At 38.7% G+C, this 57,671-nt stretch carries 57 protein-coding genes (2 of these 57 cut by a window edge); 30 read left to right on the plus strand and 27 right to left on the minus strand.

Annotation, left to right across the window (positions count from 1 at the left end):
* From ACFSR8_RS07800 to ACFSR8_RS07880, 17 genes are all read left to right on the plus strand, one after another.
* A protein-coding gene (locus tag ACFSR8_RS07800) for a LysE family translocator (protein WP_380290746.1) crosses the window boundary here: on the plus strand, positions 1–225 show its final stretch. Its footprint begins 405 nt before the window's first position; only the last 225 of its 630 coding nucleotides appear in the window; its start codon lies beyond the left edge, outside the window; its stop codon occupies positions 223–225.
* A gap of 1 nt (position 226) precedes the next feature.
* Positions 227–568: an MGMT family protein gene (locus tag ACFSR8_RS07805; protein WP_380290748.1), complete on the plus strand. Its 342-nt coding sequence runs from the start codon at positions 227–229 to the stop codon at positions 566–568.
* Positions 569–621: 53 nt separating this feature from the next.
* Positions 622–1,434 (plus strand): hypothetical protein, encoded by an 813-nt coding sequence (locus ACFSR8_RS07810; protein ID WP_380290750.1) that lies wholly within the window; start codon positions 622–624, stop codon positions 1,432–1,434.
* 151 nt (positions 1,435–1,585) lie between these two features.
* Complete coding sequence (locus ACFSR8_RS07815; protein ID WP_380290752.1) at positions 1,586–2,722, plus strand: Mrp/NBP35 family ATP-binding protein; 1,137 nt, start codon at positions 1,586–1,588, stop codon at positions 2,720–2,722.
* A 56-nt stretch (positions 2,723–2,778) separates the two neighbouring features.
* Positions 2,779–3,021, plus strand: coding sequence for a NifU family protein (locus ACFSR8_RS07820; protein WP_186558011.1), 243 nt, complete (start codon positions 2,779–2,781; stop codon positions 3,019–3,021).
* A 113-nt stretch (positions 3,022–3,134) separates the two neighbouring features.
* A complete protein-coding gene (locus ACFSR8_RS07825) occupies positions 3,135–3,467 on the plus strand; it encodes a ferredoxin (protein WP_380290755.1) in 333 nt (110 codons plus the stop codon).
* Between the two features lie 228 nt (positions 3,468–3,695).
* Complete coding sequence (locus tag ACFSR8_RS07830; RefSeq protein WP_380290757.1) at positions 3,696–4,673, plus strand: 2-hydroxyacid dehydrogenase; 978 nt, start codon at positions 3,696–3,698, stop codon at positions 4,671–4,673.
* Between the two features lie 9 nt (positions 4,674–4,682).
* A complete protein-coding gene (locus ACFSR8_RS07835; protein WP_380290759.1) occupies positions 4,683–5,093 on the plus strand; it encodes a response regulator transcription factor in 411 nt (136 codons plus the stop codon).
* A 187-nt stretch (positions 5,094–5,280) separates the two neighbouring features.
* Positions 5,281–5,652, plus strand: coding sequence for a VOC family protein (locus ACFSR8_RS07840; RefSeq protein ID WP_380290761.1), 372 nt, complete (start codon positions 5,281–5,283; stop codon positions 5,650–5,652).
* Between the two features lie 23 nt (positions 5,653–5,675).
* Entirely contained in the window at positions 5,676–6,182 is a 507-nt protein-coding gene (locus ACFSR8_RS07845) for a DUF4199 domain-containing protein (protein WP_380290763.1), read from the plus strand.
* A 2-nt stretch (positions 6,183–6,184) separates the two neighbouring features.
* Positions 6,185–6,643, plus strand: a complete 459-nt coding sequence (locus ACFSR8_RS07850; RefSeq protein ID WP_380290765.1) for a DUF1801 domain-containing protein — start codon at positions 6,185–6,187, stop codon at positions 6,641–6,643.
* Between the two features lie 259 nt (positions 6,644–6,902).
* Positions 6,903–7,289, plus strand: coding sequence for a VOC family protein (locus ACFSR8_RS07855; RefSeq protein ID WP_380290766.1), 387 nt, complete (start codon positions 6,903–6,905; stop codon positions 7,287–7,289).
* Between the two features lie 6 nt (positions 7,290–7,295).
* Positions 7,296–8,060 carry a sulfite exporter TauE/SafE family protein gene (locus ACFSR8_RS07860; RefSeq protein ID WP_380290768.1) on the plus strand — a complete coding sequence of 255 codons (765 nt, stop codon included), beginning with the start codon at positions 7,296–7,298 and terminating at the stop codon, positions 8,058–8,060.
* A gap of 93 nt (positions 8,061–8,153) precedes the next feature.
* On the plus strand, positions 8,154–8,630 hold the full coding sequence (locus ACFSR8_RS07865) for a YtxH domain-containing protein (protein ID WP_380290770.1): 477 nt from the start codon (positions 8,154–8,156) through the stop codon (positions 8,628–8,630).
* Positions 8,631–9,012: 382 nt separating this feature from the next.
* Positions 9,013–9,336: an ArsR/SmtB family transcription factor gene (locus tag ACFSR8_RS07870; protein WP_380290772.1), complete on the plus strand. Its 324-nt coding sequence runs from the start codon at positions 9,013–9,015 to the stop codon at positions 9,334–9,336.
* Between the two features lie 31 nt (positions 9,337–9,367).
* Positions 9,368–9,877 carry a DUF6428 family protein gene (locus ACFSR8_RS07875; RefSeq protein ID WP_380290774.1) on the plus strand — a complete coding sequence of 170 codons (510 nt, stop codon included), beginning with the start codon at positions 9,368–9,370 and terminating at the stop codon, positions 9,875–9,877.
* Positions 9,878–9,901: 24 nt separating this feature from the next.
* Entirely contained in the window at positions 9,902–10,513 is a 612-nt protein-coding gene (locus ACFSR8_RS07880) for an arsenate-mycothiol transferase ArsC (protein ID WP_380290776.1), read from the plus strand.
* 55 nt (positions 10,514–10,568) lie between these two features.
* Here ACFSR8_RS07880 and ACFSR8_RS07885 read toward each other — a convergent pair whose 3' ends face one another.
* The 6 genes from ACFSR8_RS07885 to ACFSR8_RS07910 all read right to left on the minus strand — a co-directional run bounded on the left by ACFSR8_RS07885 (position 10,569) and on the right by ACFSR8_RS07910 (position 15,931).
* Positions 10,569–10,823: a TfoX/Sxy family DNA transformation protein gene (locus tag ACFSR8_RS07885; RefSeq protein WP_380290778.1), complete on the minus strand. Its 255-nt coding sequence runs from the start codon at positions 10,821–10,823 to the stop codon at positions 10,569–10,571.
* A 2-nt stretch (positions 10,824–10,825) separates the two neighbouring features.
* Positions 10,826–11,203 (minus strand): VOC family protein, encoded by a 378-nt coding sequence (locus ACFSR8_RS07890; protein ID WP_380290780.1) that lies wholly within the window; start codon positions 11,201–11,203, stop codon positions 10,826–10,828.
* Between the two features lie 242 nt (positions 11,204–11,445).
* Positions 11,446–12,258: an AraC family transcriptional regulator gene (locus tag ACFSR8_RS07895; protein ID WP_380290782.1), complete on the minus strand. Its 813-nt coding sequence runs from the start codon at positions 12,256–12,258 to the stop codon at positions 11,446–11,448.
* A 24-nt stretch (positions 12,259–12,282) separates the two neighbouring features.
* On the minus strand, positions 12,283–14,112 hold the full coding sequence (locus ACFSR8_RS07900; protein WP_380290784.1) for a GNAT family N-acyltransferase: 1,830 nt from the start codon (positions 14,110–14,112) through the stop codon (positions 12,283–12,285).
* A gap of 20 nt (positions 14,113–14,132) precedes the next feature.
* Entirely contained in the window at positions 14,133–15,386 is a 1,254-nt protein-coding gene (locus tag ACFSR8_RS07905) for an aspartate kinase (RefSeq protein ID WP_380290786.1), read from the minus strand.
* A 62-nt stretch (positions 15,387–15,448) separates the two neighbouring features.
* The gene (locus ACFSR8_RS07910; protein ID WP_380290788.1) at positions 15,449–15,931 is read right to left on the minus strand and encodes a GNAT family N-acetyltransferase; all 483 of its coding nucleotides are present in this window, start codon (positions 15,929–15,931) and stop codon (positions 15,449–15,451) included.
* Between the two features lie 118 nt (positions 15,932–16,049).
* Here ACFSR8_RS07910 and fbp point away from each other — a divergent pair, with 118 nt between their 5' ends.
* Positions 16,050–17,057: a class 1 fructose-bisphosphatase gene (fbp, locus tag ACFSR8_RS07915; protein WP_380290790.1), complete on the plus strand. Its 1,008-nt coding sequence runs from the start codon at positions 16,050–16,052 to the stop codon at positions 17,055–17,057.
* A gap of 54 nt (positions 17,058–17,111) precedes the next feature.
* Here the strand turns inward: fbp and ACFSR8_RS07920 are convergent, their stop codons facing one another.
* From ACFSR8_RS07920 to gltB, 4 genes are all read right to left on the minus strand, one after another.
* Complete coding sequence (locus tag ACFSR8_RS07920) at positions 17,112–17,381, minus strand: hypothetical protein (RefSeq protein WP_380290792.1); 270 nt, start codon at positions 17,379–17,381, stop codon at positions 17,112–17,114.
* A gap of 32 nt (positions 17,382–17,413) precedes the next feature.
* On the minus strand, positions 17,414–17,944 hold the full coding sequence (locus tag ACFSR8_RS07925; protein WP_380290794.1) for a hypothetical protein: 531 nt from the start codon (positions 17,942–17,944) through the stop codon (positions 17,414–17,416).
* A gap of 416 nt (positions 17,945–18,360) precedes the next feature.
* Entirely contained in the window at positions 18,361–19,827 is a 1,467-nt protein-coding gene (locus ACFSR8_RS07930; protein ID WP_380290796.1) for a glutamate synthase subunit beta, read from the minus strand.
* A 4-nt stretch (positions 19,828–19,831) separates the two neighbouring features.
* Complete coding sequence (gene gltB / locus ACFSR8_RS07935) at positions 19,832–24,343, minus strand: glutamate synthase large subunit (RefSeq protein ID WP_380290798.1); 4,512 nt, start codon at positions 24,341–24,343, stop codon at positions 19,832–19,834.
* A 463-nt stretch (positions 24,344–24,806) separates the two neighbouring features.
* Between gltB and ACFSR8_RS07940 the strand changes: the two genes are divergently transcribed.
* The 4 genes from ACFSR8_RS07940 (at position 24,807) to ACFSR8_RS07955 (ending at position 28,964) form a co-directional block, all read left to right on the plus strand.
* Entirely contained in the window at positions 24,807–25,802 is a 996-nt protein-coding gene (locus tag ACFSR8_RS07940; RefSeq protein ID WP_380290800.1) for an outer membrane beta-barrel protein, read from the plus strand.
* A gap of 104 nt (positions 25,803–25,906) precedes the next feature.
* Positions 25,907–27,184 (plus strand): ammonium transporter, encoded by a 1,278-nt coding sequence (locus ACFSR8_RS07945; RefSeq protein ID WP_380290802.1) that lies wholly within the window; start codon positions 25,907–25,909, stop codon positions 27,182–27,184.
* A gap of 183 nt (positions 27,185–27,367) precedes the next feature.
* Positions 27,368–27,706, plus strand: a complete 339-nt coding sequence (locus ACFSR8_RS07950; RefSeq protein WP_186557977.1) for a P-II family nitrogen regulator — start codon at positions 27,368–27,370, stop codon at positions 27,704–27,706.
* 37 nt (positions 27,707–27,743) lie between these two features.
* Positions 27,744–28,964: an ammonium transporter gene (locus ACFSR8_RS07955; RefSeq protein WP_380290804.1), complete on the plus strand. Its 1,221-nt coding sequence runs from the start codon at positions 27,744–27,746 to the stop codon at positions 28,962–28,964.
* 59 nt (positions 28,965–29,023) lie between these two features.
* Here ACFSR8_RS07955 and ACFSR8_RS07960 read toward each other — a convergent pair whose 3' ends face one another.
* Both ACFSR8_RS07960 and ACFSR8_RS07965 read right to left on the minus strand, forming a co-directional pair.
* Positions 29,024–29,638, minus strand: coding sequence for an HAD family hydrolase (locus ACFSR8_RS07960; protein ID WP_380290875.1), 615 nt, complete (start codon positions 29,636–29,638; stop codon positions 29,024–29,026).
* A gap of 121 nt (positions 29,639–29,759) precedes the next feature.
* Complete coding sequence (locus tag ACFSR8_RS07965) at positions 29,760–32,351, minus strand: phosphoenolpyruvate carboxylase (protein WP_380290806.1); 2,592 nt, start codon at positions 32,349–32,351, stop codon at positions 29,760–29,762.
* Between the two features lie 321 nt (positions 32,352–32,672).
* Between ACFSR8_RS07965 and ACFSR8_RS07970 the strand changes: the two genes are divergently transcribed.
* The 4 genes from ACFSR8_RS07970 (at position 32,673) to ACFSR8_RS07985 (ending at position 37,970) form a co-directional block, all read left to right on the plus strand.
* Positions 32,673–34,481, plus strand: coding sequence for a hypothetical protein (locus ACFSR8_RS07970; RefSeq protein WP_380290808.1), 1,809 nt, complete (start codon positions 32,673–32,675; stop codon positions 34,479–34,481).
* 221 nt (positions 34,482–34,702) lie between these two features.
* The gene (gene nadA / locus ACFSR8_RS07975) at positions 34,703–35,629 is read left to right on the plus strand and encodes a quinolinate synthase NadA (protein ID WP_380290810.1); all 927 of its coding nucleotides are present in this window, start codon (positions 34,703–34,705) and stop codon (positions 35,627–35,629) included.
* A gap of 3 nt (positions 35,630–35,632) precedes the next feature.
* The gene (gene nadB / locus ACFSR8_RS07980) at positions 35,633–37,201 is read left to right on the plus strand and encodes an L-aspartate oxidase (RefSeq protein ID WP_380290812.1); all 1,569 of its coding nucleotides are present in this window, start codon (positions 35,633–35,635) and stop codon (positions 37,199–37,201) included.
* A 40-nt stretch (positions 37,202–37,241) separates the two neighbouring features.
* A complete protein-coding gene (locus tag ACFSR8_RS07985) occupies positions 37,242–37,970 on the plus strand; it encodes a hypothetical protein (protein ID WP_380290814.1) in 729 nt (242 codons plus the stop codon).
* 88 nt (positions 37,971–38,058) lie between these two features.
* On the opposite strand, the gene ACFSR8_RS07990 is transcribed toward ACFSR8_RS07985, so the two are convergent.
* The 3 genes from ACFSR8_RS07990 to ACFSR8_RS08000 form a co-directional block, all read right to left on the minus strand.
* Positions 38,059–38,391 carry a single-stranded DNA-binding protein gene (locus ACFSR8_RS07990; RefSeq protein ID WP_186557970.1) on the minus strand — a complete coding sequence of 111 codons (333 nt, stop codon included), beginning with the start codon at positions 38,389–38,391 and terminating at the stop codon, positions 38,059–38,061.
* A gap of 388 nt (positions 38,392–38,779) precedes the next feature.
* The gene (gene pckA, locus ACFSR8_RS07995; protein WP_380290816.1) at positions 38,780–40,375 is read right to left on the minus strand and encodes a phosphoenolpyruvate carboxykinase (ATP); all 1,596 of its coding nucleotides are present in this window, start codon (positions 40,373–40,375) and stop codon (positions 38,780–38,782) included.
* Positions 40,376–40,469: 94 nt separating this feature from the next.
* Positions 40,470–40,856 carry a DUF423 domain-containing protein gene (locus tag ACFSR8_RS08000; RefSeq protein ID WP_380290818.1) on the minus strand — a complete coding sequence of 129 codons (387 nt, stop codon included), beginning with the start codon at positions 40,854–40,856 and terminating at the stop codon, positions 40,470–40,472.
* Positions 40,857–40,902: 46 nt separating this feature from the next.
* Between ACFSR8_RS08000 and ACFSR8_RS08005 the strand changes: the two genes are divergently transcribed.
* Both ACFSR8_RS08005 and ACFSR8_RS08010 read left to right on the plus strand, forming a co-directional pair.
* A complete protein-coding gene (locus ACFSR8_RS08005) occupies positions 40,903–42,267 on the plus strand; it encodes a saccharopine dehydrogenase family protein (RefSeq protein ID WP_380290820.1) in 1,365 nt (454 codons plus the stop codon).
* Positions 42,268–42,368: 101 nt separating this feature from the next.
* The gene (locus tag ACFSR8_RS08010; RefSeq protein WP_186557966.1) at positions 42,369–42,836 is read left to right on the plus strand and encodes an Lrp/AsnC ligand binding domain-containing protein; all 468 of its coding nucleotides are present in this window, start codon (positions 42,369–42,371) and stop codon (positions 42,834–42,836) included.
* 84 nt (positions 42,837–42,920) lie between these two features.
* Here ACFSR8_RS08010 and ACFSR8_RS08015 read toward each other — a convergent pair whose 3' ends face one another.
* On the minus strand, positions 42,921–44,465 hold the full coding sequence (locus ACFSR8_RS08015) for a glycine--tRNA ligase (RefSeq protein ID WP_380290823.1): 1,545 nt from the start codon (positions 44,463–44,465) through the stop codon (positions 42,921–42,923).
* A 105-nt stretch (positions 44,466–44,570) separates the two neighbouring features.
* Between ACFSR8_RS08015 and ACFSR8_RS08020 the strand changes: the two genes are divergently transcribed.
* The gene (locus ACFSR8_RS08020; RefSeq protein WP_380290825.1) at positions 44,571–45,248 is read left to right on the plus strand and encodes a ComF family protein; all 678 of its coding nucleotides are present in this window, start codon (positions 44,571–44,573) and stop codon (positions 45,246–45,248) included.
* Between the two features lie 47 nt (positions 45,249–45,295).
* Positions 45,296–46,933, plus strand: coding sequence for an Ig-like domain-containing protein (locus ACFSR8_RS08025; protein ID WP_380290827.1), 1,638 nt, complete (start codon positions 45,296–45,298; stop codon positions 46,931–46,933).
* Here ACFSR8_RS08025 and ACFSR8_RS08030 read toward each other — a convergent pair.
* The 11 genes from ACFSR8_RS08030 to ACFSR8_RS08080 all read right to left on the minus strand — a co-directional run.
* The gene (locus ACFSR8_RS08030; protein WP_380290829.1) at positions 46,920–47,699 is read right to left on the minus strand and encodes an amidohydrolase; all 780 of its coding nucleotides are present in this window, start codon (positions 47,697–47,699) and stop codon (positions 46,920–46,922) included. The genes ACFSR8_RS08025 and ACFSR8_RS08030 overlap by 14 nt on opposite strands.
* Before the next feature lie 14 nt (positions 47,700–47,713).
* Positions 47,714–48,934, minus strand: a complete 1,221-nt coding sequence (gene lhgO / locus ACFSR8_RS08035) for an L-2-hydroxyglutarate oxidase (RefSeq protein WP_380290831.1) — start codon at positions 48,932–48,934, stop codon at positions 47,714–47,716.
* Positions 48,935–49,017: 83 nt separating this feature from the next.
* Entirely contained in the window at positions 49,018–49,497 is a 480-nt protein-coding gene (locus ACFSR8_RS08040) for a hypothetical protein (protein ID WP_380290833.1), read from the minus strand.
* A gap of 70 nt (positions 49,498–49,567) precedes the next feature.
* Positions 49,568–51,340 (minus strand): MutS-related protein, encoded by a 1,773-nt coding sequence (locus tag ACFSR8_RS08045; RefSeq protein ID WP_380290835.1) that lies wholly within the window; start codon positions 51,338–51,340, stop codon positions 49,568–49,570.
* Between the two features lie 77 nt (positions 51,341–51,417).
* Positions 51,418–52,113 (minus strand): zinc metallopeptidase, encoded by a 696-nt coding sequence (locus tag ACFSR8_RS08050; protein ID WP_380290837.1) that lies wholly within the window; start codon positions 52,111–52,113, stop codon positions 51,418–51,420.
* A 93-nt stretch (positions 52,114–52,206) separates the two neighbouring features.
* Entirely contained in the window at positions 52,207–53,307 is a 1,101-nt protein-coding gene (ald, locus tag ACFSR8_RS08055) for an alanine dehydrogenase (protein ID WP_380290839.1), read from the minus strand.
* Between the two features lie 217 nt (positions 53,308–53,524).
* The gene (locus tag ACFSR8_RS08060) at positions 53,525–53,809 is read right to left on the minus strand and encodes a SemiSWEET family sugar transporter (protein WP_380290841.1); all 285 of its coding nucleotides are present in this window, start codon (positions 53,807–53,809) and stop codon (positions 53,525–53,527) included.
* Positions 53,796–55,571: a tetratricopeptide repeat protein gene (locus ACFSR8_RS08065; protein ID WP_380290843.1), complete on the minus strand. Its 1,776-nt coding sequence runs from the start codon at positions 55,569–55,571 to the stop codon at positions 53,796–53,798. The genes ACFSR8_RS08060 and ACFSR8_RS08065 overlap by 14 nt, the downstream gene beginning before the upstream one ends.
* Positions 55,572–55,747: 176 nt before the next feature.
* Positions 55,748–55,870, minus strand: a complete 123-nt coding sequence (locus tag ACFSR8_RS08070; RefSeq protein WP_380290845.1) for a hypothetical protein — start codon at positions 55,868–55,870, stop codon at positions 55,748–55,750.
* Positions 55,871–56,010: 140 nt separating this feature from the next.
* Positions 56,011–57,282: a serine--tRNA ligase gene (gene serS, locus ACFSR8_RS08075; RefSeq protein WP_380290847.1), complete on the minus strand. Its 1,272-nt coding sequence runs from the start codon at positions 57,280–57,282 to the stop codon at positions 56,011–56,013.
* Between the two features lie 43 nt (positions 57,283–57,325).
* A protein-coding gene (locus tag ACFSR8_RS08080) for an HTTM domain-containing protein (RefSeq protein WP_380290849.1) crosses the window boundary here: on the minus strand, positions 57,326–57,671 show its final stretch. It continues 971 nt past the right edge of the window; only the last 346 of its 1,317 coding nucleotides appear in the window; its start codon lies beyond the right edge, outside the window; its stop codon occupies positions 57,326–57,328.

Below are 57,671 nucleotides of genomic sequence, written 5' to 3' on the forward strand. Positions count from 1 at the left end.
ACATTAGCTTCAGTTGGATGGATGAATTTTGAGCAGACCAGCATTATAGCCTATGTCGCAGGTGCTGGCACAGGTACTTTCGTTATGCTTTATGTTTATATTTTCTTCTTTGATATGATCAAAAGTAAATCTTTTACCTCGCAAAAAAATATGAATTACATTATTGGGGGCATCACCGGGATTATATCAATCGTTACGTTAATCAATATCATCAAGGACCTTTAAGATGAAACAAGAAACCTTGAATTTCTTTGATAAGGTTTATGAGGTTGCCCGTTTGATTCCTTTCGGAAGGGTCACCAGTTACGGCGCCATCGCCAAATATTTGGGTGCAGTCAGAAGCGCAAGAATGGTGGGCTACGCCATGAACGGTTCGGGAGGAAAGGATGTTCCTGCGCACCGCGTGGTCAACAGAAAGGGATTGTTGACTGGCAAACACCATTTTGACGGCACCAACCTCATGCAACAGCTTTTGGAAAGTGAAGGCATCCAAGTTGTTGATAACCAAATCCAAAATTTTGAGGCTGTATTTTGGGACCCGGGGAAGGAATTGGGGAATGATTTTTGAGGCCTCGGTGTTATATGAAACACATAGGTTCAATATTTCTAAGCTGTTTTATTTTGATCTCTTTTTCTAGAAATCTGGTAAGGTTACCTGTTGTAATTCCGAATAAATGCGACACCATTATTGATTTGTCTTCGGAAGAAATGCTTCCGTCTCATACAATAGTTTATGGGGTAAATATACTTGATAGTCTTGATTTTAGACTTCAAAGCAGAATGACTTCTAAAGATTATTACTCTGGAAGTTTTTTAAAGGATGAAAAGTTCATGAGTGATAGTATTAAGGTTTTTGTGGATACTACCCATGTTAATTTTCATTTAGGTGAACAATCTGTCATTTCGCATTTTCCTCCACCTCCACCACCTCAAACTGATAATAAAAGGGACTCTATTTATTTTAAGGAAATATATGATAGGGCAATTTTGGAACATGAAAATCGAGGAAGAACTCATTACAAAACGTATCCTCTGTTTGTTTATAATTCATCAAGGAGGTCAACAGTCATACAAAGACCAATGTTCAATGACCTGTTTTTTATTGTTGAAGCCTTAGACAGTTTGAAAATATGGCGACCAATTGAATATTGGGAGCAAAGAACAGTTTTATGTGGGACTGGTCATAGGGATTATCTTTTAAAGCCGAAACATTTTATAGTTTCAGCGGTAAAAAGATATCATGGGGATTTCAAAACAAAGCTTAGGGTTAGATTTACATCTTTCAATAAGGTCTTTTTTTCCAACGAATATGAGGGTTGGATGAATTACTCCCAATTTGATACAACTAAATTAAAGCGGGAAATTAGAAAGCAATTTGGCAAAGCCAAAATGGAATATTATTTAAAAAGGAGTTTTTTAAGTCCAACATATTAATATTTCCTAATTTCACAAAAATTTACAAATAATTACATATTTCAACCCATAACCAAACCCAATATCCACATAATTAAAACTTCTAACACCAGCCGTCTGTCTTCTGCCATTATTGACTATCTTTGCATTTAGAATGATTCTTAATTGGAAAATGAAGCTAAAAAAACAAGATATATTAAAAGCACTGGAAACCATTACCGTACCTGGGGAAGGGCAGAACATGGTAGAAAGTGGCGCTGTAACAAACGTAGTCACTTTTGCAGATGAGGTGATTGTGGATATTACCATTAAAAACCCAAGTTTGCAGGCTAAAAAACGTACAGAGGTGGATATCCTAAAAACCATCCACGAGAAGGTATACGAAAAGGCCAAAATCACTGTAAATGTTAAAGTTGAAGCTCCTGTAAAACCAAAAGCGAATGTCATCAAAGGAAAACCAATTCCTGGGATACAAAATATTGTAGCCGTGGCATCTGGAAAAGGAGGTGTAGGGAAATCTACCGTTACGGCTAACTTGGCGGTGACTTTGGCAAAAATGGGCTTTAAAGTAGGTGTTTTGGACGCCGATATTTATGGGCCTTCCATTCCTATTATGTTTGATGTGGCCGATGAAAAACCTTTAGCGGTTAACATTGAAGGCAAATCCAAAATGAAACCTATCGAGAATTACGGTGTAAAAATACTGTCCATAGGATTTTTTACCCAACCCAACCAAGCAGTAGTTTGGCGTGGTCCGATGGCAGCAAAGGCTTTAAATCAGATGATATTTGATGCGCATTGGGGCGAATTGGATTTTCTGTTATTAGACTTACCTCCGGGTACGGGGGATATTCACTTGAGTATTATGCAATCCTTGCCAATTACAGGGGCAGTAGTGGTGAGTACGCCACAGAATATAGCTTTAGCCGACGCCAAAAAAGGCGTGGCCATGTTCCAACAAGACAGCATACAAGTGCCAGTTTTAGGAATTATTGAAAATATGGCGTACTTTACTCCTGAAGAATTGCCAGATAATAAGTACTATATTTTTGGAAAAGAAGGTGCTAAACATCTCGCCGAAGATTTAAATGTACAGTTTTTAGGCGAAATTCCGTTGGTACAAAGTATAAGGGAAGCTGGTGATGTAGGGCACCCGGCGGCTTTGCAAACGGCAACCCCATTGGAACAAGCTTTTGAAACTTTAACCCAAAACGTAGTTCAGGAAGTAGTGAATCGAAATGAAAGTCTACCGCCAACAGAAGCAATAAAAATCACCACAATGGCCGGCTGTGCCGCAGTGAAAAAATAATAAATTCATCTTTTCCCTCTCCTTTGGAGAGGGTTAGGGTGAGGAAGAAATAAGACATGACCTCAGAAGAAATAAAAACAAACGTTGAAAAAGCACTTGACGAAATCCGTCCGTTTTTGCAAAGTGATGGCGGAGATATTTCTTTGCTATCCATTGAAGACGATAGGTTGGTAAGGGTGCAATTACAGGGTGCATGTGTGGGTTGTAGCGTCAATCAAATGACCTTAAAATCGGGTGTTGAAATGACCATCAAAAAGCACGCACCACAGATTGAGGAAGTCATTAATATTGATGTATAAAATCATCCTCCAAAAACCCATTTTACTTCATATTTTTTTAGAAAAATCCCAGAATAAATAATACTTTTGGCACGCAAAATGCAGTGCAACTAGCGTAATCATAATTTTTACAGATGAGTCAGGACATTAACATCAAGATAACGGACCGGGATGGTGTAACCCATGAGATTATGGCGCCAACCGATATGGCCATGAATTTAATGGAAGTGGTGCGCTCCTACGAGTTGGCACCCGAAGGCACCATTGGTGTTTGTGGTGGTATGGCCATGTGCGCCTCCTGCCAGTGCTATGTTTTAAGCAATACCGAGTTGCCTGAAAAAAGTGATGATGAAGAAGCCATGTTGTCCGAAGCATTTGACGTTCAGAACAATTCCCGTTTGGGCTGTCAAATCCAAATGACCCCTGAAATGGAAGGCCTCGAGGTAGAATTGGCTCCTGAGAGTTAATCCGTCTTTTCAATTTGAAATTTCAAAGTTTTTAGATTAATCTTAATTTGGGCGTTACCCAATCCCGATAGCTATCGGGAGGGTCGGGCTTTCGGCAGTCGCTCCCTCCTAATGTCGGGGAGCTTCAACAAATGCCTCAATCCCTAACGCATTTTTATCCAGAGCAATCCGAACAGCTTTCAGAGTTCCTAGTTTTTTAGACCATTTAGGTATTCATACATTTGCACCATGAAAATACTCCACCTCGATACCAATCACGAATTATTGTTAAACCAGCTCAATGCCTTGGGATTTACCAACCATGAAGACTATACGGCTTCTAAAGTAGACATCGAGGCAAAAATTGCAGATTACGACGGTATCATCTTACGAAGTAGGTTTACCATCGACCAACGATTTTTGGATGCGGCCAAAAACCTAAAGTTCATCGGTCGCGTAGGCGCGGGATTGGAAAATATCGATTGCGATTACGCCGAACAAAAAGGCGTGTATCTTATTTCAGCGCCCGAAGGCAATAGAAATGCCGTTGGCGAACATACGTTGGGCATGTTACTATCCCTTTTTAACAAATTGAACAAAGCTGATAGAGAAGTCCGTCAGGGTAAATGGCAACGCGAGGAAAATCGAGGCATTGAATTGGATGGCAAAACTGTTGGGTTGATTGGTTACGGTAACATGGGGAAAGCATTCGCCAAAAAACTAAAGGGTTTTGACGTTGAAGTATTGTGCTGCGATATTAAAGATGGGGTTGGCGACGAAAATGCAAATCAAGTTAGCCTAAAGGAATTTCAGGAAAAAGTGGATGTGGTGAGTCTCCACACGCCGCAAACACCATTAACTTTAAATATGGTGAATACCGAATTTATCCATCAATTTAAAAAACCGTTTTGGTTGTTAAATACGGCGCGAGGCAAAAGTGTGGTGACTGCCGATTTGGTCTCAGCCTTAAAATCAGGTAAAATTTTGGGTGCAGGCCTCGATGTTTTAGAATATGAAAAAAAATCTTTTGAAAATCTCTTCCAAAAAGATGTCACATCCAGCCCAGTCGAGATAAATAGTAGGGATGAAGAAATGCCAATTGCATTTCGATATTTGATTAAAGCCGAAAATGTGATATTGTCCCCCCATGTAGCGGGCTGGACAGTGGAGAGCAAAGAAAAATTAGCCCAAACCATTGTGGATAAAATTAAAGCGAAGTTTTGCTAAATTTAATCCATGAAAAAAACCATTCTCGTTTTTTCAGGGTTGATTCTCGCTTTGGTGCTTTTATTTCAATTGAGCACCTATTCCATTCATTCGGGAAATCTAAAAACGGAGTTTGCTGTTGCCATTATTGCGATCGTTTTTTTGATGGTTGGCATTTACATCAATAAAAAAAGCCTTTATAAACCGCCAACCAATTCTGGGGAAATAAACCATCAAAAAATAAAGGAACTTGAAATCACTACTCGTGAATACGAAGTGCTTCAAGCTATTTCAGAAGGATTGTCCAATAAGGAAATTGCGGATAAACTTTTTCTATCGGAGAGTACGATTAAGACCCATGTGTCCAATTTACTTGTAAAGCTGAATGCAAAACGTCGTACGCAGGCCTTACAGATTGCAAAAACCTTGCAAATAATATAGAAAACCTCGATTAGTCATTCTGAATTTATTTCAGAATCTGAAACAAGTTCAGATTGACAATAACATCGAATGCCTAAATTTTCATATTTTTAAACAAAGTATTCGCATTTTGGTACTTTAGTATGACTCCCCATTTCTGCTTCATGCATAGCTTTGTTTCAAATTGATTCATAAAAATTTTAACCATATGAAATTAGGAGCATTTTCCATCAGTTTAAGTGTGAAAGACATTCATAAATCAAAAGCGTTTTATGAAAGTTTGGGTTTTAGTGTTTTTGCAGGCAACATCAAGCAGAACTATCTCATTATGAAAAATGACAAAGCCTTAGTGGGTTTATTCCAAGGGATGTTTGAACAAAATATCCTTACGTTTAATCCGGGTTGGGACGAAAATGCCCAGACCTTGAAGGATTATGACGATGTCAGAACGATTCAAAAACATTTAAAATCAGAGGGGATTCCATTAGAAAGGGAGGCGGATGAAGATACCTCAGGCCCAGCAAGTTTGGTCCTCACCGACCCGGATGGCAATACTATTTTAATTGACCAGCATATCTAAACATCATTAATCAAAAATCGAACATGAAACAAACAGTCATTAAATATGGTCTTTATGGACTTTTAACAGGAGTACTTTGTTTTCTTTTGGCACTTACTTTTGGGGATGGTCTAAGCTATTCCACACAGGAAATTTTGGGGTATGCCACCATGGTAGTATCTCTGTCGTTTATTTTTTTCGGCATAAAACATTTTCGCGACAAGGTAAATGGAGGAGTGGTTTCCTTGGGAAAAGCTATCATTATTGGCCTTTTGATTTCCGTTTTGGTGGGTATTGGCGTAGGATTGGCCGATTATATTTATACAACGATAATTAATCCCGATTTTGCGAATGAATATCTGGAAACTACTTTAAAAACTATGGAAGCCACCCTGCCACAAGAAGAATTTCAAGCGAAAAAAAACGAATTGACACAACAAATGAAGGATTACGGTGGTTCGGGTTTCATGGCATTTTTAATGTTTTTCACGGTGGTACTCATTGGATTTGTTATATCTTTAGTTTCAGGTTTAATCCTTCAACGTAAATAATTATGCATTACGACGCCAGTTCCCCGGAAGATTACATCGGACAAATACCAAAAGAGCGGCAAGACACCCTTAAAAAACTAAGACAAGTAATTAATAACAACCTTCCTGATGGATTTGAGGAGGGTATGATTTATAAGATGATTGGTTACTATGTACCTCATTCGGTATACGCCGAGGGATACCATTGCGACCCAAAAACCCCGTTACCGTTTATGAGTTTTGCGTCACAGAAAAATTCGGTAAACCTGTATCACAGCGGGATTTATGCCAAAAAGGAATTGTATGATTGGTTTGTTGGTGAATTTCCGAAACATTCCAGCCGAAAACTCGATATGGGGAAAAGTTGTGTTCGTTTTAAGCATTTGGATGACATTCCTTTTGAATTGATTGGCGAACTCACTAGGAAAATGATTTGCGAGGAGTGGATTGAAATTTACGAAAGTGCTATTAAGAAGGTCTAAAATTAATTGAAACGCGACGACCGCGTTAGGGATAGAAGCGACATCCTTTTTTGTGTTTCCAAATAGGCCGTCATTACGAGGAGGCACGACGAAGTAATTTATTTGGATTAGGAGATTGCTTCACTAAATTCGCAATGACGTTTGACTTATGACCAATAAAAAAGATATAGCGGATAGCCCGACCCGAGGACGGAATTGTCTTTGACCTTTCTGAATGTGAATCGAGGGTAACGCCCAAAAATAAATTAACAATTTTGAAATGAAAAACAGAGTGACTGGAATTGGCGGATTGTTCTTTAAAACAAAGGATCCGAAGGCTACAAAAGACTGGTATAGAACCCATTTGGGCCTCAATACGGACGATTACGGGTGCACCTTTTGGTGGAAAAATAAGGAGGGCAAGGACTGCTCTACCCAATGGAGCCCATTTTCCGATAGTACCTCCTATTACGAACCGTCAAAAAAGGATTTTATGTTCAATTATCGGGTTGAAAATTTGGTGGAACTGTTGAAGATTTTAAAGGAAGAAGGCGTTACTGTTGTGGGAGAAATGGAAGAATATGAATATGGTAAATTCGGTTGGATTTTAGATAACGATGGCAACAAAATTGAGCTTTGGGAACCTATTGATGATGTTTTTAAATAATATTTTTTGGGCGTAACGGAAATTCTTCAATCCTATAATTTATCTGCTCTGCAATGGACGGCTATTGGTTTTGCCGTGTTTATTCTTGGGTTTTCAAAATCTGGAATAAAGGGCATTGGGATTATTATCGTCATTATTTTGGCCTTCGTGTTTGGTGAGAAGGCGTCCACCGGAATTTTGTTGCCGATGCTGATTTCGGCTGATATTATCGCCGTAAGCTATTATAACCGGCATACGCAGTGGCGCTTTATCAAAAAGCTGTTACCTTCTATGGTCATAGGGGTTTTAGTGGGTGTTTGGGTAGGTGATGCCATTTCTGAGGCAGTGTTTAAAAGGGTGATGGCCATAATCATCATAGGGTCGATTGGAATTATGTTGTATTTTGAACGGCGAAAATCAGATAAGATTCCCCATAATAAATGGTTTTCGAATTCTGCGGGTTTCTTGGCGGGCTTTACAACTATGATTGGGAATTTGGCGGGACCGATTTCCAACATTTATTTCCTGGCCATGCGCTTGCCTAAAAATGAATTTATTGGTACGGCGGCCTGGCTATTCTTTATTATCAATGTGTTTAAATTGCCTTTTCATTTTTTTGTATGGCATACAGTTTCAAAGGATACGCTCGTATTAAATATGACTCTGATACCTGTAGTAGTGATTGGATTCTTTCTGGGGGTAGCTTTGGTGCGACAAATTTCCAATGTCAATTACCGGAAGTTTATCATTATTGTTACCGCTATTGGAGGGTTGATTATGTTGTTTCGATAGCAGTGCGTAACGTTTTTAAACTTTGAAACACATATAGTTAGTAGTAAATATATTTTTTAGTACTTTTAAATTCTAATCAAAAAATTAATAATCATGTCAGATGAAAAAAATTTAGGGGACGACTTAAACGATATGTTAGGCGACGCCAAAGAGGGTGCCAAAAAAGCGGCGGACAAAGCCGGAGAAATGGCAGATGACGCCAAGGAAAAGGCAAAGGAATTTGCTAGTGAAGCAAAGGAAACGGCTTCCGAATTTGCCGAAGATGCCAAGGAGGTTTTGAGTAATGGGAAAAATGTTGCGATTATTGCGCACATCACTTTAATTGGGTGGATAATTGCGTTAATAATGAATGGTAGCAATAAAACGGAATTGGGGTCATTTTATATTCGTCAGATGTTGGGGATTGCGCTTTTGGGAATCGTAGCTAGTTTCATTCCTTTTGTAAATATTATTGCCTGGGTTTTTGTATTAATTCTATGGGTCATTAGTTTACTAGGGTCTTTAAGTGGAGAGAAGAAAACTGTGCCATTGTTGGGAGAACATTTCCAGAAATGGTTTGCGGGATTGTAAAATACAATTAGGCCAAAGGTGGTTGCTTTTGGTCTTTATTTTTTATTTTATTATCGTAATATTGCAATATCTCATTAACAATAATTTTAAAATGATTTTTGACTCCATTTTGATTTATTTATGGGTGTGATTTTAAGTCCAGTTTTAAGTGATTTTGAATTAGAATAGCCTTGTGTACTGAATTTTTGAGAACAGATGCTTTGTATAAATCTATAATTTGATATCAAGCTTTCTAGCAATATCTTGACATAGGTAATGAATCTTTAAACAGTATAATTTTCAGGACTTGGGGATGAAGGAAATTTACATAGACAAAAATTTTAATATCGTAATATTGCAATATTACTATAATATTGTATATCTTTGTCTCAAACTTAAAGCTATGGGCGCATCAAAACTTGACATTTATTCCGAAGAGATCAACCAAATGGCGATGGTTGCTAAGGTGTTCGCACATCCAGCCCGAATCGCTATTTTGCAGTATATCAGCAAGCAGGAGTCCTGTATTTGCAATGATATTGTAGACGAAATTGGCTTGTCTCAACCGACTATTTCCCAGCATTTACAGGTCATTAACAAAGCTGGTTTGTTAAAAGGTAATTTTGAAGGAAAGAGTATTTGTTATTGTATAAATATTGACCAACTACAGGAGTTTCAAAAGCAATTGAACACATTTTTTGAAAGTACAAAGTCTAATTGTTGTTGAACCCGAAAGAACTTTTTAAAAGAATCAAATTATGAAAACACAAGAGCTATTTTCAGTTTTGGAGGCTAATAAAGATAAAGCCTTACTATTTGAATATGCCCCACAAGAATTTGTTGGAGCTAATTATCATATCACGGAAGTAAAGCACATGAAAATTGATGCCGTGGATTGTGGCGCAAGAAGTGATAGCTGGAATGAAACCATTATTCAGCTTTGGGAAAGCCCGAAAGAAAAGGACAAAACAGAATTTATGTCTGTGCTTAAAGCTTTGGGTATATTAAACAAAGTCGCTAAAATGAAGCCTTATGATTTGAATTCGGAGGTGAAGTTTGAATACAGCAACGAAACTTTTCATACAGCGCAATTATTTGTTAACGATTTCGAAATACAGGGCCATCATTTAATTTTTAAATTAGCCGTCCAAAAAACAGATTGCAAAGCAAAGACCTTATGTGGGGTTGCAGAAAAGGCGGTTGAAGTTACAGAAACCGTTAAGGAAAAAACAGAGGCATGCTGTACCCCGGATAGTGGTTGCTGTTAGCAAATTATAAAATAGAAGCATACTATGGCGTTTGATAAAATTTCCAATCTTATTGAATCCTTTGATACTGGGACTATTTCCGATGAAAGGAAGCAAGTTTTGCAACCTCTAATTGATTATCTCAATGCCAAGGTGGCTGAGAAAGCACCTATCCGATTAAACTTTATCTGTACCCACAACTCAAGACGAAGTCATTTATCCCAGGTTTGGGCGCAAACGATGGCACACTATTTTGAAGTGAAACATGTGTCCTGTTATTCTGGAGGAACAGAGGCTACGGCGATGTTTCCCAAGGTTGGGGAGACTTTGGCCAACCAAGGTTTCAGGATCAATAAATTATCAGAAGGTGATAATCCAGTTTATGCCATTAAGTTCTCCGAAAACGAACCGGCTATTATTGCATTTTCAAAAGAATTTGGACATAGTTTTAATCCATCTTCTGAATTTGCAGCGATCATGACTTGTTCGTCGGCGGATGAGGCTTGCCCAATGGTTTTGGGCTGTGATAAGCGCATAGCGATCACTTACGAAGACCCTAAAAAATCTGACGGTACACCACGCCAAACGGAAATTTATTTAGAACGGAGTTTACAGATAGCAACGGAAATGAAGTTTGTGTTTTCTGGTTTAAAATAAATTTGATTTCAGTTATAAATTAAAAATGCCATAGCTGGATACTATGGCATTTTTCTTATGTACGTAATTCTTTTTTGATGTTCTCAGGCAATTTCCTCCAATCTATATCTAGCAGCGCACCTTTAAGGGAATATAGGTAATAGCACTTTGGAATGGTTTTATCAGGGTAGTTCTTACCGATACCCCGATATGCTTTTTCTGGAGTGCGTTCAGCTAAATCGGTTAAGGTATAAATACCTATTTCGTTTAGTCTTTTTTCTATGGTTACACCAATGTTTTTGGAACCTTTTAAAGCTATCGTTGTTTCCATTTTTATTCAGGTTGCGTGTAAGTTACAATATCAATCCCGATGCCATTAGGGTCAACAATGGCGAAATGCCTATCCCCCCAGGGTTCGCTTCGTACTTCAAAGGCTACATCTACCCCTTTTTCCGTGAGTTCCTTATACAATGCATCCACATTTTCTACTTCAATAGTGATATAAATCCCTTGTCCATTGAATGCGGGTTTAAAAATGGGCTGTTGGCTGGGATGGTTCGGCTTTAAAAAGCTGAGTTCCGCCGACCCATCGGGCGTATGCATCAATAGGTAAAAATCGTTTTCAAAAGCCACCCCAAAACCTAAGGTCTCGGTGTAAAATGTTTTGGTTTCCTCTAATTTGTCCGTGATAATTCCTGCGTTTAATTTCATTGTTTTTGTTTTTTGATGTTCAACTTGACTGTTTGCTATCCCAGTGATTACTGTGAATGCTAAAATGATTATTGTTTTCATCTGTATATATTTATTGTTTTTAAAAGGTCAGATGGAATTCGCCATAAAACAATTTCTTATTTTTAGTTAAATTGTTAATGTGGCTCATTTCATAGTTCTCATATTTTGTTGGTACAAATTTAGAACCCAAGTTGTTGAGGACATTGTAAAAAACGGACCACCTATTTTAAAGCTTGTGTAGGCGTTACTCCATAAAAGGTTTTGAAGTCTTTAATAAAATGGGCTTGGTCATAAAACCCAACATCATAAAATAGTTTTTGGGATTTTAGACTTTGGGTTGAGGGTTTCATATTTAAAAAATGTTGAAACCGAACGACTTTCCCGAATGCCTTTGGTGTGGTCCCGACGTAGTAGTTAAATAGCCGTCTCAATTGCCGTGGGCTTAAACCAGTGCCCAAGCCATTTTCGGTTTCAATGTTTCCGGAGGTTCTAAAAATAAGATGCAGAGCCTTGTAAAAACGGTTGTCAAAATCAAATTTTCTATTTAAAATGAATGGTGCTACAATTTGGTGCAGTTGATTAACCACCATGGAAAACTCTTGATTTGGATGAATCTTTTCTACAATGGATTGAGCAATATCGGGAAGGATACCTCTTAATTCTTGATCTTGATTGCTTAACGCTTTTGCGTCAATATTAAAAATCAATGGAAATACCGATGGCAAAAATCGAATGCCGACATAGTTGAATTCATTTCCAATAGGGAATTCTGTATATTTTCGGCAAAAGCCCATTACAAAACTTTCAGATGTAGCATTCTGATTGAAAAAAACATCAATACAACCGTCTGAAACCACACGATACACAAAAGGAGCATCCAGTTTTTTGGAAGTCTTTAATTGCCAAAAACAATAAACGAAATGCTGCAAGGATGCCTCTGGTAAAACTTCTTGGTAAATGACCTGTTTGCCATCACTTGCCACAGAGGGCTGTAATGGTCGGTAAAAGTGTTTTATAGATTCGAAGGCATACATTTTAATATGGGAAAGTGCACCAGTTTAACTGTCTCCATTCTGGCTCGCCAATTTGCGTTCCAACTCAGCTTGAAATTCTTCCATTACGGGGCGCACAGTGCTCTCGGGCAAATCAGCAATTTTAATATACATTAATCCGTCCACCGAATTATTGAACAGAGGGTCCACATTAAAAGCTACCAATTTAGCATTTTGTTTGATGTACTTTTTTAAAAGAACGGGCAGTCGCAGTGCACCTGGCTCAATTTCATCAATAAATTTATCAAATTTGTTTAAATCAGCTTCGGCTTCATCAAAAACAAAGTCTTTATCAGCATCTTTCAATTTTACTTTAAATTCCTTTTTTGGCCGCACGTATTGTGCAATATAGGGATCGTAATAATGCGATTTCATAAACTCCACCATAAGAGACTTTGAAAAGTTGGAAAACTGGTTGCTGATACTTACCCCACCAATGAGGTAATTATGCTCTGGATGGCGTAAAGTGGTGTGCACAATACCTTTCCATAATAAAAATAGTGGCATCGGTTTTTGTTGGTACTCTTTGATGATAAAAGCACGCCCCATCTCGATAGATTCGCTCATCATTTTATAAAGCTCCGGTTCAAACCGGAACAGGTCGTGCAAATAAAACCCCTCAATACCAAATTTTGCGAAAATTTTGGAGCCCAATCCCATTCGGTAAGCCCCGGCAAGGATATTCTGTTCGTTGTCCCAAAGAAACATATGGTGGTAATAATTGTCGAAAGCATCCAAATCGATGGCTTCATTGGTGCCTTCGCCAACCTCTCTAAAAGTGATTTCCCGCAAACGCCCAATTTCCCTGAGAATGTGGGGTATCTGACTTGCTTCGGCCAAAAACACCTCATAATTTTTGCTTTCCAATAGACGTTCACTTTTTCTAAGGGCTTCAACTTCTTTCAACATTAAACCACTATCCACGGGAGTAACAATGTTCTTAGGGTGTTTTGGCACTTTTAACTGGGAGGAAATATTGTCTAAAATTTTCGGCTTCTCTTCAAAAGCATTGGAGAGCATATACGTTTTTCGTCGTATAAAATCTGAGAAATCATCTAGACTTTCGTGCTCCCTTTGGTCATCAATACTAATGGGTCTTCCAATCCTGACTTTGATAGTTCGGCGCTTTTGAGTCAGCAGCTCCGAAGGCAGTTTGGCTGTTCTAAAAGTATCGTTTATTTTGGAAAGCTTATAAAACAGTTTGCTGTTTTTGGCGTGAAAGTATATAGGTACAATTGGTACCTCGGCCTTTTTAACCAATTTCATAGCGGTCTCTTCCCAAGGGCGGTCTACCACTAATTTTCCATCCCTATAGGTGGATACTTCACCTGCCGGAAAAATACCAAGCGGATGCCCTTCTCGCAAATGCAAAATGGCATTTTTAAAGCCTGCAACGCTGGACTTTACATCCTTTCGGTCTTCAAAAGGATTTACAGGCATGATGAAGGGCTTTAAAGGCTCTATACGATGCAAAAGAAAATTTGCGATAATTTTAAAATCCTCGCGTTGTTCCAGCATCAATTTTAATAGAAGAACTCCATCAATACCCCCAAGCGGATGATTGGAAACAGTTATATAGGCACCGTCTTTCGGCAGTCGTTTTAGGTCCTCCTCCGGGATTTCAAACTTAATCTGAAAATCACCAATAATTGCGTTCAAGAACGAAAGGCCATTTAATTTTTTATGGCGCCTATAAATCTTGTTTAAGGTGGAAATTTTAAGAACTTTCATCAAAAGCCAGCCAACAAACGTGCCTATAAAACCATATTTGTCCAATTGTATGGCTTTAGCAACCTCCTTTGCGCTAACCAATCCCGAATCTTGTTGTTTCCCCATTGACGTAAAAGTAATAAATATTAAGATTTGGCGACCAATTGTACCGTTTCCTGGGTCATTTGTTTTAGTAAAATGGTTTTATCCGTTTCCAATGTCTTTAAAACATCATCATTGTAGTGTCTTATGGTATAGAGTGAAACCCCGGTATGACAAGTTACTCTAAATTTTGCTTTTAAATGTTGCAAGAGTTGTTCTAGGGTGTCATAGATATTTTCGATGCAGACCGAAAAACTAATTGCAGAGTTTTGAATCACATCTACTTTCATTTTGAATTGGTGCAACAGCTTGAAAATATCACTGATGTTTTCTTGGATGATATATGAAAAATCCAAAGACGACAACTTGATTAACACCTGATTTTTCTTTAGTATAAAACAGGGTACGATGGGCTTTAAGGTGATGCCCTTTCCCACTCTGGTACCTTGATTTTCAGGGTTTAAAAATGATTTTACAAAAAGTGGGATTTCCTTTCTTTGCAGGGGCTGTAAGGTTTTAGGGTGAATTACCGAAGCTCCGTAAAAAGCCAGTTCTATGGCTTCTTCATACGATATCTGATGTAATAGTTGAGCGTTTTCGAAGTAGCGTGGATCGGCGTTTAATACCCCTGGGACATCTTTCCAAATTGTAACATTAACGGCGTTAAGGCAATAGGCATAAATAGCGGCCGTATAATCACTGCCTTCCCTTCCCAAAGTGGTAGTGAAATTGTTAGCGTCACTCCCCAAAAATCCTTGGGTAATATTTAAAATTTTTAGGTTAAAATCCGCTGTGATTCTCCGCTGGGTTTCATTCCAATTCACATTGGCGCGTCTGTAATAATTGTCAGTCTTTATATGGTTTCGGGCGTCAATCCATTTGTTGCCGATACCAATATTAATAAGATATTCGCTGATAATTGTGGTTGAAACCAGTTCGCCATAACTTACGACTTGATCGTACACAAAATTATAATTTGGGGACTTGTTGGAGCGCAAAAACCCATCCAATTCCTTAAAAAAGGAAGCGGTCTTTATGAATACGGGATGGTTTTCATTTTCAAACAAATCAAGCAAAATCGCATTGTGATATTTAATGACGTCCTGCAATGCGCTTTTAAGTTCGGTCTTGTTTTCAAAATAATTTTTAACCACAACCTCCATGGCATTGGTAGTTTTGCCCATGGCCGAAACAACCACCAAAGTATTTTCAAAACCCAAAGTCTTCAAAACCTCAGCTAAGTTTTTGACCCCCTCAGCATCTTTTACGGAGGCTCCCCCAAATTTGAATACCTGCATTACTATTGAGTCGTTTTGCTGTTATTTGTTTAGTTGATGGGTTGTTTTGCTTTTACAATGGACTACCCTAATTTAGAAATATATTGTTTAATGCTTTCTTCACTCATCTGGACAACGTCCCAATCGCGCATGACGTTTGCGCCTTTATTTTCGTAAAAAGCGATTGCGGGTTCGTTCCAATCCAGCACCTCCCAATTGATGCGTTTTACACCAAGCTGATACCCGTATTTGATGACTTCATCCAATAGCATAGAGCCAATACCTTTGCCCCGCATAGCTTCACTTACGATGAGGTCCTCCAGATGAATTGCCCTTCCTTTCCAAGTGGAATAACGGTTATAAACCAAGGCAATGCCCTCTATTTTTGAATTGACTTCAGCCACAAAACAATGAAAACGAGGAGTTTCGCCAAAACCGTCATTTTCCAAATCTTCAACTGTTACCTCAACGGCATTGGGTTCTTTTTCAAAAACAGCCAGTTCTTGAATTAATCCAAATACTTGGGCCATGTCTTTTTTCTTGGCATTTCTGATAGATACTTCCATAAATTATTAATTAAATTCAAATATAGTTCAAAAGTTTACTATTTTGTAGAACGCAAAAAATGAAAACCATTTGTTACTTAATTTTTACAAACAACTATAACACTAAACATCTTTAGCTATGTCCAACAAAAAACAAACATTAGGAGAATTTATAATTGAAAACCAAGCATCATTTAAATATTCCTCTGGAGAACTATCCAGTCTTTTAAATTCAATAAGGCTAGCAGCAAAGGTAGTAAACCATGAAGTTAATAAGGCTGGTCTGGTTGATATTATCGGTGCTGCGGGAGACACCAATATTCAAGGTGAGGACCAGCAAAAACTGGATGTTTACGCCAACGAAAAGTTTATTTCAACCTTAACGCGAAGAAACATTATTTGTGGACTGGCTAGTGAGGAAGAGGACGATTTTATTACTATAAACAGTCAGGATGAAAACCATCAAAATAAATATGTGGTGTTGATTGACCCCTTGGACGGCTCATCCAATATTGATGTCAATGTATCGGTTGGTACAATTTTTTCTATTTATAGAAGGGTTACACCAATTGGAACTCCAGTGCAATTGGAAGATTTTCTGCAAAAAGGGAGTGAGCAGGTAGCTGCTGGTTACGTGGTGTACGGCACCTCAACCATGTTGGTATATACTACTGGAGACGGTGTAAATGGGTTTACGCTAAACCCTGCAATAGGGTCATTTTATTTATCACATCCGTCGATGGAATTTCCTTTGGATGGCAATATTTATTCTGTAAATGAGGGCAATTATTTGGATTTCCCGCGAGGTATTAAAAATTATATTAAGTATTGTCAGGAAGAAGATGGTGATAGGCCTTATACTTCAAGATATATTGGGTCATTAGTTTCCGATTTCCATAGAAATATGATAAAGGGCGGGGTTTACCTATATCCTCAAGGCTCTAGAAACCCAAATGGCAAATTACGTTTGTTATACGAATGCAACCCGATGGCCTATTTAGCGGAACAGGCCAACGGAAAGGCCAGTGACGGATTCACAAGAATTATGGATATTGAACCAACCGAATTGCACCAACGCGTACCGTTTATTTGCGGCAGTAAAAATATGGTAGATAAAGTTGAAGAGTTTATGCGCAATGCACAATAAAAAATGCGGGTGGAAACACCCGCATTTTTAAAGTTTTTCATCACAAGTTAAATATTAATTCCCCTCCATACAATCCTCAGTGGCTTCAAGTTGGTCAATTAAAGCCTGAAAGGAATTTTCATCGTCAAAGGCGGCACAATCGGCTTGGAGCTTTTTTAGTTCGTTAACCTGCTCTCGACAACTGAGGTTATCGTCATTGTTGGAATATCTTAGCAGTTGTTCGTAGCATTCCGTCGCATTAAACGTGTTCCTAACCGCTTCCGTTTGGGAACATCCTGAGAATAATAGGCACAAAACGATGCCTATAAAAATTGAATTTTTCATAGAAGTTAAAATTTGAATTAATTATTGTTTAGCTAAAATTTGAAACAAACGCCACCTGAGATATTGGAAATTCCGTAACCAGCTTCAACAAAGGCAGCGATAAATTCGGTAAAAAACCATCGTGCACCTATAAATCCAGAATGATCTACTCTGTTGCTGGGGCTTCTGAAGTTGCCCCCATTGCTATCAGAATAAAAATAATACCCAACTAAAAAACCGGCATAAAGATCGAGTTCATCAATTTCAAACCCATTGTAGTGATACGCAGGTCGCACTCCAATAGCCGTTTGGGACAATTTATATTCGCTTGTGGAACGATACTTAAAGGTTCTATGCCCTACGTATCCCCCAAGGCTAATAACTCCAGGGCCGGGGATTTCCCAAATACCTCTATCGTAACTTACACTGAACACGGGACTTACAGTGGCCGAGGAATAAAATCCATAGTCACCACCAAAACCGACGCCCACATTAATGGCGTTAGTGCCCTGGACAAAGCCTTGAGCTCCCATAGAAAAGATTGAATATACAACGAATGTAATGCCTAAAAATAGTTTTTTCATAATTATTCAGATTTGATTATTGTTAATTGAGACGAATATAGTAGTTTATCAATTTTTGAAAAAATTTTCGCCATCAAAAAGTACTCTTCTCAATTTGTTTTTGCATGCATTGTGAGGATTTCCATTTTTGTCATACACCATTAGATCAAATTAAGGGCTTCTATTCCATCTCCCTTTAGGTTTCCTGAAATTACAATAACAATGTGGACAATAGCTGAAGCGCGAAATGCTTGTATTCGGATAAACTATGAAGCCTTCAGCCTCGCTTTATTTCCAGTAAAAATAAATAAAACCTTGCCTTCGTTAGTTGAGAAGGCTTCTTTGAATTTAATTTTCCTTTTTGCAAGAACAAAAAAAGTCTTAACCAGAATACAAAAAAATGCGAACTTAAAAGTTCGCATTTAATATAACGTTTTTTAGTGCAAACTCACCAAATCACCCGCTTCATCCTTAGTTGGCAAATCGGTTTTGCCCATCAAATAAAGATCCACTTGCCTTGCGGCTTCACGTCCTTCCGAAATGGCCCAAACAATCAAGGATTGCCCTCTGCGCATATCGCCTGCGGTAAAGACGTTTGGAATATTGGTTTGATATTTTCCGTATTCGGCTTTATAGTTGGAGCGGGTATCTTTTTCAATACCTAACTTATCTGCTAAGGTGCTTTCAGGACCTGTAAAACCAAGTGCTAACAACGCTAAATCGCATGGCCATGTTTTTTCAGTACCTTCAATTTCAACTAATTGCGGACGCTGTCCGGGTACCATTTTCCACTCAACGTTTACAGTTTTTAAGGCTGTTAGTTTATTGTTTTTATCCGTTACAAATTCTTTGGTATTGATCAACCAGTTACGTTCAACCCCTTCTTGGTGTGAGGAAGACGTTTTCAATTGCAACGGCCAGAAAGGCCAGGGCGTTGTTGGAGAGCGATGCCCGGGAGGCTTTGGCATAATTTCAAAATTAACTACTGATTTTGCGCCATGTCGATTCGATGTCCCAATACAGTCAGAACCTGTATCGCCACCACCTATAACTATCACGTGTTTATCCGTGGCCATTATCTGATTCTCTACCTTTTTGCCGAATAAAACTTTGGTCTGTTGTGTTAAGAAATCCATTGCTTGAACCACGCCATCCGCATCAATACCCGGTGTAGGCAAACTACGTCTTTCGGTAGCACCACCACAAAGAACTACAGCGTCAAAAGCCTTAAGTTCTTTTACATCATAATTAACCCCAACATTCACATTGGTTTTAAAAATAATACCTTCTGCCTCCAAAATGGCCAAACGACGGTCGATAATCTCCTTTTCCATTTTGAAATTAGGAATACCGTAGCGCAGTAAACCACCTATTTCGTCATCGCGCTCAAAAACCGTAACCATGTGTCCTGCCCTATTTAGTTGCTGTGCGGCCGCCAATCCTGCAGGGCCTGAACCAACAACTGCAATGCTTTTTCCTGATCTGGCTTTAGGAGGCTGAGGCTTAATCCAACCCTCTTGAAAGGCACGTTCCACAATCTGCTTTTCGATATTTTCGATGGAAACAGGATCTTCAATAATGCCCAATACACATGATTTTTCACAAGGCGCCGGACATAATCTACCTGTAAATTCAGGAAAATTATTTGTGGAATGCAAAATCCAGGAGGCCTTTTGCCACTCACCTTGATGCACCATATGATTAAAATCAGGAATCAAATTTCCGAGCGGACAACCACTATGGCAAAATGGAATGCCACAGTCCATGCAGCGCGAACCTTGTTTTGTAATTTCCTCTTCTGAAAGAGGCACTGTAAATTCCTTATAATGTTTTACACGATCTTCTACAGACGTGTACTTTTCATCTTGTCTGTCAAATTCTTTAAAACCTGTTACTTTCCCCATGTCTCTAAGCTGTTAATTCTTCTACCATTGGTTCTTCAGTCTCTAAACGCTTCAATGCACGTTTGTATTCAATTGGCATCACTTTTACAAAATTGCCCAAACTGGTATCCCAATCTGCAAGCAGTGCTTTTGCAATACTACTATTGGTATAAAGTGCGTGCTTTTCTATCGAACCTCTTAATTCATTGGCATCTTCGCTAGTAATATCCTCAAACTCGATGGTTTCAGTATTACATAAACCATTCACAAATTTATTGTTTGGGTCATACACATATGCGATTCCACCGCTCATTCCTGCGGCAAAGTTTCGTCCCGTTTTACCAAGCACGATGATACGCCCACCTGTCATGTATTCACAGCAATGGTCGCCAACACCTTCAACAACAGCTGTAGCTCCAGAATTTCGAACTGCGAAACGTTCTCCCGCGATACCATTTATGTAAGCTTGACCATTTACCGCACCAAACAAACATACATTGCCAACTATAATGTTTTCATTCGCTTGAAAAGTAGCGTTGGCAGGTTTCTTTACAATAAGTTTCGCACCCGAAAGCCCTTTTCCAAGGTAATCGTTGGTATTACCTTCCAAAGTGAAGGTCAGTCCAAATGCTCCGAATGCACCGAAACTTTGCCCAGCAGAACCTCTAAAGTTGATGTTCAAAGTATCTTCAGGCAAGCCTAAATGGCCGTATATTTTTGAAATTTCGTTACTTACTATGGCGCCAACGGTACGGTTAACATTACTGATTGGGTATTGCAAGGTCATTTTTTCTTTACGATACATGGCGCGATGCGAATCCTTTAATATTGTAAAGTCAAGTACCTCATCGAGATTGTGATCTTGCTCTTCCGTATTTCTCACCACTAATTCACTATAAGCGGCGGGTCTATGCAAAATACTAGATAAATCCAGCCCTTTTGCTTTGTAATGCTTAATGGCTTTGTTTGCGTTTATTTTATGGGTTTGTCCAATCATCTCGGCCATGGTTCTAAACCCTAACTGCGCCATTATGCCTCTCAGTTCCTCAGCAATATAGAAGAAGAAGTTGATGACGTGTTCCGGCGTACCCTTGAAGTTTTTGCGCAACTCTTTATCTTGGGTGGCAACCCCAACAGGGCACGTATTTAAATGACATTTGCGCATCATAATACATCCGGATGCAACAAGTGGCGCCGTTGCGAAACCGAATTCCTCAGCTCCGAGCAATGCCGCTACGGCCACATCACGGCCAGTTTTCAACTGTCCGTCACATTCTACAACAATTCTACTTCTTAGGTTGTTCAATACCAAGGTTTGCTGGGCTTCTGAAAGTCCTAGCTCCCAAGGTAAACCGGCATGCTTTAGTGACGTTAAAGGAGAAGCTCCAGTGCCACCATCGTATCCTGAAATCAGAACAACATCGGCCTTTGCCTTTGCAACACCAGCAGCAATAGTTCCAACACCAACTTCCGACACTAGCTTCACATTAATTCTGGCGTCGCGGTTGGCATTTTTTAAATCGAAAATCAATTGTGCCAAATCCTCAATGGAATAAATATCGTGATGCGGTGGTGGTGAAATCAATCCTACAAAAGGTGTTGAATTTCGCGCCGCAGCAATCCATGGCAATACCTTTTCTCCAGGTAATTGTCCGCCCTCACCAGGCTTTGCACCTTGTGCCATTTTAATTTGGATCTCCCTAGCATTAGTCAAATAGTGTGACGTTACCCCAAAACGGCCAGAAGCCACCTGCTTAATAGCTGAGTTTCTACTGTCTCCATTGACGTCCGGATGGAAACGATTTCTATCTTCGCCACCTTCGCCAGAATTAGATTTGCCACCGATTCGGTTCATGGCAATGGCCAAATTTTCATGTGCTTCACGCGAAATGGATCCGTAAGACATCGCTCCCGTTTTGAAGCGTTTTACAATTTCCGTCCACGGCTCAACCTCATCAATTGGGATAGGATCTAAATTGTCAAATTCAAACAATCCACGAATGGTCATTAAGTTTTCAGATTGCTCGTTTATGGCTTTAGAATAAGTATCGTAACTCTGTTGGTCGCTCAACCTAACAGCTTGTTGTAATTTAGCAACTGTGGTAGGGTTAAACATGTGCCGTTCGCCATTACGTCTCCAACGGTAATCCCCACCAATATTCAAGCCTAACCTCTTATCGATTAACTTATCTGGATAAGCTAGCTTGTAGCGCTCGTTAATTTCTTTTTCTATTTCGTAAAGCCCAATACCCTCAATTCTTGATGTGGTATAGGGGAAATATTTTTCAACAAATTGCGAATTAAAACCAACAATCTCAAAAATTTGCGAACCTCTATATGAATGCAATGTTGAGATTCCAATTTTGTTCATAATCTTCAGGATGCCTTTCCCGATAGCTTTGTTGAAGTTTTCAACTGCTTGATCCTCGTTCAAATCAGAAATAAAGCCTTCTTTCACCTGCATTCTGATGATTTCGTTCACCATGTAAGGGTTGATGGCACTCGCACCATAACCAAATAGAGTTGCAAAATGATGTGGCTCACGAGGTTCGGCAGATTCGATAATAATATCAAAATAGGAACGCTTACGCAAACGGTTCATCTGATGATTGACATACGAACATGTCAACAATGCTGGAATTGGAGCAAACTCTTTATTTACGCCTCTATCCGAAAGGATAATGATGTTTGTCTTGCGGTCCAATGCCTTTTCAATCTGAACAATAATGTCGTCCAGAGCATCTTCCAAGCCATTCATCCCTTGAGCTTTGGGATACAACATTTGAATGGTCTCCGCTTTAAAGCTTTCGATTTGAATGGTTCTGATTTTCTCCAAATCCGCGTTTGAAATCACAGGGTTTTGGATTCGTAATTTTCTACATTGCCTTTCGGTGATGCTAAAAATATTGCGGTCCTTCCCAAGATTCAAACTAATATCTGTTACAATCTCTTCGCGAATACCATCCAAAGGTGGATTGGTAACCTGAGCAAAGAGTTGCTTAAAGTAGTTTGAAATCAATTGAGGTCTATCCGATAACACGGCCAATGGCGTGTCAATTCCCATAGATCCGAGGGCTTCTTTTCCCTTTTGCGCCATCGGTGTTATAACCTCCTGAATATCTTCGAATGTATAGTTAAACAGGCGTTGCCTTGTTTTAATATCAATCGTCTCAATAGGGCATGTTTCGCTGGTGTACGGCACATCCCTTAGGTGCAAACGAGTCTTGTCCAACCATGTTTTGTATGGGCGCTGTGATACAATTTCTGACTTGATTTCTTCATCGTCAATGATGCGTCCTTCGTTCATATCTACCAAGAACATTTTTCCTGGTTCCAATCGGCCATGCATCTCAATATCTTCTGGGTCGATGTCTACCACACCAACTTCGGAAGCCATGATCAATTTGCCACTTTTGGTCACGGAATACCTTGATGGCCTTAAACCATTTCTATCCAGAAGCGCTCCAATATAATCCCCATCGGTAAAAGGTACAGATGCTGGGCCATCCCAAGGCTCCATAATACAGCAATTGTATTCGTAGAAGGCCTTTTTGTCATCGCTCATGGTAGCGTGTTTCTCCCAAGCTTCAGGAATCATCATCATCATGATTTCAGGAAGGGAACGGTCGGTATGCGTTAGGAGCTCCACTACCATATCCATGGAGGCGGAATCCGATTTCCCCGGAAGGATAATGGGAAACAGCTTTTCAATTTGCGGTCCAAAAACGTCACTGCGCATGATTTCTTCTCGAACTCGCATACGGCTGACATTACCTCTTAACGTATTAATTTCACCATTCTGACACATAAAGCGGAATGGCTGAGCTAATTCCCATGTAGGCATGGTGTTGGTTGAGAAACGCTGGTGCACTAAAGCCAATCGGGTAACCAAATCCTTTTGCTGTAAATCAGTATAATATGGTCCGATATCCTCGGGCATAATAATACCCTTATATATCAAGGTTGTTGTGGATAAACTTGGCACATAAAAATAGGAACTCTGCGATATTTTTGACTCAATAATGGCGTGCTCGGTAATTTTACGTGCGGCATAAAGCTTAGCCTTAAACGTAGCTTCATCGATAGCTTCTGTTTTGCCAATAAAAATCTGTTCGATCGCAGGCTCTGAGGCCAATGCAATTTGCCCCAGCTGCGTGGAATCCACTGGAACCTCACGCCATCCTAGAATAGCAAGGCCCTGTGCTTCAACTTCTCTTTCAAAAGTGTCCTTACAATAAACGTATTGGTTTTTATTTTTTGGCAAAAACACCATCCCAACGGCATATTCCCTTTGGGCAGGGATATCGAATTTGCAAACACGCTTAAAATAATCATGAGGGATATCTATTAATAGACCCGCGCCATCGCCCGTTCTTCCATCCGCACTTACACCGCCGCGGTGTTCCAATTTCACCAGAATTTCTAAAGCATCATGAATAATTTGGTTTGTCTTTTCGCCTTTAAGGTTACAGATAAAACCAGCTCCACAGTTTTCATGTTCGAATTCGGGGGAATACAGTCCTTGTTCTTTCAACATAATCAACAGAAAATTAATTAAATGATTTTGGTTGGAAACGCTAAGATACACCCTAGTTTTTGATTTACAATAACGGGGATTTCATTATTTCGATTTTTTGATTGAACCTAAGCGAAAAATAGGTTTCTATCAATAATTATGAAATATATTATTAAATATTCAATCGATAATTTTTAGTCAATTATAGAGAAACCTGAATTAAAATTAACAAATGTTGATTTTCTTGAAAAAATGTCATGAAAAACGGACAAACACTAATAATACTTCAAATAAATGGGTTATTGATATTTCATAAAATCTTGTTAAAAACTAAATACCCCTAAAAAAATAGGGGTAAAATTTAAAAAATCATAAAAGTTGGCTGAATACCCCCTTTTTTTTGGGGGGTAAACTCTTTTTTAAATAGTTTAGCCCCGTCTTAAGGAAATAAATTTTAAAAATTAATAACCAAAATTTAAAGATTATGAAAAAATTATTATTTACCCTTACAATGCTTTTTTGCACAGCAGCATTATTTGCGCAGGATCCGAAGCTATCCATTACAGGTAGTGTAGATGCTTATTGGCAAACATACCTTACAGCTCCGGATAACGAAGGCGTATCGTTTGGAACAGCTTTCGCCGATCAATCCGGTTTTGCTATCGGTATGGGGAACATTATTGCGTCTTACGATGGTGAGAAGGCTGGTGTTGTTCTTGACTTAGTTACTGGACCGAGAGGTGCTGGTGCTACATTTAACACTGATATCGTTGATGGTATCGTTAACCAAGCTTATGTTTACTATAATGTTTCTGAAAGTACTACATTAACATTAGGTAGATTTAATACCTTTTTAGGGTATGAAGTTATTGCGCCTTCTGCAAACTTTAACTACAGTTGTTCTTATTTGTTTTCAAACGGTCCTTTCTCTCACATAGGTTTAAAGGCTGATTTTGCTTTATCTGATGATATTAGCTTAATGTTGGCTGTTACTAACCCTTGGGACACCAACAACATTTCTATGACTGGCGAGTATGCACTTGGGGCTCAATTAGGCCTTTACGGTCAATACTTAAACCTTTACTACGACAGTGGTAACAATGGAGGTTTAGGTTTCGAAATCGACTATACTGGTGGTTTCGATTTATCAGATGCTTTCTTCTTAGGAATCAATGCCGCTTATAACGATAATGATGGTTCAGGATTCTACGGAGCAGCTTTATATCCTCAGGTAGCGACATGTGACAGCTTTTCTCTAGGTTTAAGAGGTGAGTATTTTGCAATGCACGGAGATGCTAATCCTGCAGAGGAAAGCGTTATTGCTCTTACTTTAACTGGAAGTTACGAAGTTGGAAACTTTATCCTAAAGCCTGAGATTAGATTAGATTCTTGGAGCGATGACATGCCATATATTGACAATGATGGTGCAGCATCAGATAATCTTGCGGCGTTTACAATTGCCTCAATATTTACTTTCTAAATAATACACTGAGAAAATCTCAAGAGTAAAGAATTTAGCGAGTTCTTTATGAAAAAGGAACTCGCTTTATTCTCCTTAATTACTAACCATTAAAAACAATAATTATGTCATTATTAAACGTGCCCCTTATAATGCAAGACACCGCCGCAGTTGAAGGCGACATGGGAATGTTGTGGATGCTAATTTCTGGTATCCTGGTATTCCTTATGCAAGCCGGATTTACATTGGTTGAGTCTGGTATGACGCGTTCTAAAAACGTGGTGAACATCGCGATGAAAAACGTATTGGACATCGCCGTTGGTTCCTTGGTATTCTGGTTCATTGGATATTCTTTAATGTACGGAAGCACTAATGGCTGGATAGGCTGGGATGGATTTATGTGGTACGGAGGTGAAGATTCCTCTCCTGCTGATTTGTTCTTCCAAACCGTATTCTGTGCTACTGCAGCCACTATCGTTTCTGGTGCTGTTGCCGGTAGAACCAAATATACAACCTATATTATTTTCTCATTAGTTATGACCGCTTTTATCTACCCAATAGCAGGTGGATGGCAATGGAACGGTGATGGATGGTTGGCTCAAATGGGCTTCATCGATTTTGCTGGATCTTCAATTGTACATGCTGTTGGTGGATGGGCTGCCCTTGTTGGCGCTGCTTTAGTAGGCCCTAGGCTTGGTAAATATATTGACGGAAAAGCCGTTAACATACCAGGTCATAACAAATTATTGGCCGCACTAGGTGTATTCATCCTTTGGTTCGGATGGTTTGGATTTAACGGTGGTTCCCAATTAGCTTGGGGTGGCGATGATGCTACTGGAGCTTCTATGGTTGTTTTAGTTACAAACTTAGCCGCATCTGCTGGTGCGCTAGGAGCCCTTTTCCTATCATGGATCAAATATAAAAAGCCAAATATTGATATGACCCTTAACGGTGCCTTGGCTGGTTTAGTAAGTATTACGGCTGGTTGTGGTAATATGACTGAAGCTGGTGCAATTATGGCTGGTTTCATTGGTGGTATCATTGTGGTATTCTCAATGGAATTGATTGAGCAAAAATTAAAAATTGACGATGCCGTTGGTGCCGCATCAGTACACGGTGTTGCCGGTGCTTGGGGTACTTTGGTAATCGGTCTTTGGGGAGTTGACGGCGGTGCTGGTATTGGATTATTCAATGGTGGTGGTGCTGATCAGTTTGTTACTCAGTTGATCGGTACATTGGCCTACGCTATTTGGGCATTAGTTACTGCATTTATATTCTTCTTCATTCTTAAAAAGACTCTTGGATTGAGAGTTTCTGAAAAAGTAGAAATAGAAGGATTAGACTTGTCAGAGCATGGTGCTTTAGCTTACCCAGGTAAGAGACAAAGAGAAATTGAAGAATAGACAAAACAATAATTCTGATATAAAGATCTCTAAAAGTAAATTTTATCGGATATCATAATATCAATAAAGTTTAGTTTGATTTTTGGATGCCTCGGATTTCTGAGGCATCCTTTAATTTGACGAACTAAGTGCTTTCCGAATTTTATTTACTTTTGAAGCCTAACTGATAAAATTTAAGACATAATGAAAAAAATTGAAGCAATTATTAGAAAGTCCAAGTACAGTGCAGTGAAAGAAGCTTTGCATAGTGTTGGCGTAAACTTTTTCTCCTATTGGGACGTTACCGGTCTGGGTAACGAAAAGGAAGGACACGTATATCGTGGTGTATCTTACAGCACAAGTGATATTCAGCGCAGGTTCCTATCCATTGTTGTAAACGACGATTTTGAGGAGGCAACTATTAAAGCCCTTTTAGACTCCGCAGCTACAGGTGAAGTAGGTGATGGTAAAATATTCGTTTCCGACGTTACCGAATGCTACAGAATTAGAACGGGAGAAAAAGGCGGGAGCACTCTCAAATAAAATCAAACAAAAACATTTATAGATAATTTAAGATATTATGGAATTATTAACAACAAATAACGTATGGATGATGATCTGTACGGCACTGGTTTTCTTTATGCACCTTGGGTTCGCCTTTTTGGAAATTGGATTAACCAGACAAAAAAACACCATTAACATTTTATTTAAAAATATTTTTATCATCACCGTTGGCCTATTGTTATATTGCTTAGTAGGTTTTAACTTGATGTATCCGGGTGACTTTAACGGATTTGTCGGTTTTGCTGGTATCGGTTTGGAATCACCATTAGTTGACGGAGCATTGGATTTGGCCTACAATGAGGGCTATACTTATTGGACGGACTTCCTATTTCAAGGGATGTTTGCCGCTACTGCAGCAACAATTGTTTCCGGGGCTGTTGCCGAGCGTATGAAGATTGTTCCGTTTATGATTTTCACTATCGTATATGTAGGATTCGTTTATCCAATTGCCGGCTCATGGAAATGGGGTGGCGGATTTTTGGATGAAATGGGGTTCTATGATTTTGCTGGTTCCACTTTAGTACATTCCGTTGGTGGATGGGCTGCTTTGGTAGCCGTTTGGTTGCTTGGCTCCCGTATCGGGAAATTTAAGGATGGTAAGCCACAGGCACTTCCAGGGCATAACATTCCATTGGCCACTGCAGGAGTATTAATCCTTTGGTTAGGATGGTTTGGCTTTAATGGTGGTTCTGTGCTATCTGCTGATCCCGAATTAACTTCATTAACTTTAGTAACCACCTGTTTAGCTGCAGCGGCTGGTGGCGTGGTAGCCATGTTAGTATCCACTGTTATGTATAAGAATTTAGATTTAACAATGTTCTTAAACGGTATCCTTGGCGGATTAGTTGGTATTACAGCCGGGGCTGACGTAATGACTCCCACAAGTGCCATTATTATTGGAGCGATTGCTGGGGCACTAATCGTATTTGCAGTAGCCTTTATAGATTCATTAAAATTAGATGATCCAGTTGGAGCCATCGCAGTACACTTAATTTGTGGTATCTGGGGTACATTGGCAGTTGGAATATTTTCCACCAACCCAGAGCATAGTTTTGTTACCCAATTAATCGGTGTTTTATGTTATGCTGGAATCTGTTTGGTGTCTTCATTTATCATCATATTTGTTTTGAAATCAACTGTAGGAATTAGAGTTTCAGAAAGAGAGGAATTAGAAGGACTTGATGCCCACGAACACGGAATGGATGCTTATCCTGACTTCCGCTTGAATGAGCATTAATAGATTATCATAATTCAAAGTTAGTTAGTAAATGCCCTGCGATTTTTGCGGGGCATTTTTTATTGGATAAGGTTTAAAATATTGACAGGATTTGAAAAGTCTCTTATTACAGTTTTGCACCCTGCATTCTTAAGCCTGCCATCGTTTTTGGAGTCCACTCCAATAAAATTTATCCCAAGTTTTCCGGTAGCTTCAAAGTCCCAAATACCATCGCCGAAATAAACAACGGAATCAAAAAAGTTTTGACGATATTCTTTTAGCGCTTTATCCATCGAAATCTGAATGATTCTGCTTCGGTTATAATGGTCATTTGAAGAGCCCACAATGTACATGCCTAAATCTATTCCGATAGCCTTGCATTTTAAAATTGCAGTTTCTTTCCATCCGCCTGTTGCTATGGCAATTGCCAAATCATTGTGAGAATCAACCAGTTCTAGGAATTCAAATGCACCTTTTATCTGCGTGATTTCTTTTGTGTTTGAGCTGATTTGTTTGATGAACTCAGATTTGATGGCGTCAATTTCTGAATAACTGGGCTGCTTGTTGAGGTACTTTTCAAAAATTTCTTTGGTAAGCCCTAGATCTGTTACATGCTTAAAATCGCTCCAATCAGCATTTGATAAGTCAATATGGTGAAGCTTTTTAAATGTTGATTTAAAACAGAAATCATCAATTTTTTGTTGAGTCTATCAGGGTGCCATCGATATCGAAAAGTATCAGTTTCATTTCTTAAAATTAAAAACCCCAATCTACTAAAGTAAATTGAGGTCATTTTTAATTTCAATTGTTTATGCCCTACGCCGAGTTTCTACTGGCATTAATATTTCCAAACAGAGAGCGCGTCACGATTTTTTCAAACAATAACTTTTCAGGATCATCTTTTGACACTCCGGCTTTCTCAAAATCCTGTACCTTTTTAAGGGCATATTGCTGAATAGTAAGCAATGGCAAAACAATGGACTCCCTTACTTCTATAGAAGCTTTTCCGGCAGGTTCATTTTCCATCAATTCAGAATATCCGGTAAGTTTTAGGAGCAAGCGATTGGTTTCCAAATATTCATTATAAATAATGGTCCAGAACTCGCCAAACTCCTCATCCTTTGCCATGTATTTGGTCAAATCGAAGAAGGATTTAGTTAAGGACATCATACTATTTTCGATCAAAGTTTTAAAGAATTTCGAGTTGTTGTACAAGTGCTCCACCTTTTCAAACTCTCCTGCGTCTTCATATTTTTTCAAAGCGGTGCCAACACCATAAAACCCGGGTACATTCTGTTTCAATTGACTCCAAGAGCCCACAAAAGGAATGGCCCTTAAATCCGAGAATACCAGTTTATCCGATTTACCACGTTTTGATGGTCGACTACCAATGTTAGTTTTAGCATAATACTTCAACGTACTCATGCGCTCCAGATATGGGACGAACATAGGGTGGCTCTTGAAATCTTTATACGTTTGATAACTTACTTCGGCCAAATCATCCATTACCGCCCTGTCTTCTAGGGACATACGGTTGCGTTCCCCATCAATTCTGTTCTTAATACCAGAACTCACGAGTTGTTCCAGGTTATATTGGGCGGAATCATTTGTGCCAAAATTGGAACTTACTGTTTGTCCTTGAATCGTAATCTGTACTTCCTTATCTTCAATGGTTGGGCCCAAAGACGAATAAAAATTATGTGTCTTTCCACCGCCACGTGCTGGCGGCCCTCCACGTCCATCAAAGAAAATAGCAGTAATATCGTATTTTCTAGACATGGCAGTCAATAACTCTTTGGCTTTGTAAATTCCCCAGTTAGCCATTAAGTAGCCTCCATCTTTCGTTCCATCCGAGAATCCTAACATAATATGTTGCTTGCTGCCCCGAGCTCTCAAATGAGCCATATACTCAGGGTTTTGGTATAATTGTTCCATTACCCCTGGCGCATTTTCCAAATCTGGAATGGTCTCAAACAAAGGCGCAACATCAACAGTTAAATCATCTTTAAATGCAACAATTCTAAGCATAGCAAACAATTGCATCACATTTAATGCTGTCTGATTGTTACTAATGATATATCGATTCGCTCCTCGTTCGCCATTACTTTTTTGGATGTCTTTTATAATGGCTATAGTTTTTAACGTGTTGCGTACCATTTCGTCATCGAAAGCTTCCAAGTCTTCAATGTCATCCGTGGCTTTAGATAGAATTTCAATCTGTTCGGCTTCCGATAAATCATGATAATTATCCGGAAAAGAAGAACTGCCCGTGGCAATCAAATGATCAATAACAGTTGTAAAAACTGCATGGTGAATACGGCTGTCCTGTCTAATATCCAAAGAGGCAAAGCGATATCCAAATAGATGCACACGGTTAATCAGTTGATTAATTTCATTCACATAGAGTGACTGGTGTTCATTGATAATAATATTTTGTATTTCAAGTAGTTCGTGCCTCAATTCTTTTTCGCTAATAGCATCTTCGTACTTTAAATTGATGCTATATTCATACATAATGGTTTCCAACCGGATAATACGATCCTCCACCCCACGGAACGTTAGCTTTTTTCTCAAATCCCTCAGATCCTCGTAGTATTTCTTTAAAATGGTCTTTTTGAGTTTTTTGGCCACCTTCATCGTCGTTTTCGGCTTCACAAATGGGTTGCCATCCCTATCCCCACCTGGCCAAAAACCAATGTTTATAATATCGTTGTGCTTCTTGTCGTCGGCATAAATATTATCCTGAATGTAGTTATAAATGTCACCAAAGGTTTTATAAAACACATTTTCCAAGTACCACATTAAACTTTTAGCTTCATCATAAGGAGTTGGTTTTTTGTGTTTGAAAAATGGTGTTTTACCCAATTGCCCAAAAAGGTTATTTATCGTTTGGAGGTCATTCTCCTTAATAGCCTTGGAAAGCGCGGTAATAATCCCTAAAACAGAACCCGGATAGAATTGGGTTGGGTGCGCTGTTAAAACAATACGCACCTTAAATTCTTCCAAAAAGGTCTTCAGTTCTTCCATTTTACCTTCAGATTGGGCCGAACCTTTTAAGTTTCTCATAGTACCGACACCGTCCATATTGTTTACCGTTGAAAAGGAGGCGTCTTCAATAGCATCAAAAAGTACCACCTGGCGCTCGATATATTGAATAAAACGAAATATCAAATTGATTTGACTCTGCTTATTTCGTCTCGCCTGATATTTTTTGAAAAAAGTTTCAACAATAGTCGTGGGATCATCTCCATTTTTAAAGCCCTTTTCACAGGTTTCATGAAACAAAGGCAACAAAACCCCTGCTTTTTTTACTGCATCAAATGGTAAGGTGGTGAATATGCTATTGTAAATATTATATTTTGAAAGTACGTTATGGTTAAATCGAATTAACTTTGGTTCTACAGACATAATTCAGTTTTAGAAAATAAGCCATAAAAATACTAAACGAAGAACGAATATCACAGCTTTGCAGGAGTTTTGCAGAAATTAAATTGATAGTGAGTTTAAGTTAATAATAATTAAAAAAATAGGCGTTAATCCTTATGTTTTCATTTTTATTCAAGCTAAACAATGGCAGTCAACTATTATTGCCTTGTATGATATATGTCATATAATGATAGATATTCCCTCATTACCTTTGCCGATCCATTTTATGGAGAGCACATAGGTTTGTGCCTTTAGTAATCTTGCCAGACAAGAACGGCTTGGTTGCAATAAAAACAAAAAAACATGAAAAAAGCACATTCTTTCCATATCCCCGTGATGGGAATTGGCTTCACTATCGACACACCGCTAAAAGTGGCCCAATACGGCATGGACTCTGTAATTTCATTAGTTGACGATATTTTGCTGGAGAAACTAAGGAAAATGTATTGCAAAAAGTTTGAAATGCCCTATCAAGAAATCACGGACAAAATAGATGATTTTAGGGCAAAACGAATCACCTCATATTTAGATTTAATTAGTGATTTAGCAGAAAAAAAGTTTGAGTCATTAAAAGATATGACCGCAAAAAAAGGTGATGAGCTTTTAGCTTACATCCACATGTTGCCCGATAATTCAAAACTAAAATCAGAATTTAAAAAATTGACTTCAAAAGGATTTAATTTTTCAGAGATTAAAACTTGGGCTTCCAACAATTTGGTCATGGGCGCAATTGATGTTAATATCATGACCAAGGTGGATAAGGATAATTATAAAAATAAGGAAAAGTTGCCTTCGGAATATAACGATGCCCATGCCGCTTTGCGAGGTTTTGCCAATAGTAAATTGAATTCTTCGGTGGTGCTTTCAGCAGGAATGAATCCAAGGCTGTATAGTTACATGGGGCAGTTTGATGATTTTTTTCCAGATGAAAATGGCGATTTTAAAAAGCGCGTCATTTTAAAAGTAAGCGATTATCGATCGGCACTTATTCAAGGAAAATTTTTAGCTAAAAAAGGACTTTGGGTGTCAGAATACAGAATTGAATCTGGGTTAAATTGCGGGGGTCATGCTTTTGCTACAGATGGATACTTGTTAGGTCCGGTTTTGGCGGAATTTAAAGAAAAACGAGATGAACTTCGGGAGTCCATACAAAGTGTGTTAAATCAAGAACTTGAAAATCAAAACAAAGTAGTCCCAAAACATGCATTATCCATTGAAATAACTGCTCAGGGAGGCGTAGGCACGGAAGAGGAACACACATTTTTGCTGGAACATTATAATTTGGATTCCGTGGGTTGGGGCAGCCCATTTTTGTTGGTACCAGAGGCCACTACTGTTGATAAAAAGACTTTGGATAAATTGACCAAAGCCAAAGAAGAAGATTTGTATTTAAGCGATATTTCACCTTTGGGCGTGCCTTTCAACAACTTAAAAGGCAATACAAAAGATATTGAAAAACAAAGACTTATCGATAAAAACAGGCCCGGAAGCTCCTGCCCTAAAAAGTTTGTTGCACTTAATAAAGAGTTTAAAGAATCTGGTATTTGCACGGCATCCAGGGAGTATCAATATTTAAAAATCAAGGCACTTGATGAACAAGGATTAGACGCAGAAAACTATCAAAAGGAGTACAATAAAATTATTGAAAAATCGTGTACCTGCGTAGGCCTAGGAACGGCCGCTTTGCTAAAGTATAATTTGGACACCAAAGTAGAAGGCGAAGGGGTTTCAGTTTGCCCGGGGCCAAATATGGCGTATTATTCAAAAGTAATGAGCCTTCAAAATATGACAGATCATATCTATGGAAGAACCAACATGGTGTCTCGAGATGATAGGCCTAATTTCTTCATTAAAGAACTCCATATTTACATAAACTATCTGACAAAAAGATTTGAAGAAGCCAAAACAGCCATGAATAGAAAAGAAGAGAAATACTTCAAAACATTTGTGTCCAACATGAAGGCAGGGATTGCGTATTACCAAAATATGTTTGGTACTGCAAAAGATCATTTTGAAGATATTAAAACCACGGTGCTAAATGAGCTTAAAGAATGTGAAATGGTTTTAAATCGAATTCAAAAAGACATTCAAAATCTGCCAATTAAGGCATAAGCCAAGACGTTTTCAAAATAAACACTTTCCTATTTTATTAATCAGCAAAGCCATTGATTAACAAAAATGTAATGATTTCATAAAAAATCTAACGGTTTTATATTCAGTGCTTTTTTTTAAGGAATTCGTATTTTACTAAAGTTTTTAATTAAGATATTTGTAACTTTAGTAATGTTGAATACCAGCTATTTAATATTTTACAATTATTGTCATAGATTAAAATGGATTTAGTTAAAGAAATAAACCGCCTTAGAAAAGAGAAAAATGCCGTGATTTTAGCGCACTATTATCAAGTGGGCGAAATTCAGGATATAGCGGATTATGTAGGAGATAGTTTGGGATTATCCCAAAAAGCGGCCGAAACCGATGCTGATATCATCGTATTTGCGGGAGTGCATTTTATGGCCGAAACGGCTAAAATTCTAAATCCTTCAAAAACTGTAGTTTTGCCCGACTTGAATGCCGGGTGTTCGTTGGCCGATTCCTGTCCGCCGGAAGCTTTTGAGAAATTTACAAAGGCACATCCCGATCATGTGGTGATTACTTATGTAAATTGCTCGGCGGAAATAAAGGCATTGAGCGATATCGTGTGTACGTCTTCCAACGCACTTAAAATTGTAAACTCCATTCCAAAAGATACTCCGATAATATTTGCACCAGATAAAAATTTAGGCAGATACATAATCAATGAAACAGGAAGGGATATGTTGTTATGGGATGGTAGCTGTATTGTTCATGAAGCCTTTTCCATGGATAAATTAATTAAGCTCCATCAAAAATATCCTGACTATAAAATCATTGCGCACCCGGAATCGGAAACGCATATTTTGGATACCGCAACTTACATTGGTTCCACTTCGGGAATGATTAATTATGTGAAGGAGCATCAAGACCAAAAGTTTATCGTAGCTACCGAAGCGGGGATTTTGCACAAGATGCAACAGGAAATGCCCAATACGGAGTTGGTTCCAGCTCCTGCCAAGGAAGATAACACCTGCGCCTGTAGCGAGTGCCATTTTATGAAAATGAACACCCTTCAAAAATTACACGACTGCCTATTGAACGAGTCGCCACAAATTGAGGTAGATCCGAACATAATTGAACGTGCCCTGTTGCCTATTGAGCGCATGTTGGAGCTTTCAAAATAAATTATGATTACAACTAACTATCTGGTTATTGGTTCCGGTATTGCCGGACTGACCTTTGCGGTGAAAATTGCAGAGGAGTTTCCAGATAGAAATGTGGTCATCGTTACCAAGGACAGTGAGGACGAATCCAATACCAAATACGCCCAAGGTGGTGTGGCCATTGTCTTGGACAAAGATCAAGATTCCTTCAAAAAACACATAAAGGACACCCTAGTTGCGGGCGATGGACTTTGCAAGGAAGAAGTGGTTGAGATGGTGGTAAAGGAAGGTCCACAGCGCCTAAAGGAACTGTTGTTGTGGGGCGCAAATTTTGACACGGACCCTGATGGTGAATTCAGCTTGGGAAAAGAGGGTGGCCATTCCGAATATCGCATCATCCATCACAAAGATATTACAGGTTATGAAATTGAACGGGCATTGTTGACACGCGTGCATCAATTGCCGAATATCGAATTATTGCCATATCATTTTGCGATTGATTTGATAACGGATCACCACATTAAAGATTCTGAAGCAAAACCAGAAACCTGTTATGGTGCCTATGTGCTCAATCAAAAAACGGGATATATTTTTACAGTGAAGGCTGATAGTACGCTTTTGGCAACGGGTGGTATCGGCAAGGTTTACGGGCATACCACGAATCCAACAATTGCAACAGGTGATGGTATTGCCATGGCCTATCGTGCCAAAGCACGTATCAAGGATATGGAATTTGTGCAGTTCCACCCCACCGCAATGTACGATACCGAAGGCGGGTCTTCATTTTTGATTTCTGAAGCGGTGCGTGGATTTGGGGCATATCTTCGGAATAAAAAAGGCTATCGGTTTATGCCAGACTATGACGACCGGGCAGAGTTGGCTTCTCGGGATATTGTATCCCAAAGTATTGATAATGAATTGAAGAAGTCGGGAGATCCACACGTATTTTTGGACTGTACCCATTTGGATATCGACAAGTTTAAATCGCACTTCCCAAATATTTACGACAAATGTTTGGAGCGCCATATCAATATTGAAAAAGACTGGATCCCTGTTGTACCGGCCTCCCATTATTTGTGTGGCGGGATTAAGGTAAACAAAAAGGGAAAGACAACTATTGAAAATTTATTTGCCTGCGGTGAATGCACTCGCACGGGATTGCATGGTGCCAACAGGTTGGCTTCAAACTCCCTATTGGAGGCCTTGGTCTACGCCCATAATATTTACAGGTATCATTCAAAAAGGGAATTAGAACTCATAAATGTGGACATTCCCCTTTGGAATGAGGAAGGCACCGTTATACCCAAAGAACATGTGCTGATTGAACATAATTTGCATGAATTGCAGGCGCTGATGCGCGATTATGTAGGTATTGTTAGAAATAATGCCAGGCTAAAACGAGCCATAAGGCGTTTGGATGTGATTTATAATGAAGTCGAGGACCTGTACCGCGAATCCAAAGTCACCACCTCATTGTGCGAACTGCGGAATATGATTAACGTTGCCCACTTAATTATTCAGCAGTCCTTGGATCGGAAGGAAAATAAGGGAGGCTATTTTAATAGTGATAATATTGAGGTGGTAATAGGTTAAGTTTACCCTTTGTGATATTTTGAGAGAAATGAGAAGTTTTTTGATAATTTTTCTTCTAGTTCTTAATTCATGTAATTCTGATAAAATTAGCAAAGCTGAATTGGACGCCTTTTCCGATATTGAAATTCAGTTTTGGACAGGAGATGAAAGAATTGTATTTCACTCAATGGATATTCTTAAAAGAGGTGGAAATATAAGAGCAATAAAAAAAAGTCCGCACTATTATTATGGCTCTGGGATGGACTCGACTTGGACAATTGAAATTGTGAAGTCGGACTTAAGATTAATCACTGAGTTTGTTAATAGGGCAAGAACAATTAAAGACACATGTTTGTTCAATTCTTCTTCAATTGACTACTACAATATTAAAACGAACGGGGAAGAAATAAAAATTGTTGGAAATTGTGATTGGAAAGGAATAGATTATGACAGTTTAGAGCATAAAATTTTTGAAGACAAATTCATCGAATTAAAACGAAAACGCGAAATCGTTGCTGATTCTTTGGCAAATAGTTTCTTAGGAGTCTGGGATGTTTCGGGTTGGGAAAACGGAGTTCTCAAAAATCGGAATATTCTTCTAACAAGAACAACTGCTAGCGAACCCAAAATTGAAGGGCGCTTTCGTTGGACTTTTGATGGAATAAAGGCGTCAGAATTCAAGAAAAAATTGGATATTGATGAAGGAAGTACTTTGATAGAAATTGGAGCTTCAACATACAAAGTGCTACATGTTGAAAATAATAAAATCGCACTAAGATATCTGTGGTAAATACTAGAAATAGGGCAGTTAGAAATTCTACAAAACAAAAAAAGGTGCTTCCCTCAAAGCACCTTTTCGTTTTGGGCAAAAAAAGATTTTACTTGCTCAGCATCAATAATTCGTTGCAAATTACTTCGGTTACATAGCGTTTTTCGCCAGCTGAGTTTTCATAACTTCTATTGGTTAGCTTGCCTTCAATGGCAATTTCTTTTCCTTTAGAAATGTAGTTTTCTACTACGTTTACCAATCCACCTTTAACAACAACATTGTGCCAGTAGGAGCGCTCAACTTTGTTGCCATTTTTGTCCTTGTAACTATCATCCGTGGCAATTGAAAATTTAGCCAATTTGTTACCATTGGAAAAGTTAATAATTTCTGGATCTTGTCCTAATCTTCCAATCAACTGTACTTTGTTTCTAAGTGCGTTCATAATTTTAAATTTTATTGTTTAACAGTTAATACCATTGAACCTTCATTGATTCAACACTGCAAATATGAAACAGCATCAAAAGTTTATTCGGTTATTACACGTTTAAATTCGTTTGTAAACATTTGTAGTCGTTTGTAAATGGATAATATTCCCCTACACCAGGGCATCTATACACGTGTTACCACAAGATTGAAAATAGATTTCATAAAACGGAAAAATCCGGTTTTTTTCTGTGAAGTATGCAATTTGTCCGACCGTCTTTCCCTTGTCGCTAACTTGGTGATATATCCCTAACACCATGATTCTAGGTGCTGGTAAGAAAACCCGAATATGAAAAAAGCACCATAACTATGGTGTTGCTAAAACTTATAAAAATTAGCTAGCATGGTTAAAACCCATATCGCTGAGGACCTCCTCTTCTAATTTCCTCCGAGCAGTGTTCTTCAAACTTTTTAAAGTTGTGACGAAAGGCGTTCGTCAATTTAAAAGCCATAGTGTAATACGCTTCGTCGTCATTCCAAGTCTGCCTTGGACTCAGTACGCTAGTTGGTACTCCCGGACAAGTTCGCGGTTGTGCCACACCAAACACGGAGTGGATATGGTAATCGTCGTAATTGTATAATCCTAATTTCCCATCCAATACCGCCTTTATCATGGCTCGGGTGTATTTCAATTCCATTCGCTTTCCAACACCGTAAGGACCTCCTGTCCAACCAGTATTTACAAGCCATACATTCACTCCGGCCTCAATCATTTTTTTGCTTAACATTTCGGCATACTTTGCTGGATGCAGGGGCATAAAAGGCGCGCCGAAACAGGCCGAAAACGAAGGCACAGGCTCTTTTACTCCAGCTTCGGTCCCTGCTACTTTTGCAGTATAGCCCGAAATAAAATGATAGGCCGCCTGACTTGGTGTTAATTTTGAAATTGGAGGTATCACTCCGAAAGCATCCGCCGTTAAAAAGAAAATATTTTTAGGGTTTTTACCCAAGGAAGGTTCTTTGATATTTTCAATATGATGAATCGGGTAGCTTACTCTTGTGTTTTGAGTAATTGAGGTGTCTTCAAAATCGACATTTCCCTTTTCATCTAAAATCACATTTTCCAGAATGGCACCTTTTTTAATGGCATTATAAATTTCAGGTTCCTGTTCCGCAGATAGGTTAATGACTTTTGCGTAGCAACCTCCTTCAAAATTGAAGATTACATCTTCATTGGTCCAGCCATGCTCATCATCTCCTATAAGGCTCCTATGGGGATCAGTAGAAAGCGTTGTTTTTCCAGTACCCGACAGCCCAAAGAAAACAGCCGTATCCCCATCGGGGCCAACATTGGCACTACAGTGCATCGGCATGGTGTTTTTGTCAACAGGAAGAATAAAATTTAAGGCCGAAAAAATACCTTTCTTAATTTCACCCGTATAACCCGTACCTCCAATCAAGGCAATTTTTTTTGTGAAATTTAGAATGGCGAAATTATGTTGCCTAGTACCATCCACGGCCGCATCGGCTTTAAATCCTGGGGCATTCACTACGGTCCATTCTTCCTCAAAATTTTCCAATTCTTCTTCTGAAGGACGCAAAAACATATTATAGGCAAACTGATTACTCCAGGGATATTCATTAATGACTCGGATGTTCAATTTATAATTGGTGTCCGCACAAGCATAACAATCGCGTACAAAAACTTCTTTTTCCGAAAGGTAATCTACCACTTTCTCATAAAGCTTATCAAACTTTTCCGGACTAAACGGAATATTGATATCTCCCCACCAAACTTTATCTTTAGTAACAGCATCCTTAACGATGAATCTATCCTTTGGGGAGCGACCAGTAAATTCACCCGTTTTCACCGCCAAGGCTCCTGATGACGCTTCAACCCCCTGCCCTTTTTCAATCGTTATCCGATGTAGCTCATCGGGCGATAATTGATAGTTGACCTTTGCATTTTTAATGCCATAATTCGCTAAAGAAATTCGTTTCATAACAAAATTTAAGTTCGCCAAAATATTTCAGTGAAAATAATTATTGCGCAAAAATATGATAATTATTTATACTGAAATTATAATATTCTTATTTTTAGGGTCTATATTTTATGAAATTAACAAATATTAACACCCAAGCCATGATCAGTAATAAACCTCCTATTGGTGTAATGAATGCTATTGTTTTAAAATCGAAAGCCGAAAGTGAGTTTGTTGCCAGACCATAAATTGAACCCGAAAAAAATACAATTCCAGCTAAAACTAAATAAAAAATAGCAGTTTTGAATTTTGACGCCACTTTTTTTGAACCACCAACGAATAAAAGCAATAAAGCATGATACATTTGATAGCGCACGCCTGTTTCAAAAGTTTGAATGGCCTCGTCAGAAATCAGGGATTTCAAACCATGAGCCCCAAAAGCACCCAAAACAACGGAAAGCAAACCAAGGATGGATGCTATAACTAATATTTTTCTATCCATTTAATTTCTTAATTTACATCAACAAATCTAGTTAACAAAAAACAATATGCGAAAGATTTTAATCATCGGTTTTGGAAAGTCCTCCCCGTATCTTTTGAAATATCTTTTGGATAAATCAAAAACCGAGCAGTTACATATCACTGTGGCAGATGTAGATATTAAAAGGGCAAAATCCCTTATAGGCAAACATCCCAATACTAATGTTGTTTCGCTCGACATATTTAATGCCGATGAGCGTGAAAAACTGATTAAAGCCTGCGACATCGTTGTATCGATGCTACCTGCACGATTTCACATCACCATCGCCAAAGATTGCATCACCTTTAAAAAACATATGGTGACGGCCTCCTACGTAAGTCAGGAAATACATGCCCTACATAACGAAGCAGTTGCAAAAAACATCATTTTAATGAATGAAATAGGTGTTGATCCTGGCATAGATCATATGAGCGCCATGCAGGTTTTGAATGATATTCGCTCAAAAGGGGGCAGTATCATTTTATTTGAATCCTTCACTGGGGGTTTGATAGCTCCCGAAAGCGATAACAATTTATGGAACTATAAATTCACATGGAATCCTAGAAACGTGGTTACGGCTGGGCAAGGGGGCACTGCGAAATTTATACAAGAAGGCGCTTATAAATACATTCCCTACCAACGCCTATTTAGGCGAACCGAATTTTTAGACATTGAAGGTTATGGCAGATTTGAAGCCTATGCCAACCGGGATTCCTTAAAATATCAAAATGTCTATGGACTTGGCGACACTAAGACACTTTACCGCGGCACAATGCGCCGGGTAGGCTTTAGTCGGGCTTGGCATATTTTTGTAATGTTGGGGATGACCGATGACAGCTATACTATTGAAGATAGTGAGAATATGAGCTACCGAGATTTTACCAATGCATTTTTGCATTACAGCCATAAAGATTCCGTGGAACTAAAATTGAGGCACGAACTAAAAATAGACCAGGACGATATTGTTTGGGACAAACTGGTGGAACTGGATATTTTCAATCCGGATAAAAAAGTGGGGCTTAAAAATGCTACCCCGGCACAAATCCTTCAAAAGATATTGATGGACAGTTGGACCTTACATCAGGACGATAAGGATATGATTGTGATGTACCACAAGTTCGGCTACGAACTTAACGGAAAAAAACGCCAAATAGATGCCAATATGGTTGTTATTGGAGAAGACCAAACTTATACGGCCATGGCAAAAACTGTAGGGCTCCCTGTGGCAATGGCAGTATTGGCCATTCTGAACGGCAATATCACTACCCCTGGTGTACAAATCCCAATTACCAAAGAGATTTACAACCCTATTTTGAACGAATTGAAAACCTTTGGGATTTCATTCAGAGAGAAAGAATTGCCTTACCTTGGCTATAACCCATTAAATGACTAGATATTTTTGAAGTTTGGTTTCGTATCGCATTAAGCATAGAGCTTATTTTTATTCCTAATTGAAATCAAATGATTACTTTTGCCTTTTAATCCATAAGCTAAATGAAGAAAAAAGACCAACTAACCACCATTGACGGCATCGACAAGAAAATCCTTAGAACTCTAATGGATGACGCCAGAACACCTATTTTGGAAATTGCTAGAAACGTAGGCATTTCTGGTGCGGCCATTCACCAGCGTCTTCGTAAATTGGAAAAATCTGGGCTAATTGCAGGCTCAAAATTTGAAGTAAACCCAGAAGTTTTAGGCTTTGACACGATGGGCTTCGTAGGCGTATATTTTGATAAGGCTGCCGATGCCCCTATGATTATAAAATTACTGCAACGCGTTCCTGAAGTTTTGGAATGCCACTACACTACAGGCAATTGGAACGTATTTCTAAAAGTACTTTGCAAAAGCAACGACCACTTGATGAAAGTACTCAATACCATTCAAGAAATTAGCGGGGTTTCTAGAACTGAAACTTTTATTTCGTTATCCGAGCTATTCCATCGACAGATTAAGATTTAAATTAAAAAATCCCAAACTTATAGGTTTGGGATTTTTTATGCTTTAAAATCTGATCCCGACCAGTCGGAACCGCTTTCTTAGGAACTATGCCATCTTCATTAACCAATGGCGGACATCCACTTCTTTTTTGATTAGTTCTCTTAAATCCTCAATTTTCACACGCTGTTGTTCCATAGTATCCCTATGACGAATGGTCACGGTATTGTCTTCCAAAGTATCATGGTCCACCGTAATACAAAATGGAGTACCGTTAGCATCCTGTCTTCTGTAACGTCTTCCCACTGCATCTTTCTCATCATAGATTATATTAAAATCCCATTTTAGCTCTTCAACAATTTTTCGTGCTATTTCAGGTAAACCGTCTTTTTTCACCAGTGGTAACACAGCAGCTTTTATCGGTGCTAATACACTTGGTAACTTAAGTACAGTTCGAGCAGTGCCATTTTCCAATTCCTCTTCTTGAAGCGAATTTGAGAATACGGCCAAAAACATACGGTCCAAACCAATTGAAGTTTCTAGCACATAAGGCACATAGCTTTTATTTTCCTCCGGATCAAAGTATTGTAATTTCTTTCCTGAATATTTTTCGTGTTGGCTTAAATCGAAATCAGTCCTTGAATGGATACCTTCCAATTCCTTAAATCCGAATGGGAACTTAAACTCGATATCCGCGGCTGCATCGGCATAATGGGCCAACTTTTCGTGGTCATGAAAACGGTAATTGTCGGCTCCCATCCCCAAAGACAAATGCCATTTTAGTCGAGCTTCTTTCCAATGCTCATACCATTCGGCCTGAGTACCCGGCTTGATGAAGAATTGCATTTCCATTTGCTCAAACTCTCTCATTCTGAAAATGAACTGTCGTGCTACAATCTCATTCCTAAAAGCTTTTCCTGTTTGTGCAATCCCAAATGGAATTTTTAAACGGCTTGTTTTTTGAACGTTTAAAAAGTTAACGAAAATACCCTGTGCCGTTTCCGGACGCAGGTACAAATCCATGGCATTATCAGCAGAAGCACCAAGCTTGGTGCCGAACATCAAATTGAACTGTTTTACGTCCGTCCAGTTTTTGCTTCCCGTCATAGGGTCGGCAATTTCCAACTCCTCAATCAAAGCCTTTACGTCAGCTAAATCTTCATTTTCCAAAGATTTTGCCATCCGCGACAAGGTCTCATCAATCTTCTTTTGATAACCTAAAACACGGCCGTTGGTGGTTACAAACTCTTCTTTATTAAAAGCATCACCAAAGCGTTTTGCCGCTTTGTTAACTTCTTTTTCAATTTTGCCCTCAACCTTCGCACAATAATCTTCAATCAATACATCGGCACGATAGCGTTTTTTAGAATCCTTATTGTCAATTAAGGGATCATTAAACGCATCCACGTGGCCAGAAGCCTTCCAAGTAGTAGGATGCATAAAAATCGCCGCATCGATGCCCACAATATTTTCGTTCATCTGCACCATCGCCCGCCACCAGTAATCGCGGATATTCTTCTTTAATTCTGCTCCATTTTGAGCATAGTCGTAAACCGCGCTCAACCCATCGTATATCTCACTGCTTTGAAACACATACCCGTACTCCTTTGCATGGGAGATGACCTTCTTAAATGTATCGTCTTGATTTGCCATAGGTGCAAAAATAAAAAACCGCCTTAAACTGCAACGGTTGTTTCAAGAAAAATAAAGACTTGCCTCAATTTTTTACTTAAGTTTACAGTTCAATCAAACCGATTCATGCTAAACTCCGTTGTAAATCTATTTTTCCCAAAGGTATGTCATGCCTGTTCCAATAATTTATCCGATAATGAGGATACGATTTGTATGGATTGCCGACACGATTTGCCCGTTACGGATTTTCATTTTGATAGTGATGACACGGTCAAAAATGTATTAAAAGGAAGGGCAAAAATTGAGAATGGAACGGCTTTATTTAGATATGAAAAGCATGGCCCCGTCCAAACCCTAATTCATAATTTAAAATATAAAGGACAGGAACATATAGGTGGGCTTTTAGGTGGATGGCTGGGTGGCGAATTGAAAACAGTAGAAGCCTATCAAAATATTGATTTGGTGATTCCCGTTCCAATGCATCAAAAAAAACTAAAAAAAAGGGGATACAATCAAGTAACTAAATTTGGGCAAGAAATAGCTGAGGCCTTGAATATTGAATTTAGGGAGGATGTATTAGTGAAAATTACCAACACCAAATCCCAGACCACCAAAGGACGCTTTGCACGCTGGACCAAAAACAACGAACTCTTCGGCTTAAAAAATGTTTTTGCCATCGAGAACAAGCATGTTTTATTGGTAGACGACCTAATTACCACGGGCGCGACCCTCGAAGCTTGTATAACCGTTTTGAACCAGGCCAAAAACCTAAAAGTTAGTATAGCCACAATGGCAATAGCCTAAAAAGAATAGCGTTTAAGCATAAAGTATATCTCTAATTTTATGTAGGTTTGTGCAAAATTTTTTTCCAGCAAATGGGCAATAGGTTTTTCAATTTTGTTTTAATTACTATCATCGGATGCATCGTTATCAATTGTGCCAATACTGGTAGGCCAGAAGGTGGGGCAAAGGATATTGAGCCACCGAGAATTGTGAGCACATCCCCCGAAAATTATTCTACCAATTTTGACGCGAAAGAGATCCGTATCTATTTTGATGAGTTCATTAAAATCAAAAACCTGCAAAAGCAGTTGATTATTTCGCCCCCAATGAAAACGCAACCCGAGATTACCCCTTTAGGCAGTGCGAGCAAATTCATCAAAATTAAGATTTACGATACCCTACAACCAAACACTACCTACGCTTTTAACTTCGGAAATAGTATTGAAGACAATAACGAGGGCAACCCCTACACCTATTACAGATATGTATTTTCTACAGGGGATCATCTTGATTCATTGACAGTTACAGGTAATATTACAGATGCCCTAAAACGGCAACCCGAAACTTTTGTATCGGTTATGCTGTATGAAGTAGACTCAACGTTTACTGACTCTATTATTTACAAAGAAACTCCAAAATACATCACCAATACACTGGACAGCTTGACCACTTTTACTATTGAAAATGTAAAAGAGGGCAAATATTTGTTGGTGGCACTAAAGGATAAAAATGGAGACAATAAATTTCAACAAAAATCTGATCAAATTGCCTTTTACGATGAATTTATAGATGTACCAACGGACTCCTCCTACTCGCTTCGATTGTTTAATGAAATTGTGAATTTTAAGCCTTCCAGGCCACAACTAGTTACGGGACAAAAAATCATGATTGGCTATGAAGGCGATTACACGGGGATTAAAGTGAACATGATTTCCGAAGTGCCCGAGGATTTTAAATATCGCATCACAAAAGATGAAAAGACAGATACACTTTACTATTGGTACGAACCCAAATTGGAAGTGGATTCCTTAGTCCTGAGTATTGAACACCCGCAGATCACAAAAGAATACACGGTTCGAATTCGGGATAAGGAAAAAGACTCTCTATTGGTAAAAATGGAACCCCAAGGTAGTATCCGATATACAGAAGACCTTATAATTTCAGGAAATACCCCTTTTTCCAATATTGATAAAACGAAGATTGACTTGATCGATAAGGACACGCTTGCAGTAGAGTTTACCATTAAACCTTTGGATTCCCTCGCAAATACGTATGCTATCACTTTTGATAAAACGGAATCCAACGAGTATTATTTTGGTTTTTATCCCGATGCCCTAACAGATTTTTATGGAAAAACCAATGATACCATAAAACACTCTTTCAGAACCCAAAAAAAGGATAGCTATGGTAATTTTAGGCTAAATATCCAAAATGCCGTGTATCCCATAATCGTTCAGCTAACTACACAACAAGGTGAGGTACGTTATGAAAAATATGCTACTGAACGGCACCCCATTGACTTCTTAAATATCAGTCCAGGTGACTACTACATTAGGGTGATTTTTGATGCCAACGGTAACAAAAAGTATGATACGGGCAATTATCTTGAAAAAACCCAACCTGAAATCGTAAAACATTCTGAAACAAAACTGGATCCAGCAGTACGGGCAGGATGGGATACCGAAACAAACTTTACTTTAAACTAAAGCTATCCCGGTCGTCCAAAAATTTCAACCGATTTCTATAGCGATTAATGTGTTTCTTTTGAAGCGTGATGACTTCCGTATGTTCTTTACCCAAAGTAATTGAAGTCAGTTTTTGCCCCAAAACATCATAAGCGGAAGAACTGCCATTATAGTTAATATTTTCACCATCCGCACCAACCCGATTTACCCCGATAGAATAGCACATATTCTCTATAGCCCTGGCCTTCAATAGTGTATCCCAAGCATCAATTCGGGGGATGGGCCAATTGGCTACATAAAGAAGAATGTCATAATCCTCAACATTTCTGGACCAAACGGGAAACCGCAAATCGTAACAAATCATTGGGCAAATTTTCCATCCTTTGTAATCGATAATGACTTTTTCTGTACCTGCGGTATATACTTTATCCTCTCCTACCAAAGTGAAGGTATGCCGTTTGTTGTAGTGGGATATTTTACCAAATGGCTCTACAAAAAGGAGTCGGTTATAAAATTTTTCGTTTTCAGAAATCACGATACTACCAACAATAGCCGTACCCCTTACTTCGGCCAAATTCTGCATCCATTTTACGGTTTCACCTTGCATGGATTCGGCAACCTTTTCAGCATACATTGTGAACCCTGAAGTAAACATTTCGGGCAGGATAATTAAATCGACGTCATCATCGATTTCCTCAATTTTAGTTGTGAAATTTATTCGATTTTGTTCGGGGTTTTCCCAAACCAAATCAGACTGTAGCAATGCTATTTTTAGTTCCTCTTGCATAGGATAAATGTAAACTAATTCAAATTAAAATATTTAGAAGCCATTGCACAAACTTCGTCACCAATAGCTAAACACGCCGTTGCCGCTGGCGATGGTGCATTAAGCACGTGAATGCTTCGGCCTTGATATGCAATTTCAAAATCTTCCTGCATTTCGCCGTTTTCTTTTAACAACATGGCTCTGACGCCAGCTCTTCCCGGTACGATATCTTCGGCAGTTAAAGATGGAATTAAACGCTGAAGTGTTTTTAAAAACAATGCTTTTGAAAACGCGCGCCGGTATTCATTAATGGCGAAATTCGTATGCTTGAACAGCAGTTTCCATGTCCCGGAGTACGAAAGCGCGTCCATCGTATCCCTTAAACTGAAATCGGTTTTTCCGTAGCCTTCACGCTTAAACGTTAAGACTGCATTTGGCCCACATTCGACGTCCCCATTGACCATCCTTGTAAAATGCACACCCAGAAAGGGAAAAGCAGGATTGGGGACGGGATAAATTAGATTTTTCACTTTGTGTTTTGCTTCCTCAGTAAGGTTATAATAATCCCCCCGGAAACCAACAATCCGTCGTTTCGATTTCACCCCGTCCTTCTTCGCAAGGTGATCAGACTGCAAGCCTCCGCAGAAAATCAAATGCTTTGTGGTGTAACTTCCCTTTGAAGTAATGACTGAAGTGGTTTTAGTTTGATGCTCAAAGGCCTTAACTTCTTCGCCTAAAACAATTTTACTTCCCGGTTGTTTTGCAATAACCAAATCAGCAAGGGCTTTTGTTGCCCCTTTAAAGTCAATAATTCCCGTGCATGGCACCCAAATGCCCCCGATACTTTTTACAAAAGGCTCAATGTCATTCACTTGATTGGCGTTGATTTTTTCGATGCCCTCAATTTGATTTTGAAGCCCATTATTGAAAATTTTGTCCAAATAAGGTAATTCACTTTTTCCTGTAGCGACAACAACTTTTCCGCAAACATCGTGCGCTACCCCGTGCTTTTTGGCAAAGTTCACCAACTGTCGTCTGCCATCCGCACATAATCTAGCCTTTAAAGAACCAGGCTTGTAATACAAACCTGAATGGATAACACCGGAATTATTTCCAGTTTGATGTGTAGCCAAACCATTTTCTTTTTCAATAAGAAGTAGTTTTAAGTTGGGGTATTTTTGTTGAATTTTATATGCTGTAGCTACACCGACAATGCCGCCACCCACAATGGTTATATCATATAAAAAAGAGTCCAAAAGCAATATATTTTGAACTCTTAAGATATTATTTAATTTGAAGTAAACCAACTGGATTTGGGCAAAACCCAAAGTCCATTTTATTAAAGCCTTCTTTTGGTTTTGGCTACATTGGTATTTAACTTTTCAATTTTTTCGAGCCACTTTTGCTCGTCCTGTGGGGAAAGTTTGCCTTTCTTTTTTAGCTTCTCGTATTTTTTAGTCGCGTTTTGGTGTTTTTTTGTAGCTTTTTCAAAGTTAGATTGCGCCTTTTGCTTCTTTTTTAGGGCTTTTTCAGCCTGTTTTTGCTTTTTTTCAGCCCTTTTTTGCTCTTTTTCTGCCTTTTCCAGTTTCTTTTCTGCCCGATCAGCCTCTTCAATCTGCAATTGTTGCTTTTCAAAAGCAGACCTGATTTTTGTTTTTTCCTCGGGAGTTAAGGTATTAGTAACATCCGCCCCATCTTTAAAAATCAAATCTTTCTTGACCTCATAAACCACTTCGTTCACTGTAATCTCTTGAGCTTTTATTGACACTCCAATCATTAAAAAAATCACTAAAAGCAAAAGTCTTAATATATTCTTCATTGTAATAAATCCGTTTGTGTTTTGGACACTGATACATGAGAAAAGTCACTTTTTTTTTAAAAAGAAAAACTTAAACGATTTCCATTTTTTTCAGAAGAAAGGAGGCGTTCATATTTTGACAGATTCCCTGTTTCAATTTATAATCAAAAAACAGTTCATCATTGATGATTTCAGCATCAAAATAATAGTTTTTCACATCGTCTAATTCTGTTTCGATGTCGCATAAACTTAAATCGTGCGTTGCAATAATTCCGGTTGCCTTTGAAGCTACCAATTTTTCAACAAACTTCTTTGATCCAATAGCTTTATCTGTACTATTTGTGCCTTTTAGAATTTCATCCAAAACAATAAAATAAGACTCCTTTTGAATGGCGTCCACGATATATTTTAATCGGCTCAACTCGGAAAAGAAATAAGAGCTATCGTCCGTTAGGGAATCCGAAGTGCGCATACTTGTTATCAATTTTACGGGTGTATATTCACTCGAAGTAGCACAAACCGGCAACCCCATATTGGCCATCAAAATATGCAAGGACACAGTCCTTAAAAACGTACTTTTGCCTGCCATATTTGCTCCGGTGACAATAAAAAATTGTTCTTCATTAATTGATAAATCGCTCGGCACACGTTTGTCACTATCCAGCAATGGATGGCCCAAATTTGTCGCTCTTATGACACAGTTGTTATTCCTGATATGGGGAAAAACGTATTCGGGATGATTGAATGCAAAATTCCCCAATGAATTATAGGCATCGAAAAACGAAACCACCTCAAACCAATCGGATACTTTACTGGCATAAGATTCAATCCACATTTCAATGTTGTAACTATTTCTAATATCCATTAGAAAGAGGCCATTGCCAAATATTGCTCCTAAAAAATTGTTTCGATTGTCCAACGCACCCAGAGATTTTGATAATCTTTTAAAAATATGCGATGCTTTTTCATTTTCAGATTGAATCTTGCTTTGTTTTTCCAATAACAATTCGGATGTAAACGTTTCTTTTTCAATGTAATCTAACAAAACGGCGTATTGCCTAAAGGTGTCTTTTAGTCTGTCGGTATTGGAAGATAATTGGTTAATTTTCTTTACATAAACCCCAGAAATAGCGAGGCCAAAGAGTAACCAATAGACGATAGCCATCTGATTTTCAATCCAATTGAATATCGTCAATACGGACATAAGAACTGAAATCGCTGAAAAACCAATTGGCAACCATTTGATGGCTTTTGGTAAAAAAGATTGATAATCCTTTAACCAATTGATGATGAGCTTGGCTGGGATTTCGACTTTTATCAAGCTGGCCGAAGCAGTATAAAACTGTCGCCATTCAGGTTTGGAAGCCAGTTCTTTAATGGCTTCTTGCCTTACTTTAATTCCATCTGTTTTGTTAGCCAATAAGGCCTGAGCAAGTTGTTGCGTACCCTCATTTATAGTTGTCCGGTTGGTATATTGAAAAAACGAACCTCGGCCAAACAAATCAATGTCCAAACTGTATTGATGGCTTGGATTTTCAAAAGTCTTACCATCCGCCCTATCGTGAAAGTTACCCGAGGCAATTTCGATTTCATCTTCATTAATGTTTACCAAAGCTTTGTTGAAATCCCTCAAATGTTTTGCATCGGTATATTTTGAAAGCAGATAAAGAAAAACTCCAGCTCCTACCAATCCTAAAACCAAGGCAATTTGCCATCTTTCAAAAAAGAGATATAAAGCTAAACCGGTTGCAACAAAAACCAAAACTCTGAAGAAACTCAACTTGGTAAGTCGTTTTTTTAAAGTCTTAACCTCGGCCTGATATTTGGTTAGGTGTTTTTTATAATAATCTAAAGGTGTTTCCATGGGATTCAAAAGAAATGTAAAGAAACAAAAAAAAGCCCTGAAGAATTTCAGAGCTTTTAGGTTTTATGTATTTATGGTTAATCGCGACCTCCAAAAACCTGCAAGGCCCAATATAATAGGTTAGCCAAAGCACCAATGGCAGCTACCAAATAGGTTCTTGCAGCCCATTTTAAAGCATCTTGAGAACCTATATATTCTTCAGGCGTGACGATATTTTTATTTTTCAACCAAGCCAATGCCCTGTTACTGGCATCATATTCTACTGGCAGGGTGATAAAACTAAATAGTGTAGCAAATCCCATCATCGCCACTCCTAATGCAGCTACCCACCAGCCAAGACCCATTCCTGCCGCACCGCCTAAAACAAGACCTCCAATAATTAGCCATTGAGACATCCCAGAACTTACGCTTACAACTGGCACTAAAGTGGATCGCATTTGCAACCAACTATATGCCTGAGCGTGTTGCACAGCATGCCCCACTTCGTGTGCTGCAACTGCAGCTGCAGCAGCGTTTCTTTGATTGTAAACTGCTTCACTTAAATTTACAGTTTTGTCCTTGGGATTATAATGGTCGGTTAATCGACCTGCAGTAGAAATCACCTCAACATCATAAATACCGTGGTCGGCCAACATTTTTTGCGCCACTTCGGCACCACTCATACCATTGCGAAGTTGCACCTTTGAATACTTGTCAAACTTTCGTTTTAAAGTATTGCTAACCAACCAACTTACTAGAGCAATAGCTCCAATTAATATATAATATCCAAACATAATTTCAATTTTTTATTTGTATTCAAATCACTTCTTTAAGATAGCAATAATTACACCATTTTAAATTTATGAAATTTTGTCAGATAAAATGATTTAAGCCGTTTCAAACTCCAAATCAAATGCTTCTGCAATTTCTTTATATACAATTTTTCCGTTAACGATATTGAGTCCTTTTGCCAATGATGGCGTAGTATCGCAGGCTTTTTTCCAGCCTTCGTTTGCCAATTTTATGACGTAAGGCAGTGTAACGTTTGTCAGTCCCATAGTGGACGTGTATGGTACGGCACCTGGCATATTTGCCACACTGTAGTGCACAACTTCGTCAATAATATAAGTCGGGTCTTGATGAGTAGTGGGCTTTGTAGTTTCAAAACAACCACCTTGGTCTACTGCGACATCCACCATTACGGTTCCCGGACGCATATCTTTCAGCATATCTTTTGTAATTAATTTTGGTGCTTTTGCTCCTTTTATCAAGACTCCTCCAATAATTAAATCTGAATCCTTTATATGTTTTCGGATATTGTATTCACTAGAAAACTCACTAATAACATTATTTGGCATGGTTTCGCTTACACGACGCAATGCTTTCATATTGATGTCCAAAATAAAAACATTGGCACCCAATCCAGCAGCCATTCTTGCGGCCTGAACACCAACAACACCAGCTCCCAAAATCAAGACTTTCGCAGGCGGCACTCCCGGTATCCCACCAAGTAAAATACCACGGCCTTGGATTGGTTTTTCTAAATATTTTGCCCCCTGTTGGATGGACATACGCCCCGCCACTTCGGACATTGGAATCAATAATGGCAGTGTGCCATCGGCATCCTCAACTGTTTCGTACGCAATACAAACCGCCTTACTATCAATCATCGCCTTTGTCAATAATTCGCTCGAAGCAAAATGAAAATAGGTAAACACCACTTGGTCTTCCTTAATCAAACTATATTCCTGCTCAATGGGTTCCTTCACTTTTACAATCATTTCGGCTACATCGTAAATCTCTTCGATGGTATCCAAAATAATGGCTCCAGCGTTTTGATAATCTTCATCCAAAAAGCCACTGTTGAATCCCGCATTTTTTTGAACATAAACGGCATGGTTTCTTTTAGTCAATTCAAAAACCCCTGAAGGCGTCATACCCACCCGGTTTTCATTGTTTTTAATTTCAATAGGAACACCAATTTTCATAGTCTGTGATATTTAATGTTGATACTAAACTTTAAAAAATCTCTTAAAATAGAGTGCAATATTAATTCAAAAATTTGAAAATTTTCTGAAAATCAATGTTTTTTATAAATTTTCAATATCAAATTTAACAGTTCATTAATAATTACCTAATTCACATCGATTTAATAGAGTTTTGACTGAAGGATTTTCAATTTGAAAAACTTGGAATAAATGCGTGCTATTTTTTCGAATATCGGATTTTGAAATAAATCAGTAAAGTAGCCGAAATTACAGTGATGGCATTAGCAAAAACCATGGAGGGACTGTTTAGAAAAATACCATAAATGAGCCATAAAATTATGCCAACAAGGAATATGAGCAACATGGGCAAGGACAAACTAGATACGTCTTTGGTTTTCCAAGTTTTATAGACTTGAGGGAGGAAAGCAGCTGTTGTCAAGAACGCCGCGAGGAAACCCACGATTTCATAAAGACTGTTATGCGAACTATCAATTAATAGCATCACCTCTTAATCTTCGGAATTTTTTCCGTGCATCCACAAAATAGATGCTATCCTCATGGTTGAACACAATATCCTTGTAAAGGGTTTTTGCCTTTTCCGGTTGATTTAGATAGTTTATGTACAATTCTGCCAAACTGTAGATAGCGTTGTCCACCAAAATCCCGTCCCTATAATTTTCGATGATGTATTGATAATTGGCTTCGGCCCTTTCAAATTCCTTTTTCTTTTCAAAAAGCGCAGCTTGCTTATAAAGTGCCTGTGGGATAATCGGTTCGGTTTTATGTTCGTCCAAAACCTTGTCCAAAAGTGTAATGGCTTCGTCATTTCTATTTTGAAATGCCAACAAATCTGCTTTTGCATAAAGCTTAAGAGCAGTTTGTAGAGAATCTTCATACTTATTATCTGAAATCAACAGTTTTAAGTCCAAGGCATCATTGGCTATCAATTGTGATGTTGAGGATTTCAAAATTTTGAGCTGCGATTCCGCCCATTTAAAATCGCCTTTATAATAGCTGGTTTTAGCCACTTTAAAGCGTGCTTGCTGTGAAATCGTACTGTTTTTAAGGTTGCGCTGTATTTGGGTGAAATAGATAAGCGCCTTGTTAAATTCCTCCTGCAACACCAAAATATCCCCAAGCTCCAACTTAACTTGCGCTTTCTGTTGCACGGTTAGGGGCAATTTTAAGGTTTCCTCTAAAAAGGCAGTAGCTTCTTCCGTTTTGTTCATATAGAATGCCAAAAAATGGGCATATGCAATCTGTAGTTCCAAGGTTTGAGCAAAGGTTCCGTAGGTATCAAAAAGTTCTAAGTATTTGGTTTGAAGTGCTTCAAAATTGGTTGCGTCACCTTGTTCCGCTTCAATTTGCAACAAATCGTTATAGGCCATCAAAATCGTATCAATATCCTGAGCCTTCTCAACAACAAAAGTGAAAATAGATTTTGCGTCCTCATATCGGTTTTCGTTTACTGCAATTTGACCTAGTTGAATAATTCTGAAGAGGCTCTCGGGTTGCCTGGCAAAAATGGCCTTTTCCTGCGCAAAGGCCTTACCGAAGTCCTTTTGTTGCACAAACAGCCAACTCAACATTTCATTCCAAAGCACGTTGGGATCCTGCTGTATTTTTTTTACAAGTACTTTTCGAAGTATACTGTTATTTTCGTTGGAACCGTCTTCGCTGATAAAATCATTAATGGCACGCTTGATATTACCTAAAGAAATGGGATTTTTCTCCGCAAAATCAATATAATTCAGGAACATCTTTTCGATATGCCCTTGTTCACCATAAATCTGTGCCAACTGAAGTTTAAAATTCAATTTTGGCTTTAATTCCATGGCCTTTTCGTAAGTGGTTGCCGCTTGGTCCAATAAGGCATGCTCTTGAAAACTTCTGGCCACGGAAAAGGCATTATTGGGGTTGACCATGAGACTATTTATGGCCGAAGTGTAGTTTTCATTGGCCTTTTCTGCGTTCCCTTTCAGCTGATAATTATGACCCAAAGCCACATAAAATGCCGGGTACTTGGTTCTTCCTAAAATTTTAGTGATGAAGGCCTCTGCTTCGTCATAAAGCTCTAACTGTTGCTGTGTGTCTATAATCCGCTTGATATGGTTGATGTTTGAAGGCGATTTGGCATAGAGTTTTTTATACTCGTAAAGTGCCTTTTCAAAATCTCCATTTTTATAATATTCCTTGGCAAGAATTTCGCTTTGCGAAAACACCACTGTGGAGCAAATTAAAAATATGGCGGTAATCCATCTCATAGGGTAAATATACTAAAATGGTGGTTCTATGAATATATTTTACTTGAACCAAAAATGCCCGAACGAAACATTCGGGCATAACCAACCAAAATAATAGTTCTATTAACTAAACCACTGTTATAAAAATAACAGCAACACTCGATTGGGGACAGCTTTTATCAGTATGTAAAAAAGGGTTATTTCTTTACAACTGCTACAGCTTCATTTTCAGATTTTTCCAAACTAAAATCTGAGAATAAAACTTTACTAGCCAGAAAAAGAAGTGTTATAAGCAGGATGATACGCTTTACGTTTTTCATGGTTAAGTAGGTTAATCATTTTGGTTAGCATAAAAGTCTTAAATAACCAAGAAAACACAAAGAAATTTCGACAATAATCGCTAAACAACATAAAAAATATGCATTTTATCGATTATTTAATATTTTTTGTAGTTAAAAACCTACTTAATGATATCAAAACCTGTATAAGAACGTAACACCTCCGGAATCAAAATGCCCTCCTCAGTCTGGTAATTTTCCAAAATTCCAGCCAACACTCTTGGTAACGCCAAAGACGAACCGTTTAGTGTATGCGCCAGTTCATTTTTTCCTTCGCTATTCTTAAATCGAAGTTTTAGACGATTGGCCTGAAAGGTTTCAAAGTTTGAAACAGAAGAAATTTCCAGCCACCGTTCTTGAGCCGTAGAATATACCTCAAAATCATAAGTCAACGCCGAAGCAAAAGAAGTATCGCCACCACAAAGTCGTAAAATCCTGTAGGGCAATTTGAGTTCTTTTAAAATGCCTTTAACGTGATTTACCATACCGTCCAAAGCATCATAAGATTTAGATGGGTGCTCCACTCTGATAATTTCTACCTTGTCAAACTGGTGCAATCGGTTCAATCCTCTTACGTGGGCACCGTAACTCCCAGCTTCACGACGGAAACATGGCGTATAGCCCGTAATGCCGATAGGCAAATCGCTTTCGTTTAATACCACATCCCTAAAAATATTGGTCCCAGGTACCTCAGCCGTTGGAATCAAATACAGATTATCTTCAGTAACATGGTACATCTGCCCCTCTTTATCCGGCAATTGCCCAGTACCAATACCTGAATCCTCATTCACTAAAAGTGGTAACTGATATTCGGTGTATCCAACCTCCGTATTTTTATCCAAAAAGTAGGTAATCAAGGCACGTTGCAACTTAGCTCCCTTTCCTTTATAAACCGGAAACCCTGCACCCGCAACCTTATTCCCCAGTTCGAAATCGATGATGTCGTACTTTTTAGCCAATTCCCAGTGTGGCAATGCGTTGCCATGTAACTCAGGAATTTCGCCTTCTTTAAATACTTCTTCGTTATCGTCCTCAGAATTTCCTTGGGGTACTGAAGCATGAGGCACATTTGGAATTTGATATAGTAATTCTTTTAAATCATTCGCCGTGGTATTCAACGTTTCCGCAAGCGTTTTTGAAGTTTCTTTCAACGTTCCGGTTTTTGCCTTTAGAGCATTCGCCTCCTCCACTTTTCCCGATTTGAACAATCCTCCAATTTCTTTTGAAATCGAGTTGGATTCGGCCAAAGTATTATCCAATTCGGACTGCGTGCTTCGTCGTTTTTCATCCAAAGCAATCACTTCCTCAATCATTTTTTCAGCATCGATGTTTCGTTTTGCTAGGCGTTCAATGACTTCTGTTTTGTGCTCTCTAATAAATGGGACTTGTAGCATGGTTTAAAATTTAAGCGACAAATTTAAGGAATTACAGCAGTATTTATTCTTTTTTTGAAGGCAAAATCCATTCGCTGTGCTTTAATGGTTCCCAAGGGGTATTTGCGATATCGACATCAGAATCAATAAAGTCCCGAAAGGGTTTACCATTAACGCTTACCTTACTTTGAACATATACCGCAACATCTTGTCCTTTGCTTTTGAAATCGGTTTTTAAATGTTGGGCAAACTGCCAAATCACATCCGGTTTTGTGCCAGCACCTCGTTGTTGCTTTTTGGTCAAATAATCATTCTGATTGATAATGATTCTTTCCTTTGAATCCTTGTCCACTACGGTATAAATCGTTGAGCCTCTTTTTGCCCTTAACATCATCCGCCACGATAAGCGA

Origin of the sequence: Hyunsoonleella rubra (genome assembly GCF_042684665.1) — a bacterium.
Classification (GTDB): Bacteria; Bacteroidota; Bacteroidia; order Flavobacteriales; family Flavobacteriaceae; genus Jejuia; species Jejuia rubra.

Excerpts from the sequence above, each read along its gene's own strand:
- ACFSR8_RS07805 (WP_380290748.1), top strand. The coding sequence starts at position 227 with ATGAAACAAGAAACCTTGAATTTCTTTGATAAGGTTTATGAGGTTGCC.
- ACFSR8_RS07815 (WP_380290752.1), top strand. The coding sequence starts at position 1,586 with ATGAAGCTAAAAAAACAAGATATATTAAAAGCACTGGAAACCATTACC.
- ACFSR8_RS07820 (WP_186558011.1), top strand. The coding sequence starts at position 2,779 with ATGACCTCAGAAGAAATAAAAACAAACGTTGAAAAAGCACTTGACGAA.
- ACFSR8_RS07825 (WP_380290755.1), top strand. The coding sequence starts at position 3,135 with ATGAGTCAGGACATTAACATCAAGATAACGGACCGGGATGGTGTAACC.
- ACFSR8_RS07830 (WP_380290757.1), top strand. The coding sequence starts at position 3,696 with ATGAAAATACTCCACCTCGATACCAATCACGAATTATTGTTAAACCAG.
- ACFSR8_RS07835 (WP_380290759.1), top strand. The coding sequence starts at position 4,683 with ATGAAAAAAACCATTCTCGTTTTTTCAGGGTTGATTCTCGCTTTGGTG.
- ACFSR8_RS07840 (WP_380290761.1), top strand. The coding sequence starts at position 5,281 with ATGAAATTAGGAGCATTTTCCATCAGTTTAAGTGTGAAAGACATTCAT.
- ACFSR8_RS07845 (WP_380290763.1), top strand. The coding sequence starts at position 5,676 with ATGAAACAAACAGTCATTAAATATGGTCTTTATGGACTTTTAACAGGA.
- ACFSR8_RS07850 (WP_380290765.1), top strand. The coding sequence starts at position 6,185 with ATGCATTACGACGCCAGTTCCCCGGAAGATTACATCGGACAAATACCA.
- ACFSR8_RS07855 (WP_380290766.1), top strand. The coding sequence starts at position 6,903 with ATGAAAAACAGAGTGACTGGAATTGGCGGATTGTTCTTTAAAACAAAG.
- ACFSR8_RS07865 (WP_380290770.1), top strand. The coding sequence starts at position 8,154 with ATGTCAGATGAAAAAAATTTAGGGGACGACTTAAACGATATGTTAGGC.
- ACFSR8_RS07870 (WP_380290772.1), top strand. The coding sequence starts at position 9,013 with ATGGGCGCATCAAAACTTGACATTTATTCCGAAGAGATCAACCAAATG.
- ACFSR8_RS07875 (WP_380290774.1), top strand. The coding sequence starts at position 9,368 with ATGAAAACACAAGAGCTATTTTCAGTTTTGGAGGCTAATAAAGATAAA.
- ACFSR8_RS07880 (WP_380290776.1), top strand. The coding sequence starts at position 9,902 with ATGGCGTTTGATAAAATTTCCAATCTTATTGAATCCTTTGATACTGGG.
- ACFSR8_RS07885 (WP_380290778.1), bottom strand. The coding sequence starts at position 10,823 with ATGGAAACAACGATAGCTTTAAAAGGTTCCAAAAACATTGGTGTAACC.
- ACFSR8_RS07890 (WP_380290780.1), bottom strand. The coding sequence starts at position 11,203 with ATGAAATTAAACGCAGGAATTATCACGGACAAATTAGAGGAAACCAAA.
- ACFSR8_RS07895 (WP_380290782.1), bottom strand. The coding sequence starts at position 12,258 with ATGTATGCCTTCGAATCTATAAAACACTTTTACCGACCATTACAGCCC.
- ACFSR8_RS07900 (WP_380290784.1), bottom strand. The coding sequence starts at position 14,112 with ATGGGGAAACAACAAGATTCGGGATTGGTTAGCGCAAAGGAGGTTGCT.
- ACFSR8_RS07905 (WP_380290786.1), bottom strand. The coding sequence starts at position 15,386 with ATGCAGGTATTCAAATTTGGGGGAGCCTCCGTAAAAGATGCTGAGGGG.
- ACFSR8_RS07910 (WP_380290788.1), bottom strand. The coding sequence starts at position 15,931 with ATGGAAGTATCTATCAGAAATGCCAAGAAAAAAGACATGGCCCAAGTA.
- fbp (WP_380290790.1), top strand. The coding sequence starts at position 16,050 with ATGTCCAACAAAAAACAAACATTAGGAGAATTTATAATTGAAAACCAA.
- ACFSR8_RS07920 (WP_380290792.1), bottom strand. The coding sequence starts at position 17,381 with ATGAAAAATTCAATTTTTATAGGCATCGTTTTGTGCCTATTATTCTCA.
- ACFSR8_RS07925 (WP_380290794.1), bottom strand. The coding sequence starts at position 17,944 with ATGAAAAAACTATTTTTAGGCATTACATTCGTTGTATATTCAATCTTT.
- ACFSR8_RS07930 (WP_380290796.1), bottom strand. The coding sequence starts at position 19,827 with ATGGGGAAAGTAACAGGTTTTAAAGAATTTGACAGACAAGATGAAAAG.
- gltB (WP_380290798.1), bottom strand. The coding sequence starts at position 24,343 with ATGTTGAAAGAACAAGGACTGTATTCCCCCGAATTCGAACATGAAAAC.
- ACFSR8_RS07940 (WP_380290800.1), top strand. The coding sequence starts at position 24,807 with ATGAAAAAATTATTATTTACCCTTACAATGCTTTTTTGCACAGCAGCA.
- ACFSR8_RS07945 (WP_380290802.1), top strand. The coding sequence starts at position 25,907 with ATGTCATTATTAAACGTGCCCCTTATAATGCAAGACACCGCCGCAGTT.
- ACFSR8_RS07950 (WP_186557977.1), top strand. The coding sequence starts at position 27,368 with ATGAAAAAAATTGAAGCAATTATTAGAAAGTCCAAGTACAGTGCAGTG.
- ACFSR8_RS07955 (WP_380290804.1), top strand. The coding sequence starts at position 27,744 with ATGGAATTATTAACAACAAATAACGTATGGATGATGATCTGTACGGCA.
- ACFSR8_RS07965 (WP_380290806.1), bottom strand. The coding sequence starts at position 32,351 with ATGTCTGTAGAACCAAAGTTAATTCGATTTAACCATAACGTACTTTCA.
- ACFSR8_RS07970 (WP_380290808.1), top strand. The coding sequence starts at position 32,673 with ATGAAAAAAGCACATTCTTTCCATATCCCCGTGATGGGAATTGGCTTC.
- nadA (WP_380290810.1), top strand. The coding sequence starts at position 34,703 with ATGGATTTAGTTAAAGAAATAAACCGCCTTAGAAAAGAGAAAAATGCC.
- nadB (WP_380290812.1), top strand. The coding sequence starts at position 35,633 with ATGATTACAACTAACTATCTGGTTATTGGTTCCGGTATTGCCGGACTG.
- ACFSR8_RS07990 (WP_186557970.1), bottom strand. The coding sequence starts at position 38,391 with ATGAACGCACTTAGAAACAAAGTACAGTTGATTGGAAGATTAGGACAA.
- pckA (WP_380290816.1), bottom strand. The coding sequence starts at position 40,375 with ATGAAACGAATTTCTTTAGCGAATTATGGCATTAAAAATGCAAAGGTC.
- ACFSR8_RS08000 (WP_380290818.1), bottom strand. The coding sequence starts at position 40,856 with ATGGATAGAAAAATATTAGTTATAGCATCCATCCTTGGTTTGCTTTCC.
- ACFSR8_RS08005 (WP_380290820.1), top strand. The coding sequence starts at position 40,903 with ATGCGAAAGATTTTAATCATCGGTTTTGGAAAGTCCTCCCCGTATCTT.
- ACFSR8_RS08010 (WP_186557966.1), top strand. The coding sequence starts at position 42,369 with ATGAAGAAAAAAGACCAACTAACCACCATTGACGGCATCGACAAGAAA.
- ACFSR8_RS08015 (WP_380290823.1), bottom strand. The coding sequence starts at position 44,465 with ATGGCAAATCAAGACGATACATTTAAGAAGGTCATCTCCCATGCAAAG.
- ACFSR8_RS08020 (WP_380290825.1), top strand. The coding sequence starts at position 44,571 with ATGCTAAACTCCGTTGTAAATCTATTTTTCCCAAAGGTATGTCATGCC.
- ACFSR8_RS08030 (WP_380290829.1), bottom strand. The coding sequence starts at position 47,699 with ATGCAAGAGGAACTAAAAATAGCATTGCTACAGTCTGATTTGGTTTGG.
- ACFSR8_RS08040 (WP_380290833.1), bottom strand. The coding sequence starts at position 49,497 with ATGAAGAATATATTAAGACTTTTGCTTTTAGTGATTTTTTTAATGATT.
- ACFSR8_RS08045 (WP_380290835.1), bottom strand. The coding sequence starts at position 51,340 with ATGGAAACACCTTTAGATTATTATAAAAAACACCTAACCAAATATCAG.
- ACFSR8_RS08050 (WP_380290837.1), bottom strand. The coding sequence starts at position 52,113 with ATGTTTGGATATTATATATTAATTGGAGCTATTGCTCTAGTAAGTTGG.
- ald (WP_380290839.1), bottom strand. The coding sequence starts at position 53,307 with ATGAAAATTGGTGTTCCTATTGAAATTAAAAACAATGAAAACCGGGTG.
- ACFSR8_RS08060 (WP_380290841.1), bottom strand. The coding sequence starts at position 53,809 with ATGCTATTAATTGATAGTTCGCATAACAGTCTTTATGAAATCGTGGGT.
- ACFSR8_RS08065 (WP_380290843.1), bottom strand. The coding sequence starts at position 55,571 with ATGAGATGGATTACCGCCATATTTTTAATTTGCTCCACAGTGGTGTTT.
- ACFSR8_RS08070 (WP_380290845.1), bottom strand. The coding sequence starts at position 55,870 with ATGAAAAACGTAAAGCGTATCATCCTGCTTATAACACTTCTTTTTCTG.
- serS (WP_380290847.1), bottom strand. The coding sequence starts at position 57,282 with ATGCTACAAGTCCCATTTATTAGAGAGCACAAAACAGAAGTCATTGAA.